This window comes from Tistrella mobilis KA081020-065, assembly GCF_000264455.2.
In the GTDB taxonomy this organism is placed as follows: Bacteria; Pseudomonadota; Alphaproteobacteria; order Tistrellales; family Tistrellaceae; genus Tistrella; species Tistrella mobilis.
Genome location: NC_017958.1, coordinates 507,699 through 563,767, shown reverse-complemented (window position 1 = coordinate 563,767; position 56,069 = coordinate 507,699). Strand labels below are relative to the sequence as shown.

Annotated in this window: 51 protein-coding genes and 2 pseudogenes (2 of these 53 cut by a window edge); 31 read left to right on the top strand and 22 right to left on the bottom strand. The window is 67.1% G+C overall.

Going from position 1 to position 56,069, the window contains the following annotated elements; genetic code table 11:
- Positions 1-122, bottom strand: the beginning of a protein-coding gene (locus TMO_RS26325) for a cupin domain-containing protein (RefSeq protein WP_014748111.1). The gene continues 562 nt to the left of window position 1, outside the view; 122 of the gene's 684 nt are visible here — the first part of the coding sequence; the start codon lies at positions 120-122; its stop codon lies off the left edge, out of view.
- A 222-nt stretch (positions 123-344) separates the two neighbouring features.
- Between TMO_RS26325 and TMO_RS26320 the strand changes: the two genes are divergently transcribed.
- The 3 genes from TMO_RS26320 (at position 345) to TMO_RS26310 (ending at position 5,849) form a co-directional block, all read left to right on the top strand.
- Positions 345-2,030: a methyl-accepting chemotaxis protein gene (locus tag TMO_RS26320; RefSeq protein WP_014748110.1), complete on the top strand. Its 1,686-nt coding sequence runs from the start codon at positions 345-347 to the stop codon at positions 2,028-2,030.
- 212 nt (positions 2,031-2,242) lie between these two features.
- A complete protein-coding gene (locus TMO_RS26315; RefSeq protein ID WP_014748109.1) occupies positions 2,243-3,928 on the top strand; it encodes a methyl-accepting chemotaxis protein in 1,686 nt (561 codons plus the stop codon).
- A gap of 244 nt (positions 3,929-4,172) precedes the next feature.
- Positions 4,173-5,849, top strand: coding sequence for a methyl-accepting chemotaxis protein (locus TMO_RS26310; RefSeq protein ID WP_014748108.1), 1,677 nt, complete (start codon positions 4,173-4,175; stop codon positions 5,847-5,849).
- Positions 5,850-5,854: 5 nt separating this feature from the next.
- Here TMO_RS26310 and TMO_RS26305 read toward each other — a convergent pair whose 3' ends face one another.
- Together TMO_RS26305 and TMO_RS26300 are read right to left on the bottom strand one after the other, a co-directional pair.
- The gene (locus tag TMO_RS26305) at positions 5,855-6,502 is read right to left on the bottom strand and encodes a hypothetical protein (RefSeq protein WP_014748107.1); all 648 of its coding nucleotides are present in this window, start codon (positions 6,500-6,502) and stop codon (positions 5,855-5,857) included.
- A 69-nt stretch (positions 6,503-6,571) separates the two neighbouring features.
- Complete coding sequence (locus TMO_RS26300) at positions 6,572-7,657, bottom strand: isocitrate/isopropylmalate family dehydrogenase (protein WP_014748106.1); 1,086 nt, start codon at positions 7,655-7,657, stop codon at positions 6,572-6,574.
- Positions 7,658-7,793: 136 nt separating this feature from the next.
- On the opposite strand from TMO_RS26300, the gene TMO_RS26295 reads away from it, so the two are divergent.
- Positions 7,794-8,675 carry a LysR substrate-binding domain-containing protein gene (locus TMO_RS26295; RefSeq protein ID WP_014748105.1) on the top strand — a complete coding sequence of 294 codons (882 nt, stop codon included), beginning with the start codon at positions 7,794-7,796 and terminating at the stop codon, positions 8,673-8,675.
- Positions 8,676-8,689: 14 nt separating this feature from the next.
- Here TMO_RS26295 and TMO_RS26290 read toward each other — a convergent pair whose 3' ends face one another.
- The 5 genes from TMO_RS26290 to TMO_RS26270 all read right to left on the bottom strand — a co-directional run bounded on the left by TMO_RS26290 (position 8,690) and on the right by TMO_RS26270 (position 13,897).
- Complete coding sequence (locus TMO_RS26290) at positions 8,690-9,889, bottom strand: M20 aminoacylase family protein (RefSeq protein WP_014748104.1); 1,200 nt, start codon at positions 9,887-9,889, stop codon at positions 8,690-8,692.
- Between the two features lie 57 nt (positions 9,890-9,946).
- On the bottom strand, positions 9,947-11,335 hold the full coding sequence (locus TMO_RS26285) for an L-serine ammonia-lyase (RefSeq protein ID WP_014748103.1): 1,389 nt from the start codon (positions 11,333-11,335) through the stop codon (positions 9,947-9,949).
- Positions 11,336-11,435: 100 nt separating this feature from the next.
- Positions 11,436-11,939, bottom strand: a complete 504-nt coding sequence (locus TMO_RS26280) for a hypothetical protein (protein WP_014748102.1) — start codon at positions 11,937-11,939, stop codon at positions 11,436-11,438.
- 5 nt (positions 11,940-11,944) lie between these two features.
- Positions 11,945-12,775 (bottom strand): DUF3100 domain-containing protein, encoded by an 831-nt coding sequence (locus tag TMO_RS26275; RefSeq protein ID WP_014748101.1) that lies wholly within the window; start codon positions 12,773-12,775, stop codon positions 11,945-11,947.
- A gap of 210 nt (positions 12,776-12,985) precedes the next feature.
- Positions 12,986-13,897, bottom strand: a complete 912-nt coding sequence (locus TMO_RS26270; protein ID WP_014748100.1) for a LysR family transcriptional regulator — start codon at positions 13,895-13,897, stop codon at positions 12,986-12,988.
- Between the two features lie 104 nt (positions 13,898-14,001).
- Here TMO_RS26270 and speB point away from each other — a divergent pair, with 104 nt between their 5' ends.
- The 6 genes from speB to TMO_RS26240 all read left to right on the top strand — a co-directional run bounded on the left by speB (position 14,002) and on the right by TMO_RS26240 (position 18,628).
- A complete protein-coding gene (gene speB, locus TMO_RS26265; protein ID WP_014748099.1) occupies positions 14,002-15,009 on the top strand; it encodes an agmatinase in 1,008 nt (335 codons plus the stop codon).
- A 40-nt stretch (positions 15,010-15,049) separates the two neighbouring features.
- Entirely contained in the window at positions 15,050-16,033 is a 984-nt protein-coding gene (locus TMO_RS26260; RefSeq protein ID WP_014748098.1) for an ABC transporter substrate-binding protein, read from the top strand.
- Between the two features lie 23 nt (positions 16,034-16,056).
- Entirely contained in the window at positions 16,057-16,851 is a 795-nt protein-coding gene (locus TMO_RS26255; protein ID WP_014748097.1) for an ABC transporter permease, read from the top strand.
- A gap of 58 nt (positions 16,852-16,909) precedes the next feature.
- Positions 16,910-17,689 carry an ABC transporter ATP-binding protein gene (locus TMO_RS26250; RefSeq protein WP_014748096.1) on the top strand — a complete coding sequence of 260 codons (780 nt, stop codon included), beginning with the start codon at positions 16,910-16,912 and terminating at the stop codon, positions 17,687-17,689.
- Between the two features lie 129 nt (positions 17,690-17,818).
- A complete protein-coding gene (locus tag TMO_RS26245) occupies positions 17,819-18,106 on the top strand; it encodes a DUF1778 domain-containing protein (RefSeq protein ID WP_228382378.1) in 288 nt (95 codons plus the stop codon).
- Between the two features lie 129 nt (positions 18,107-18,235).
- Positions 18,236-18,628 carry a GNAT family N-acetyltransferase gene (locus TMO_RS26240; protein WP_014748094.1) on the top strand — a complete coding sequence of 131 codons (393 nt, stop codon included), beginning with the start codon at positions 18,236-18,238 and terminating at the stop codon, positions 18,626-18,628.
- Between the two features lie 6 nt (positions 18,629-18,634).
- Here TMO_RS26240 and TMO_RS31435 read toward each other — a convergent pair whose 3' ends face one another.
- Complete coding sequence (locus tag TMO_RS31435; RefSeq protein ID WP_145978451.1) at positions 18,635-18,811, bottom strand: transposase; 177 nt, start codon at positions 18,809-18,811, stop codon at positions 18,635-18,637.
- A gap of 24 nt (positions 18,812-18,835) precedes the next feature.
- Positions 18,836-19,753 (bottom strand): LysR family transcriptional regulator, encoded by a 918-nt coding sequence (locus tag TMO_RS26235; RefSeq protein ID WP_228382377.1) that lies wholly within the window; start codon positions 19,751-19,753, stop codon positions 18,836-18,838.
- A 257-nt stretch (positions 19,754-20,010) separates the two neighbouring features.
- Here TMO_RS26235 and TMO_RS26230 point away from each other — a divergent pair.
- The 4 genes and pseudogenes from TMO_RS26230 to TMO_RS26215 all read left to right on the top strand — a co-directional run.
- Positions 20,011-20,895 (top strand): annotated as a pseudogene (locus TMO_RS26230) (NAD(P)-dependent oxidoreductase); the annotation flags it as partial.
- A gap of 16 nt (positions 20,896-20,911) precedes the next feature.
- Positions 20,912-22,471: an aldehyde dehydrogenase family protein gene (locus TMO_RS26225; protein ID WP_014748091.1), complete on the top strand. Its 1,560-nt coding sequence runs from the start codon at positions 20,912-20,914 to the stop codon at positions 22,469-22,471.
- Between the two features lie 213 nt (positions 22,472-22,684).
- The gene (locus tag TMO_RS26220) at positions 22,685-24,631 is read left to right on the top strand and encodes a LodA/GoxA family CTQ-dependent oxidase (protein ID WP_014748090.1); all 1,947 of its coding nucleotides are present in this window, start codon (positions 22,685-22,687) and stop codon (positions 24,629-24,631) included.
- Positions 24,603-25,796 (top strand): NAD(P)/FAD-dependent oxidoreductase, encoded by a 1,194-nt coding sequence (locus TMO_RS26215; RefSeq protein ID WP_014748089.1) that lies wholly within the window; start codon positions 24,603-24,605, stop codon positions 25,794-25,796. Before TMO_RS26220 ends, TMO_RS26215 begins: the two co-directional genes overlap by 29 nt.
- Positions 25,797-25,860: 64 nt before the next feature.
- Here the strand turns inward: TMO_RS26215 and TMO_RS31920 are convergent, their stop codons facing one another.
- Positions 25,861-26,322 carry a hypothetical protein gene (locus TMO_RS31920; RefSeq protein WP_187297895.1) on the bottom strand — a complete coding sequence of 154 codons (462 nt, stop codon included), beginning with the start codon at positions 26,320-26,322 and terminating at the stop codon, positions 25,861-25,863.
- 192 nt (positions 26,323-26,514) lie between these two features.
- On the opposite strand from TMO_RS31920, the gene TMO_RS26210 reads away from it, so the two are divergent.
- Together TMO_RS26210 and TMO_RS26205 are read left to right on the top strand one after the other, a co-directional pair.
- On the top strand, positions 26,515-26,856 hold the full coding sequence (locus tag TMO_RS26210; RefSeq protein ID WP_014748087.1) for a helix-turn-helix domain-containing protein: 342 nt from the start codon (positions 26,515-26,517) through the stop codon (positions 26,854-26,856).
- Between the two features lie 364 nt (positions 26,857-27,220).
- A complete protein-coding gene (locus TMO_RS26205; protein ID WP_051045625.1) occupies positions 27,221-27,883 on the top strand; it encodes a hypothetical protein in 663 nt (220 codons plus the stop codon).
- Between the two features lie 247 nt (positions 27,884-28,130).
- Here the strand turns inward: TMO_RS26205 and TMO_RS26200 are convergent, their stop codons facing one another.
- Positions 28,131-29,198, bottom strand: a complete 1,068-nt coding sequence (locus TMO_RS26200) for a fatty acid desaturase (RefSeq protein WP_014748085.1) — start codon at positions 29,196-29,198, stop codon at positions 28,131-28,133.
- Between the two features lie 375 nt (positions 29,199-29,573).
- Positions 29,574-31,121 carry an acyl-CoA carboxylase subunit beta gene (locus tag TMO_RS26195; RefSeq protein ID WP_041607619.1) on the bottom strand — a complete coding sequence of 516 codons (1,548 nt, stop codon included), beginning with the start codon at positions 31,119-31,121 and terminating at the stop codon, positions 29,574-29,576.
- Positions 31,122-31,323: 202 nt separating this feature from the next.
- On the opposite strand from TMO_RS26195, the gene TMO_RS26190 reads away from it, so the two are divergent.
- Complete coding sequence (locus TMO_RS26190; RefSeq protein ID WP_014748083.1) at positions 31,324-33,072, top strand: AMP-binding protein; 1,749 nt, start codon at positions 31,324-31,326, stop codon at positions 33,070-33,072.
- Positions 33,073-33,482: 410 nt separating this feature from the next.
- Positions 33,483-34,454, top strand: a complete 972-nt coding sequence (locus tag TMO_RS26185; protein ID WP_014748082.1) for a class I SAM-dependent methyltransferase — start codon at positions 33,483-33,485, stop codon at positions 34,452-34,454.
- Here the strand turns inward: TMO_RS26185 and TMO_RS26180 are convergent.
- Positions 34,451-35,134, bottom strand: coding sequence for a hypothetical protein (locus TMO_RS26180; protein ID WP_145978450.1), 684 nt, complete (start codon positions 35,132-35,134; stop codon positions 34,451-34,453). The two genes, TMO_RS26185 and TMO_RS26180, sit on opposite strands and share 4 nt — an antisense overlap.
- A 242-nt stretch (positions 35,135-35,376) precedes the next feature.
- Between TMO_RS26180 and ykgO the strand changes: the two genes are divergently transcribed.
- The 4 genes and pseudogenes from ykgO (at position 35,377) to glcF (ending at position 39,763) form a co-directional block, all read left to right on the top strand.
- Positions 35,377-35,502: a type B 50S ribosomal protein L36 gene (gene ykgO / locus TMO_RS26175; protein ID WP_014748080.1), complete on the top strand. Its 126-nt coding sequence runs from the start codon at positions 35,377-35,379 to the stop codon at positions 35,500-35,502.
- 207 nt (positions 35,503-35,709) lie between these two features.
- Complete coding sequence (locus TMO_RS26170) at positions 35,710-37,197, top strand: FAD-linked oxidase C-terminal domain-containing protein (protein ID WP_014748079.1); 1,488 nt, start codon at positions 35,710-35,712, stop codon at positions 37,195-37,197.
- 4 nt (positions 37,198-37,201) lie between these two features.
- Positions 37,202-38,434, top strand: coding sequence for a glycolate oxidase subunit GlcE (gene glcE / locus TMO_RS26165; protein WP_014748078.1), 1,233 nt, complete (start codon positions 37,202-37,204; stop codon positions 38,432-38,434).
- Positions 38,431-39,763, top strand: a pseudogene (glcF, locus tag TMO_RS26160) (glycolate oxidase subunit GlcF). The gene glcE and the pseudogene glcF overlap by 4 nt, the downstream one beginning before the upstream one ends.
- 619 nt (positions 39,764-40,382) lie before the next feature.
- On the opposite strand, the gene TMO_RS31915 reads toward glcF, so the two are convergent.
- From TMO_RS31915 to TMO_RS30945, 5 genes are all read right to left on the bottom strand, one after another.
- Positions 40,383-40,520, bottom strand: a complete 138-nt coding sequence (locus TMO_RS31915) for a hypothetical protein (RefSeq protein ID WP_187297894.1) — start codon at positions 40,518-40,520, stop codon at positions 40,383-40,385.
- A gap of 135 nt (positions 40,521-40,655) precedes the next feature.
- A complete protein-coding gene (locus TMO_RS26150) occupies positions 40,656-41,522 on the bottom strand; it encodes a sulfotransferase domain-containing protein (RefSeq protein WP_014748076.1) in 867 nt (288 codons plus the stop codon).
- Positions 41,519-42,367: an HPr kinase gene (locus tag TMO_RS26145; protein WP_014748075.1), complete on the bottom strand. Its 849-nt coding sequence runs from the start codon at positions 42,365-42,367 to the stop codon at positions 41,519-41,521. The genes TMO_RS26150 and TMO_RS26145 overlap by 4 nt, the downstream gene beginning before the upstream one ends.
- Positions 42,367-42,816: an RrF2 family transcriptional regulator gene (locus TMO_RS26140; protein WP_041607881.1), complete on the bottom strand. Its 450-nt coding sequence runs from the start codon at positions 42,814-42,816 to the stop codon at positions 42,367-42,369. Before TMO_RS26140 ends, TMO_RS26145 begins: the two co-directional genes overlap by 1 nt.
- A complete protein-coding gene (locus TMO_RS30945; RefSeq protein ID WP_014748073.1) occupies positions 42,749-44,038 on the bottom strand; it encodes an MFS transporter in 1,290 nt (429 codons plus the stop codon). Before TMO_RS30945 ends, TMO_RS26140 begins: the two co-directional genes overlap by 68 nt.
- A gap of 286 nt (positions 44,039-44,324) precedes the next feature.
- On the opposite strand from TMO_RS30945, the gene TMO_RS26130 reads away from it, so the two are divergent.
- From TMO_RS26130 to TMO_RS30935, 5 genes are all read left to right on the top strand, one after another.
- Complete coding sequence (locus TMO_RS26130) at positions 44,325-45,725, top strand: PLP-dependent aminotransferase family protein (protein WP_014748072.1); 1,401 nt, start codon at positions 44,325-44,327, stop codon at positions 45,723-45,725.
- Positions 45,726-46,014: 289 nt separating this feature from the next.
- Positions 46,015-46,485: an NUDIX hydrolase gene (locus tag TMO_RS26125; RefSeq protein ID WP_041607879.1), complete on the top strand. Its 471-nt coding sequence runs from the start codon at positions 46,015-46,017 to the stop codon at positions 46,483-46,485.
- 61 nt (positions 46,486-46,546) lie between these two features.
- Entirely contained in the window at positions 46,547-48,232 is a 1,686-nt protein-coding gene (locus tag TMO_RS26120; protein ID WP_041607614.1) for a hypothetical protein, read from the top strand.
- 2 nt (positions 48,233-48,234) lie between these two features.
- Entirely contained in the window at positions 48,235-49,263 is a 1,029-nt protein-coding gene (locus TMO_RS30940) for a PfkB family carbohydrate kinase (protein ID WP_145978448.1), read from the top strand.
- A 63-nt stretch (positions 49,264-49,326) separates the two neighbouring features.
- A complete protein-coding gene (locus tag TMO_RS30935; protein ID WP_014748067.1) occupies positions 49,327-50,919 on the top strand; it encodes a hypothetical protein in 1,593 nt (530 codons plus the stop codon).
- 87 nt (positions 50,920-51,006) lie between these two features.
- Here TMO_RS30935 and TMO_RS26115 read toward each other — a convergent pair whose 3' ends face one another.
- The 3 genes from TMO_RS26115 to TMO_RS26105 are packed head-to-tail and all read right to left on the bottom strand — an operon-like array spanning position 51,007 to position 53,281.
- Entirely contained in the window at positions 51,007-51,534 is a 528-nt protein-coding gene (locus TMO_RS26115) for an ureidoglycolate lyase (protein WP_014748066.1), read from the bottom strand.
- An 8-nt stretch (positions 51,535-51,542) separates the two neighbouring features.
- Positions 51,543-52,556, bottom strand: coding sequence for an allantoicase (gene alc / locus TMO_RS26110; RefSeq protein WP_014748065.1), 1,014 nt, complete (start codon positions 52,554-52,556; stop codon positions 51,543-51,545).
- Positions 52,557-52,597: 41 nt separating this feature from the next.
- Positions 52,598-53,281, bottom strand: a complete 684-nt coding sequence (locus TMO_RS26105; RefSeq protein ID WP_014748064.1) for a FadR/GntR family transcriptional regulator — start codon at positions 53,279-53,281, stop codon at positions 52,598-52,600.
- A gap of 278 nt (positions 53,282-53,559) precedes the next feature.
- On the opposite strand from TMO_RS26105, the gene TMO_RS26100 reads away from it, so the two are divergent.
- The 4 genes from TMO_RS26100 to TMO_RS26085 form a co-directional block, all read left to right on the top strand.
- Complete coding sequence (locus TMO_RS26100) at positions 53,560-54,378, top strand: transporter substrate-binding domain-containing protein (protein WP_416069015.1); 819 nt, start codon at positions 53,560-53,562, stop codon at positions 54,376-54,378.
- Positions 54,379-54,463: 85 nt separating this feature from the next.
- Positions 54,464-55,189, top strand: coding sequence for an amino acid ABC transporter permease (locus tag TMO_RS26095; RefSeq protein WP_014748062.1), 726 nt, complete (start codon positions 54,464-54,466; stop codon positions 55,187-55,189).
- Entirely contained in the window at positions 55,182-55,832 is a 651-nt protein-coding gene (locus tag TMO_RS26090; protein ID WP_014748061.1) for an amino acid ABC transporter permease, read from the top strand. Before TMO_RS26095 ends, TMO_RS26090 begins: the two co-directional genes overlap by 8 nt.
- Positions 55,819-56,069, top strand: the beginning of a protein-coding gene (locus TMO_RS26085) for an amino acid ABC transporter ATP-binding protein (protein ID WP_014748060.1). Its footprint extends 502 nt past the window's final position; 251 of the gene's 753 nt are visible here — the first part of the coding sequence; it begins with the start codon at positions 55,819-55,821; its stop codon lies off the right edge, out of view. Before TMO_RS26090 ends, TMO_RS26085 begins: the two co-directional genes overlap by 14 nt.

The window sequence follows — 56,069 nt, the reverse complement described above, 5'->3', positions numbered from 1 at the left end:
GCGACCTCGTTGCCGACCCTGTCGAGCATCAGGCGGTGCACGCCGGCCGCGGGCGAGGCGATCCAGTCCTGTGGGTCCGGACGGACCAGGGCAGGGGCCGCAAAGTCGGCGCGGATCAGCATCGTTCGGATTTCCTCCCAATGTCGTTGGTCCGGTAGAAACAGGTCTTGGTGAAATGGGGATGAAGACTTCATGAATCAAACGGCTGCGGCCGAATTCCGATGCGGGATTATCGATTCGTTAATCAACCTGATTGTTCCATGCGCGACGATGCGGCCACGGGGGCTCCCCCGCCATCGGCCGCCCGTATTTCATGACCTCCTCCCCAGGATAAAGCCGCTGTCATGTCCAGACTGACCCAATCGATCGGCGCCAGGCTGATCATCGCCTTCGCAACCCTGACCGCCGTGGTCATCGTGACCGGCATCGTCGGTCTTCTGCAGCTCGGCACACTCAACCAGGCATCGATGGATCTGAGCGACAACCGGGTGCCCAGCCTGCGGATCATCTCCCGCCTGTCGAACAACCTGCTGGAACACCGGCTGGCGGTGGCCGGCGCGGTGCTGGAAGGCAGCCCCGAGAACCGCAAGCCGCTGCTGGAGCGCGCCCGCAAGGCCGGCGAGGCGGTCACCGAGTCCTTCGCCGCCTATGAGAAGCTGATCTCGGACGACGAGGACCGCCGGCTGTTCGGCCGGGCGACGACCGCCTGGGGCCCGTATGAACGGTCGAGCAACCAGCTGCTGGCCCTGCTGGCGGCGAACGACCTGCTGGCGGCCCAGCAGATCTATCGCGGCGAGACCCGCGATGCCCGACTGTCCCTCGGCAATGCATTGACGGCGTTGACCGTGCACAACACCGAGGGGGCAGATGCCTCGGGCACGCGCGCCGATCAGGCCTATGACACCGCCCATACGGTGCTGATCGCCGCGATGATCATCGGTGCGCTGATCGCGGTGGCGGCAACCCTGCTGATGATCCGCAGCGTGTCGACGCCGGTGAAGCGGATGACCGCAGCCATGCGCCGGCTGGCGGACCGCGATACCGGGGTCGAGATCCCGGGAGCCGCACGTCGCGACGAAATCGGCGAGATGGCGAAGGCGGTTGAGACCTTCCGCGACGGCATGATCCGCGCCGACCGGCTGGCAGCCGAGCAGGAAGAGGCCCGCGCGGCGCAGGAAGCGCAGCGGCAGCGGCGTGAGACCCTGACCCAGGGCTTCGTCGACCAGGTGGCCGGCATCGTGACCACGCTGTCGAGCGCCACCGAACAGGTGCGCGGCAGCGCCGACGAGCTGTCGCGCACGGCCGAGGACCAGAGCGGCCGCAGCACCACCGTGGCGGCGGCGGCCGAACAGGCGACGGCCAATGTCCAGACGGTCGCGACCGCGGCCGAGGAACTGGCCGCGTCGATCCGCGAGGTGGGCGCACGCACGGCCGAGACCGCCGACGTCACCCGCCGCGCGGTGACCGAGGCGGAAGAGACCGATGCGACGGTGCAGGAACTGTCGGGCAGCGCCCAGAAGATCGGCGACGTGATCGAACTGATCCAGCAGATCGCGGCCCAGACCAATCTTCTGGCGCTGAACGCGACCATCGAGGCGGCCCGCGCCGGCGAGGCGGGCAAGGGCTTCGCGGTGGTGGCGTCGGAGGTGAAGAACCTGGCGACCCAGACCGCCCGGGCGACCGAAGAGATCCAGGTTCAGATCAACGCCATGACCGGTGCCACCGGCCGCACGGTCGAGGCGATCCGGTCGATTTCGGGGACGATCGGCAAGGTGGGTGCCCTGACCACGGCGGTGGCATCGGCCGTGGAAGAACAGGTGGCGGCAACCGCCGAGATCGCCCGCAACACCCAGCAGGCATCGTCCGGGACGTCGGAAGTGCTGCAGTCCATTACCGGCATCGCCGATGCCGCCGGCCATACCGGCCAGGCGGCGGAGGAGATGAACGCCGCATCCGGCGCGCTGGCGGAGCGCACCCGCGAGCTGAAGCGGGTGGTCGACACCTATGTGGCGGAGATCGCGCGGGTCTGACCGGCGTGGTCGTCATTCGATCAATATTATTGATGTAGATGTAGATGCTTCCATATTCTATCTGAAGTAATGAATGGCGAGATAGTGCTATGATCTTGTGGTCAGCTCTGTCTCGCCATTTATCGATTCATTAAGGTATGCGGGCGCTAAATATTCAGCGGCCCGTTTGCCGTTCCCGCGGGTCTCCCCTCTGGTTTTCGAGATCATCCGCGATGTCCATATCCTCTCTGTCGATCGGCAAGAAGCTGATCATCGCTTTTGCAACCCTGACGGCGGTCATCCTGCTGACCGGCGTGTTCGGCTTCTCGCAGCTGGCGACGCTGGAAGACGCATCCTATGAGTTGCGCGACAACCGTATCCCAAGCCTGAAGATCGTCGCCGAGGCGAGCAATGCGGTGCAGAACCACCGCATCGCCGCCAGCCGGCTGGTGGTGGATGACAATCCGGCCAAACGACCGGCCTATCTGGAGCAGATGAGCGGCTATGCAGAGGGTTTTGCCGCTGCCGGTAAAGTCTATCAGGGCCTGGTCTCGGACGAGGTGGAAGCGGCTGAGGTGAAGCTGGTGGCGGCCGCCTGGGAGGCGTATCTGAAAGCCACCGAAAAGATGGTTGCGGCCGTCCGCAGCGGCGACAGTGTCGCGGCCGACGCGCTGTATCTGGGCGAGAGCCGGGCGGCGCGCGAGGCGGTGGTGGCCGAGCTGGACAAGCTGCGCCAGATGAATGTCGAGAACTCGGTCACGGCCGGCGTCCGGTCGCGGGCCGCCTATGAAAGCGCGATCACCGTGCTGGGGGTCGCGATGGCGGTGGGGCTGGTGATCGCGATCGTGGCGACGCTGGTGATGATCCGCAACGTGTCGACGCCGGTGCGAAAGATGACCGAGGCGATGCGGCGGTTGGCCGATCGTGATACCGGCGTCGACATCCCGGGCGCCGATCGCGGTGACGAGATCGGCGCCATGGCCAAGGCGGTGGAAACCTTCCGCGACGGCATGATCCACGCCGACAGGATGGCGGCGGAGCAGGAGCGTAGCCGCGCCGAGGCAGAGACCCGGCGCCAGAAGCGCGAGACGCTGACCGAGGGCTTCGTGTCGCGGATCGCCACCATCGTGGCCACGCTGTCGGGGGCATCGGAACAGGTGCGCGGCAGTGCCGACGGTCTGGCGCGCACGGCCGATGACCAGTCGGCACGTAGCACCACGGTGGCGGCGGCGGCGGAAGAGGCGAGCGCCAATGTCCAGACCGTGGCGACGGCATCGGAAGAACTGGCGGCATCGATCCGCGAGGTGGGCGCACGCACGGTCGAGACCGCCGACGTCACCCGCGCCGCGGTGCGCCAGGCCGAGGCGACCGACGGTACGGTGCAGGAACTGGCCGCCAGCGCCCGCAAGATCGGCGACGTGATCGAACTGATCCAGCAGATCGCCGAGCAGACCAATCTTCTGGCGCTGAATGCCACGATCGAGGCGGCGCGTGCGGGTGAGGCCGGCAAGGGCTTCGCTGTGGTGGCATCGGAAGTGAAGAACCTGGCGACCCAGACCGCACGGGCGACCGAAGAGATCCAGGCACAGATCAACGCCATGACCGGCGCCACCGGCCGCACGGTGGAGGCGATCCGCGAAATTTCGAGCACCATCACCCGGGTGGGGGCGTTGACCACCGCGGTCGCCTCTGCCGTGGAACAGCAGGTGGCGGCGACCGCCGAGATCGCACGCAACACCCAGCAGGCATCGTCCGGCACGTCGGAAGTGCTGGAATCGATTGCCGGCATCGCATCGGCCGCCGGGCTGACCGGGCGGTCGGCCGAGGAAATGAGCGGGGCATCGCGCGCCCTGGCCGGCAAGACCCGCGAGTTGAAAGACGTGGTCGACCGCTATGTCGACGAGGTGGCCAAGGTCTGAGATTGCTGAATCGACGCAAGTTTGCGTCAGTCGTATCGATGAATATCTTCGATTCCGGATCCGGCGGGCCCTGCGATAAGGCCCGCCAGTTTCTTTTTGGGCCAGATCGGGCCGCCTGACAATATTTCGCCCGAAGATTTCCGCGGATTTAAATGTTGAACCACACTGTTGAATGAGTCTATTTTTAAGAGTGTCTGCCCGCGCACGTACGTCGCAGAGCTTCTCCCCAGATAAGCGAGTATTTATGAAGACATCGAAATGGACGATCGGCGCCAGGCTGATCGTCGCGTTCGTGGCGTTGACGCTTGTCATTGCCGCGACGAGTGTGTCGGGTATTGCTCAGTTGTCGGTTCTGGACCAGGCGGCGGGCGATCTGCGGGACAATCGCGTGCCGAGCCTGAAGCTGATCGCGCGGCTGCAGAATGCGGTCTCGGAACATCGCATCAATATTTCCGGGGCGATCATCGCTACCGAAGACGCGGACGTGAAGGATCGGCTTGCGGATGCGGCCAAAGCCGCCGAGCAGGTCGGCGGGCTTCTGACCGCCTACGAGCCTTTGGTTACCAACGAGGAGGAGCGCGGCCACTTCGAGGGCGTCAAGGTCGCCTGGGCGGATTATCTTGCCCGCAACGAGCCGCTGGTGGCGGATCTTCGTGCCGGTGATCAGGATGGGGCGCGGGGATTGTTCGCGGCGGCCAACCGCACGCTGCTGATCCGTGAACTCGACGATCTGATCGAGTTCAACTCGGCCGCCGCGGCTGGGTCGGGCGAACAGACCAGGCGTGCGGCCGAAAACGGCATGACCGTGCTGATCGCGGCGCTGGGGGGCGGCCTTGTGCTGGCGATCGCGGCGACCCTGCTGATGATGCGCAGCGTGTCCACGCCCATCCGGCGGATGACCGAGGCGATGAACCGGCTTGCGGCGCGTGAGACGGGCATCACCATCCCCGGTGCCGATCGTGGCGACGAGATCGGCGCCATGGCCAAATCGGTCGAGACCTTCCGTGCCGGGCTGATCGAGGCCGACCGGCTGGCGGCCGAACAGGTGCAGGCGCAGGCGACGCAGGAGGCCGAGCGTGCGCGGCGCGAGGCGCTGACCCAGGGCTTCGTGAACCGGGTGGCCGGCATCGTCTCGACGCTGTCGGGGGCGGCCGAACAGGTGCGCGGCAGCGCCGATGCCCTGTCGCGCACGGCAGAGGAGCAGAGCGGCCGCAGCACGGCGGTGGCGGCCGCGGCGGAACAAGCGACCGCCAATGTCCAGACCGTGGCGACGGCGGCGGAAGAGCTGTCGGCATCGGTGCGCGAGGTGGGGGCCCGGACGGCCGAGACCGCGGATGTGAGCCGTGCTGCGGTGGACGAGGCCGGCACCACCGACAATACGGTGCAGGACCTGGCGACGAACGCCCAGAAGATCGGCGACGTGATCGAGCTGATCCAGCAGATCGCCGCCCAGACCAATCTTCTGGCGCTGAACGCCACCATCGAGGCCGCACGTGCGGGCGAAGCCGGCAAGGGCTTCGCCGTGGTGGCGGCCGAGGTGAAGAACCTGGCCAATCAGACCGCGCGCGCAACCGAAGAGATCCAGGTTCAGATCGATGCGGCGACCAGTGCCACCGGGCGAACGGTGGATGCCATCCGGTCGATTTCCGGCACGATCGGCAAGGTGGGGGCGCTGACCACCGCTGTGGCCTCGGCTGTGGAGGAACAGGTATCGGCGACCGCGGAAATCGCCCGCAACACTCAGCAGGCATCGGCCGGCACGTCGGAAGTGCTGCGCGCGATCTCGGGCATCGCCGATGCCGCCGGCCAGACCGGCCATGCAGCGGCGGAGATGAACACCGCCGCTGGCGAGCTGGCCGGCCAGACCCGGGCGCTGAAGCAGGTGGTGGACGAGTATGTCGCGGCGATCGCTCGCGTCTGAGCCGGTCAATCCGGCGCGTTGCCCTGGTCCCAGCGCTGGAAGTTGTAGCCGTCGGTGATCAGGATATGGGCGAAGCGGCGGCAGACCAGGGTGAAATCCTGGTCCAGCGGCTTCTTATCATAGCTGTAGCCGGGCGGGGGCGGCGGCAGATCGTCGATGTCGGCGCCGGGAAAGGAGGCGACCAGGGCGTAGCGATCGCCCTGGTCGCCGACCAGTTCGGTGAGTGTGTTGCCGGCCAGCAGCGTGGTTTCGGTGTGACGCTCGATCAGCCCCGACGACCAGGCGCTGGCCGTGCCGTCGGGGTTCAAAACCGGCTGAATGAACAGGATGCGGGCGATGAGCAGAAAATCGATCGCAGCCCGCCCTGCCATCAGGGTGAAGGCCCAGGGCGTACCCGCCTGGGGCGTGCCGGGATAGGGGTAGAGCACCGCCGTCTGCGGCACGCCATTGGTGCCGGGTTCATCCTTCACCAGGGCTGCGGGCGCATCGGGATCGCCGAAGGCGACCCGATCGGGCAGCAGTGGATAGACCGCGTTCATCCAGGCATCGTAATCGCCGCCGGCATGGCTGTATATGTAGCCGCCGGGGAATTTGGGATGCTGACGGTATTCCTGGTTGTAGCCGCCTTGCGGCACCTTCATCGGATCGAGCATGGGCCTTCCCCCGTCTGGTCGATGGTGACCAGAATGGCACTGTCCCAAAATGCCATCAATGGGTGATGATCAGGCCTTCATCATAATGTTTTGGTTGTGGTGCGGGCTCGCCGCCGCCGCCGGGCGGAGCATCCGCGGGGCCTGACCCAGGCGGGTGATCACCGCATCGGCGAAGCCGCGGGTGCCCGGGCGCAGGCGGGTGGTGCCCGGATTGATCATGTCGGCAGTGTGGATGCCGTCTTCGATGGTGGCGAGCCAGGCATCGTGGACGCATTCTGCAACCCGATGCTGGCCGATATGGTGCAGCATCATCACGCCCGCGAGCAGCATGGCCGACGGGTTGGCCCGGTCGCGCCCGGCCAGCTGTGGCGCCGTGCCGTGCACGGTTGAGAACATGGCGCAATCGGTGCCGAGCGCGGCCGAGGGGGCAAGCCCCACGCCGCCGGCAAGGCGGGCGGCGAGCGTCGCCACCAGATCGCCATGGCGGCCCGGCACGACCACGACACCAAAGCCGTTCGGACGATCGACCAGCCCGGCCAGACCGGTTTCAAGGCGCCGGCGGCCGGCGGCGATGTCGGGATAATGGCCGGCGACGGCATCGAACAGCTCTGCCGTCAGCGCATCCGGATGTTCGACGAAGGCATCGAGCCGGCGAAGCCCCTGCCGGCGCGCCACCGCAAAGGCATGGTGCAGAAGCCGCTCGGCCCGCATCTGCCGGGCATCGCCCCGGGCCGCCCCGGGCAGGTCGTGAACGATGATCAGATCCATCGCCGGGTGGCGGGTGGCGATGGCCGGCGCCATGGCCCGGCAGGGGCGGGTGGTGGCGAAGAGATCGGCATCGCGGCTGAGCACCTGCACCGGGCAGGCCACCCCGGCCGGCGGCGTGGTGACCGGGGCGCGGTAGAGCACGCCGGTGCGGCGCAGGCTCTGCCGGGCGGCCGAGAGCAGCCGGGCATGATCTTCCTCCGCATCCCCGGGGCGGCCGCTCAGATCCACCGGTTCCACCGCGATGCGCGCGCCGGCCGCAAGCAGGATCCTGAGGCTCGCCTGCATCACCTCGGGGCCGATGCCGTCGCCGAAAACGATGCTGATCGGCTGGTTGGTCCAACCATGCCGGGGGCCGGGTCGGGGCCGATGGGGGGTCTGGTCAGTCATGGGCGCGCCTCCGCTCCGCTCAGGCGTCGCCGGCCCGGATGATGCCGGCTTGACCCTATGCTGCCCCGCACCATGTCTTTTGAGAAATTGATAATTCGATGCCTTTCCATTGCGATGGTAAATATTGAGGATGGCAATGGCTGCACCCGTAAACCTGGATGTCGACCTGCTGCGCACGCTGGTGACCGTGGCCGATGCGGGCGGGTTTTCCCGCGCCGCCGACCGGCTGCTGCGCAACCAGTCCACCATTTCGCTGCAGATCAAGCGGCTGGAAGAGAGGGTGGGAGCGGTGCTGCTGGAGCGCGGCCCCCGCCATGTGCGGCTGACCGGCGAAGGCCAGGTGATCGTCGACTATGCCCGCCGGATCCTGGCGCTGAACGACGAACTGATGGACCGGGTGCGCCAGCCCGAGATTGCGGGCCTGGTACGGCTGGGGGCGCCCGAGGATTTCGCGACCAGCCATCTGCCCGGGGTGCTGGCGCGCTTTGCCCAGGAACATCCGGCGGTGGGGCTGGAGGTCACCTGCGATCTGACGCTGAACCTGTTCGACCGCTTCGCGGCCGGCGATCTGGATCTGGCCCTGGTGAAGCGCGAGCCGAGCGCGCCGCTGCTCGGCACCCGGGTCTGGCGCGAGCCGCTGGTCTGGGTGGCGGCCGAACGCGGGGTGGCGATGCGCCAGGGGCCCCTGCCGCTGGCGGTGTCGCCGGCGCCCTGCGTCTATCGCAAGCGCGCGACCGATGCGCTGGATACGGCGGGCCGGCCCTGGCGGATCGCCTATACCTGCGGCGCGCTGACCGGCACCCATGCCGCGGTGCGCGCCGGGCTGGGGGTGACGGTGCTGCCCAAGGACATGGTGCCGGCGGATCTGGTGATGCTGGATGAAGAGGCCGGGCTGCCGGCCTTGGCCGATACTGAGATGGCGCTGCTGGTGGCCGCCGATATCGGCCCCCCGGCCCAGCGGCTGCGCGAATACGTGATCCGCGAGTTGGAGCGGGGCCGGGGGGAGGCGGCGGGGTAGGCCCGGACGGGTCTTCAGCCGGCGAGCACGGTGCGGACCAGCTGCACCCACCAGCTGGCGCCGATCGGGGCGGCATCGTCGTTGAAGTCGTAGGCCGGGTTGTGGAGCAGGCAGCCGCCCTCGGTCGGGCCGTTGCCGAGCCAGACATAGCAGCCGGGCTTTTCGCCCAGCATGAAGGCGAAGTCTTCCGAGGCCATTGAGGGGGTGGGGCTGTGGTCGATGGCGGCCTCGCCGACCACCCTCGCCGCGGCGGTTGCCGCGAGCGCGGTTTCGGTGGCGGTGTTGATGGTGGCGGGATAGCGGCGCTCATAGCGCAGCTCGCCCGTGCACTCGTGCGCGGCGGCCGAATGTTCCACCAGGGTGGCGAGGCGGCGTTCGATCACCGCCTGAACCTCGGGCCGGAAGCTGCGCGCGGTGCCGCGGATCACGATCGTCTCGGGGATCACGTTCCAGGTGTCGCCGCCATGGATCTGGGTGACAGAGACCACCGCGCCGTCGAGCGGGTTGATCGACCGGCCCGGAATGGTCTGCAGCTGGGTGACCAGATGGGCCGCCGCCGTCACCGCATCGCGGCCCAGATCGGGCATGGCGGCATGGCAGCCGCGGCCGCGGATGGTGATTTCGAAAATGTCGAACCCGGCCATCATCGGCCCCGGCGCCATCGCCATCCGGCCGAGCGCCAGGCCCGGCCAGTTGTGCATGCCGAAGACCATGTCGGCCGGGAAGCGGGTGAAGAGCCCGTCTTCGACCATCGCCCGGCCGCCGCCCTCGTTCTCTTCCGCGGGCTGGAAGATCAGATGGACGGTGCCGGCGAAATCGGGATCCGCCGCCAGCACTTTGGCAGCACCCAGCAGCATGGCGGTGTGGCCGTCATGACCGCAGGCATGCATGCGGCCGGGATGACGCGAGCGGTGGGCGAAGTCGTTGACCTCGGTCACGTGCAGCGCATCCATGTCGGCGCGGAGCGCAATCGCGGGGCCGGCACCCTGGCGACCATGAATGGTGCCGACCACACCGGTGCGGCCGATGCCGGTCGTAACCTCGATGCCGAACCCGGCAAGCTTGCCCGCGACGAAAGCCGCGGTCTCGTGCTCTTCGAAGGCGGTTTCGGGATGGGCGTGGAGATGGTGGCGCCAGCCGCGCATCTCGGCGGCGATGGCCGCAACGGCGGGATCGATGGCGACGTCGTTGCGGGGAGCATTGTTGTCCGGCATCTGGATCGGCGTCCTCTGGTTTTTGTGGCCCGCGTTGGGGAGGCATCCGTCCGCTGGTCAGCAGACCGGCACGTTGACGGCCAGGCCGCCCAGGCTGGTTTCCTTGTATTTGCTCTGCATGTCGTGGCCGGTCTCTTTCATGGTCCGGATCACCGTGTCGAGCGAGACCACGTGGCGGCCGTCGCCGGCGAGCGCCAGAAGGGCGGCGTTCACCGCCTTGACGGCCCCCATGGCGTTGCGTTCGATGCAGGGGATCTGGACCAGGCCGGCGACCGGATCGCAGGTCATGCCCAGATGGTGTTCCATGGCGATCTCAGCGGCGTTCTCGACCTGTGCGGGCGTGCCGCCGAGGGCGGCGGCAAGGCCGCCCGCGGCCATGGAACTGGCGACGCCGACCTCTCCCTGGCAGCCGACCTCGGCGCCGGAGATCGAGGCGTTGAGCTTGTAGAGCATGCCGATCGCCGCGGCGGTGAAGAGCAGGGTGTCGGCCGCGGCCTCGCTGCCGGTGCCGGAATGGCGGAGCAGCCAGGCCAGCACCGCCGGCACGATGCCGGCGGCACCATTGGTGGGCGCGGTGACGATGCGGCCGCCGGCGGCATTCTCTTCATTGACCGCGATCGCATAGGCCGACAGCCGCTCGAACCCGTCGAGGGCGGGGAGCGTGTTGGCGCCGGCGCGCTCGGCGAGCCTGCGGGCGAGATCGGCGGCGCGGCGGCGGGTCAGCCGGCCGGGCAGCGCACCGTCGGTGGCAAGGCCGCGGTCGACCGCCCCCAGCATCGCGGCCTTGATCGCCTCAAGCCGGCGGGTGGTCTCGGCCGGCCCCCAGAGGGCGTGCTCGTTCTGCCGGACGATGTCGGCGATGGAGAGGCCGGTCGCTTCGGTGAGCGCGATCAGATCGGCGCCGGTCGTGAAGGGATGGGGCAGGGGGCCACGGTCGCCATGGACGGGCGCATCGCCGGCCCGGGCCTCGGTCTCGGCGCCCGAGACCACGAAACCGCCGCCGATCGAATAGAAGCTTTCGGCCGCAAGCACGGCACCCGCGCCGTCGCGGGCAGTGAAGTGCAGGCCGTTGGTGTGGTGGGGCAGGGTATCGCCCATGCGCCAGACCAGATCGGTCTCGGGATCGAAGGCGATCAGCCTGCGGCCGAGTGCCGCGAGGCGCTTCGACAGGCGCACGCCTTCGACGATGCCGGTGATGGCATCGGGCTCCACACCATCGGGGGTTTCGCCGGCAAGCCCCAGGATGATCGCGGTGTCGGTGGCATGGCCGCGGCCGGTGAGGGCGAGCGAACCGTAGATCTCGACCGTGACCGCGGCCAGCGCATCGAAGCGGCCGGCGGCATCGAGCCCGGAAAGGAAGCGGCGGGCGGCGACCATCGGCCCGACGGTGTGCGAGCTGGAGGGGCCGATACCGATCTTGAACAGGTCGAAAAGGCTGAGCGACATGGGGGCGCTGGTCCATCCGGACGGCGCGGCGCCGGGGAGAGGATGCCCCAGGCACCGCGCACGGGTTTGGCGTGTCGTTCAGGTGGATATGGGAGGCCGGTCAGGTCCAGGCGAGCATCAGCTCGGCAACCAGCACCGAGCCCAGATAGGTGCCGAAGAAGACCAGCACCGCGACCAGGGCCAGCTTCCAGCCGGATTTCTTCGCGGTCAGGATCTCTTCGCGCGCGATGGCGAAGCCGGCATAGGCGAGGGTGGGGGTGGTGAGCGCCAGGAAGTCGATCGCCTTCACTTGGTCCAGAACCCAGGCGGAACCCGGGGTGAAGGGCAGGGTGACGGCCATGCCGACCAGCGAGATCCAGGCGACGCTCGGCAGGTAGAAGGGCATGATCTTGGTCAGCACCAGACCCGCCAGGCAGATCGCATAAAGCACCGCGATGCCGGTGAGGTTGTGCAGGAAGCCGACCTCGTGATTGACCGCGTTGACCACCAGGTCGATGGCGCAGACCACGATCAGGACCAGGGCATGGTCCAGAAGGTTGAGCTTGCGCTCGTCCGGCTCGGCCGGGACGTTGAGGGTGCCGTCGGTGTAGACGGTGTTCGACATGGACCTTACTCCCCGGCAGCGGCGCGGGCCGCGGTTTCGTGCCGGCCGCGGGTCGCGTTGTAGAGCTTTTCGACCAGCGGCAGGGCGATGAACAGGCCGGCATAAAGGCCGGTCGCATAGGTGAGCAGGTTGGAGGCGCCGGCCAAGGCCAGCAGCTCGTCCTTCATCTCGGGCAGCGCGGTTGCAAGCGCGCCCGAGCAGGCGGCCATCATCGAGCCCGAACCGACGCCGCAGGCCATGGCGAGCGAGCGCGGATCAAAAATGTCGGCGGTGGCGAAGATCGAGGCCAGCACCGCGAAGACGAAGGTGCCGAACAGCGTGCCGATGACGTAGACGCCCATCACGCCGGTGCCTTCGGGGGATTTCAGCGTGTAGCGGTCGGCGATGATCGCGATGTTGGGTTCGCGCGCGATCGAGAAGGTGGCGCCGATCGCCTCGCGGCCGAGGCCCAGCACCCAGACCGCGATCGGGAAGGCGATCAGCACGGTGCCGAGATTGCCCAGTTCCTGCAGCAGCAGGGCAGGGCCCGCCGCGATGATCTTGTCGATCGCCGGGCCGATGGTGGTGCCGAACTTGGCGATGAACGGCATGATCGCGATCACGATCAGCGGCGAGGCGGCCTTGACCTCGCGCGAGCGGATCAGCTTGCCCGCCGGCTTCACGATGTTCGGGTTCATGAGCGCCGCCATGACGAAGGCGTAGAGCAGCGGCAGCAGCAGGATCGCGCCGATCCCGATCGGGATGCGCTGGATGCCGATCAGCTCGGCGATGATCGCCAGCACGAGCACGGCAAGATGCAGCCGCCAGAGCTGCATCGTTTCTTTGATGACGGACATGAAGCGTCCCCCCGATTGGCTGGAGGTGAGACGTGAACCTTCCCAAGGTCGACACGTTATTTGACGGAGGGGCGCCACTCCCCGGACGCAGACCCCCGTTCATCCCGCCAGAATCAAAACTGTGGCCGGTGGCGGCAAGCGCTTTAAAGAGACGCTGCCGTTGCCGGGACGGCAACAGGGAACCTCCTGCCGGGACGGCAACAGCGCATGTCACCCGCGATGGGCCTCGATCAGGTGCTGGCGGAAGACCCGGGCGATTTCGGAGAGCGCCGGCACCGGGAAATGGGCGGCGCAGAGTGCCACGCCGAAACTGACCAGATCGGGGCGCAGCGCCCGCATGCGGCCGGTGTCCACCCATTGCGCGGCATAATGGCGGGGCAGGAAGCTGACGAACCGGCCACTCAACACCAGATGCGCCAGACCTTCCATGGAATAGGCGGTGGCGGCCGGCGGGTCGGCGAAGAGCGTGCCATAGCCGGTGGCGATGGCGTAGCCGCGCCGGGCATGAGCCTGGGCGCCCAGCCGGTCGAGGGTGAGCTGCTTCGCCTCTGCCCCGAAAAGCGGATGGCGGGCGCCGCAATAGAGGTTCTGTTCCTCGTGGAAAAGCTGCTGAAGTTGCACCGCAGCATTCATCGGCTGGTTCGGCACGATGGCGATTTCCATCTGCCGGTTGAGCAGCGCGCTTTCGATCTGGTTGGGCGACACCACGGTCAGGGTGACATGGACGTCGGGCACCGCCTGGTTGAAGGCGGCGATGGCGGCATCGAGCGCGCAGCGCGGGTTTTCGACCACCGCATCGACCGTGCCGATGCGGAGTTCGCCCACCAGCCGGCCGCGCATCACCCCCACCTCGCTGCGGAAATTGTCGAGGGCTGCAAAGCATTTGATCGTTTCGGCATAGACCTTCTGGCCGTGGTCGGTGAGCGCGAAACCCGACCGGCCGCGCCGGCAGAGGGTGAGACCGAGCCGGGTTTCCAATGCCGCCATCTGGGCGCTGATCGTGGAGCGGGAGATGCCGAGTTCGGCCTGCGCCGGCGTGAAGCCGCCATTTTCGACCACAGACCGGAAGATGCGCAGCTGGCGCAGATCGACATCGCTGAGCGGCGGAACGTGCAGGGACATGATGCGTCGCAAAATCCGGACGTGAAGTTTTGTACTTCGATCTTATTGGACGTGTCTCCCCATGACAACCTGACCGGAGCAGCCCCTCTCCGGAGCCCCGTTCCATGCCCGATACCAGTCCCGCCGCGCCCCCCGCGCCTGCCCCCGCCTTCCGGCCCGTCTCCGCCTTCGACGTGCCGCGCTATGCCGGCCCCGCCAGCTTCATGCGCCTGCCGCTGGTCGATATCGACGCGGCCGCGGCGGCGGCGGTGGAGATCGGCATTCTGGGCGTGCCTTGGGACGGCGGCACCACCAACCGGCCGGGCGCCCGCCACGGCCCCCGTCAGCTGCGCGACCTGTCGTGCATGCTGCGCCCCCTGCATCCGGCGACAGGCGACGACCCCTATGCCCGGGCGGCGGTGGCCGATCTGGGCGATGTGCCGGTCAACCCGGCCGATCTGATGGACACGCTGCAGCGGATCACCGGCTTCTATGAGCGGGTGAAGCGGCGCGGCATCCTGCCGCTGTCGGCCGGCGGCGACCATCTGATGTCCTATCCGATCCTGAAGGCGCTGGCCGCCGACGGCCCGGTGGGGCTGATCCATTTCGACGCCCATACCGACCTGTTCCACGACTATTTCGGCGGCTTCCGCTACACCCACGGCACGCCCTTCCGCCGGGCCATCGAAGAGGGGCTGGTCGACCCGAAACGGGTGGTGCAGATCGGCATCCGCGGCACGATGTACGACGGATCCGACGTTGCCTGGGGGCTGGCGCAGGGGGTGCGGATCATCCGCATCGAGGAGTGCGAGGCCCGCGGCATGGACGATGTGATGGCCGAAGCCCGGGCGATCGCCGGCACGGCCCCCACTTACCTGACCTTCGACATCGACTGCCTGGACCCCGCCTTCGCGCCCGGCACCGGCACGCCCGAAATCGGCGGCCTGACCACGCGAGAGGCGCAGCGCATGCTGCGCGCGCTCGCCGGGCTCAATCTGATCGGCGCGGATCTGGTGGAGGTCTCGCCGCCCTTCGACCCGGCCGGCGGCACCGCCTGGGTCGGCGCCTCGCTGATGTTCGAACTGCTCTGTCTGCTTGCCGTGTCGCCCGCGCTCCGCGGCCGCGCCGGCTGATCGTCTGCGCCCCTCATCACCCTGATCCGGAGGATCGCCCATGCCCATGCGGATCCGTTCCCGCCTCGGCGCCGCCGCTCTTGGCCTCGCGCTCGTCTTCGGTGCCGGCGCACCGGCCGGCGCGGCTGAAAAGCTCAAACTCGCGCTGTCCACCTGGGTCGGTTACGGCCCGCTGTTCATCGCCCGCGACCAGGGCTTCTTCGCGAAGGAAGGGCTGGAGGTCGATCTGGTGATGATGGAGGACGTGAAGACCCGCATGCCGGCGCTGGCCGCCGGCCGGGTCGATGCCGCGGTCACCACCATCGACACGGTGCTGGGCTTTTCGACGACCGAACGGCCGCTGACCTATCTGTTCGCGATCGACGACAGCCGCGGCGGCGACGGCATCGTCGCCCGGCGCGAGATCACCTCGGTCGCCGGGCTGAAGGGGCGCACGGTCGCCTATACCGAAGGCTCGGTGTCGCAGTTCTTCCTGAGCGTGCTGCTGAAGGATGCCGGGCTGACGCTGGCCGATATCGACAGCCGCAACATGACCGCCGGCGATGCCGGGGCGGCCTTCGTGGCCGGGCGGGTGGATGCGGCGGTGACCTGGGAACCGTGGCTGAGCCGCGGCAAGGCGACACCCCATGGCGCGGTGCTGGCGGACAGCGCCAGCCGGCCGGGGCTGATCACCGATGTGATGGTCACCACGGTGCCGACGCTGGAGGCGCGCCGGCCGGCGCTGCAGGCGCTCTATCGGGCCTGGACTGCCGCGGTCGACTGGCAGAAGACCCACGAGGCCGAGGCCGACCGGATCATGGCCAAAGGTGTGGGCGGCTGGCTGGAAGACCCCGCGGTCTTTGCCGAAACCCGCGCCGGCATCGCCTTCTACGATGCCGACATGAACCGCCGCTTCATGGACCCGGCCAATCCGGACGGCATTCTTGCCACCATCACCATGGCGAAGAGCCTGGGCGAGGCGGCGGGGCTGTTCAGGGCGGCGGCCGAACCGGCCCGGATGATCGCGACCGGCGTGGTTGACTGAGCGTGAGCGAAGGGCCGGTACCCATGTGGACCAGAACGCTGTTTTCGCCCAAGATTTCGCTGCCGCGCAGCACCTCTCTGGGCCTCGGCACCGCATCGGTGCTGGCCATCGCCGGGCTCTGGTGCGGGCTCACCTATGGCGGGTTGACCCCGCCCGACTTTCTGGCCACCCCCGGCCAGGTGCTGGGGGCGGGGCTGGAGCGGATCCTGAACCTGTCGCTGTTCGGCCATATCGCCGCCAGCCTGCAGGTGATTCTGGCGGGCTTCCTTCTGGCCTCGGTGCTGGCGGTGCCGATCGGCATTCTGATGGGCAGTTTCCCGGCGGTGCAGGCGCTGGTAGAGCCGGTGACCGGCTTCATGCGCTACATCCCGATCTCGGCCCTGATCCCGCTGCTGATTCTGTGGATCGGCATCGGGGTGGAGCAGAAGATCATGGTGATCTTCCTCGGCACCTTCTTTCAGCAGCTGATCCTGATCTCGGACGTCTCGGCGCGGGTGAGCCGGGATCTGGTCGACTGCGCCTATACGCTGGGCGCCAGCCGCGGCCAGGTGGTGCGCCAGGTGCTGGTGCCCGCCTGCCTGCCCGGGGTGATGGACAATCTGCGCGTCACCATGGGCTGGGCCTGGACCTATCTGGTGGTGGCCGAGCTGGTCGCGGCCGATAGCGGGCTCGGCTACATGATCCTGAACGCCATGCGCGGCCTGTTCACCGATGTGATCCTGCTGGGCGTGCTGACCATCGGGCTGTTGGGGCTGATCACCGACGCCCTGTTCAAATGGCTGCGCCGGCGCCTGCTGCCCTGGGCCGCCGGCCTCTGACCCGGCCCCCTTCCGCCGACCTGGCCCTTCCTGCGCTTCCGATCGGGTGGTGACCCCTATGAGCCTGCTTGACATCGCGGATGTGTCCGTCCGCTTCCAGACCCGCGGCAAGCCCCCGGTGGTGGCGCTGGACGATGTGTCGCTGACCGTGCGCCCGGATACCTTCTCGGTGATCGTCGGCCCCTCGGGCTGCGGCAAATCCACCCTGCTGAGATTGGTGGCCGGGCTGGAACGCCCGGATGACGGCCGGATCACCCTGGACGGACGCCCGATCGACGGCCCCTCGCGGGAGCGGGGGATGGTGTTCCAGAGCTATACCCTGTTCCCCTGGCTGACGGTGCGCGAGAACGTGATGTTCGGGCCGAAGCTGGACGGCATGTCCCGCGCGGCCCGCGCCGCCATCGCCGACGAGCTGATCGAAGCGGTGCACCTGACCGGCTTCGGCGACGCCTATCCGACGGAACTGTCGGGCGGCATGCGCCAGCGCGTGGCGCTTGCCCGGGCGCTGGCCAACGACCCGCGCATCCTGCTGATGGACGAACCCTTCGGCGCGCTGGACAGCCAGACCCGCCAGGTGATGCAGGAACTGCTGCTGGAGATCTGGCAGCAGCGCCGCAAGACCGTGCTGTTCATCACCCACGACATCGACGAAGCGATCCTGCTGGGCGACGAGGTCCATGTGATGAGCGCGCGCCCCGGGCGCATCCGGTCGTCCATGGTGATCGACCTGCCCCGCCCGCGCGGCATCGACGCCCTGACCACGGGGGACTTCATGGGCTGGAAGAAGCGGATCCTGGGGCTGATGCATGCCGAGGCGGTGCGGGTGGCGGGGGGGTGAGGGTTGGGGGGCAGACCGTTTCGACAGTGAGCCGGCGCGGACGACGAGCTATAGCCGGCTGCTCCGAACATATCCTTTGAAATATGCTCCATTCGTGAGCACGGTATAGGGAGCGTTCGGATAAGGAGAATGGCCATGCTCCGCGCGGCGGACACCGGGGATGACCGGCTGCAGCTGCGCCTCGACGCGGAGTCGAAGAGCCTGCTCCAGCGCGCGGCCAGCTACCGGCACAAGACAGTCAGCCAGTTCGTCCTCGCGACGGCGCTGGAGGAAGCCCGGAAAGTCATCCGAGAGAACGAGATCGTCACCCTGTCCGGCCCGGATTGGACGGTGTTCTACGACGCGCTGACCAACCCGCCGGCGCCTGATGCGGCCTTGCGCGAGGCCTTCGCCAGGTACAAGAAGGCGACCGGATGAGGCACGCCCATGCGCCATGGCAGATTGCGCCGCGCGATAGCAGGGGCCACGATCGGTCGGCCTTCTCGTGTGGTGCTCCTGAACGCGACCGTTACATTCGCGAACATGCTTCGCAGGACGTGAAGCGGGATGTCGCCCGCGTCTTTGTTTGTGGCCATGCCTGCCGGGACGCTGACGGTCTGCGGCTACTACAGCCCGAGCGCCACCAGCTTTCGACGGGATAACCTCCCGGCCGGCCAGGCGAAGCGCCTGCCAGGTTACCCCGTACCGGCTGCCCTGCTCGGCCGACTGGCCGTCGATGACGGCATGAGGGGCAAGGGTCTCGGAGCCTTCCTGCTCATGGATGCCCTGAACCGTATCCTGCTCGCGACGCAGACCCTTGCAGTCCACGCGGTGGTCGTCGATGCGAAAGACGACGCTGCCGCCGCGTTCTATCGTAAGTATGGGTTCATCTCGTTCATGGGCGAGAGCCGGCGGCTGTTCCTGCCGATGGCGACGATACGGAGGTTGATTGAAGCATAAGAGGCTTCAGGAGCCCATCAAGTGCCGCCACACCTCGGCGTCATAGCCCTTGTCCGCAATGAGGTAGCGGGTTTTCGGCATCCCGGGCAGCAGCAGATCCGCTCCGGCCATGTCGGACACGTGTCCAGGTGTGAGCACGAGCGTATGAGGCCATCCAGGAGTATCCGTCGGGAGATTTAGCAGGGGATCTGCGGCAGGCCCCTGGCATCACCCCGCTTCCGCCCCGAAGGCTTCCATGTGGCGGGCCATCAGGTCGGCGACGGCGCGGACGGCGCCGGTGCGGGGGCGGCCGGAGCGGACGACGATGCGCGAGGGGACGTGGGCGAGGGGGGCGTCGGCGAGCGGGATGGCGTGGACCTCGCCGCGGCGGAGCTGGCGGGAGACGGCGAAGGCCGGCAGATAGGTGATGCCGGCGCCGCCGAGCACGAAATGCATGGCGACGTTGATCGAGTCGGTGACGAGTTTGGGCCGGATGCGCAGGCCCGAGGCCGCCTCTGCGCCTGCGATCAGCTTGCGGACGCCGAAGGTTTCGGCGAGCAGTGCCGCCGGCTGATCGAGGGTTTCGGCCAGCTGGCAGCTGTCGCGGCCGGCAAGCGGGTGGCCGGGCGGGACCAGCACGCAGAGCGGCTTGTCGGCCTCGGCCAGCACGTCGAGTTCGGGCAGGCGCGGCGGGTTGAAGACCAGGCCGATATCATAGGCGTCCTTCAGGATGCCCTGCATCATCCGGTCGGTGCCGCCGACATCGATCGAGAGCTGCACCTCGGGATAGGTGCGGGCCAGCGCCGAGACCGCGTGGTGCATGAGGTCGACCACGAAGCCCTCGCCGGTGATGACATGCACCCGGCCGGCGATGCCGCCCTTGGCGGCGGCGAGTTCGGCCGCGAAACCGTCGTCGAGTTCCAGCCGGCGGCGGGCATGGCCGGCGACCAGGCGGCCGGCTTCGGTGAAGCGGATGCCCTGTTTGGTGCGCTCCATCAGCAGCACGCCCAGATCGGCTTCGAGCCCCGCCACCTGACGGCTGATCGCCGAGGGCGCGATGTGCAGACCGTCGGCGGCCGCCCGGATCGAGCCCGCTTCGAACACCGCCAGGAAATAGCGCAGCGGCTTGTCGTCGATCCGCAGCATGATCCCCGTTCTCCTGATCCTGTCGCGACCGGCATGCATGGTTGCCGGCCGGGTGACGAAACCCGTCGCCATCCGTTGCCATAACGGCAACGCGCCGTTCCGGCAATAGCGCTTGAGCGGGGGCGGGCGCGCGCTCATTTTCGGGGGGCGGACAGCCGGAAAACATCCCCCGCCCGGATGTCCGCGCAAGATCATGAGGCCGGCCGGCCAAGTCATGGCCGGCCCGGCCATCGGTTCTTCTCCCCCGCCATCGAGATTTCAGGAGTGACGACATGACCGACCGACGGGTCGCCGTCATCGGCCTCGGCAATATGGGCGCCGCCATGGCGGCCACGCTGGCCAGGGCCGGCTTCGCGGTCACCGGCTATGATCCGGCGCCGGATGCCGGAGACCGCGCCCGCGCGGCCGGCATCGCGCTGGCGGCGAGCCCGGCCGCGGCCTTTGCCGCCGCAGACATCGCCGTGCTGTCGCTGCCGATGGCGGCGCATGTGGAGGCGGTGCTGGCGGGGGAGGGCGGCCTGCTGGCGGCCGCTGATCTGACCGGCCGGCTGGTGATCGACACCACGACGTCCGAGCCCGCCGTGACCCGGCGGCTGGCGGCGGCACTGGCGGCGGCCGGCCATGCCCTGGTCGACGCCCCGGTCTCGGGCGGACCGGCGGGGGCGGCGGCCGGCACGCTGACCATGATGGTCGGCGGTGCGGCGGCCGATATCGACCGCGCCCGGCCGGTGCTGGAAGCGCTGTCGGCGAAGATCTCGCTCTGTGGCGCGGTGGGGGCCGGCCATGTGGTCAAGCTGGTCAACAACCTGCTCTGCGCCGCGCACCTGCTGACCGTGTCGGAAGCGGTGCGGATGGGCGTCGCCGCCGGTGTCGATGCCGAAACCCTGGTCGGTGCGCTGAATGCCGGATCGGGCCGGGCCGGCGTGTCGGAGGTGAACTTCCCGCGCTGGATCCTGTCGGGCAGCTTCGACAGCGGCTTCACCATGGGGCTGATGCGCAAGGATGTGCGCCTGGCCGAAGCGCTGGCGGCGGAGACCGGCCAGGCCATGCCGCTTCTGGAAGTGGCCGGCCGCCTCTGGCGCGAGAGTGCCGCCGACCTGGCCGATGGCGAGGATTTCAACCGCATCGCCGCACTCGACTGACCCGGGAGCCCGAGAGATGACCGAGATGACTGCCCATCGCCCGGCCGACAGCACGGCCGAAATCCGCGCCATCTTTGCCCGGCTGACCGGTTCCGACCGGATCGGCAGCTTCGTCGACGGCCGGGTGGTCGATGGCGAAGGCGAGGCGCTGCCCCTGATCGACCCCGCAACCGGCCGCCTTGTGCTGAGCCTGGCCGATGGCGGTGCGGCACTGGTGGACGAGGCGGCGGCCGCAGCCACGGCCGGTCAGGCCGCCTGGGCCGGCCTGACCCATGCCGCGCGCGGCCGGGTGCTCTGGGCGGCGGCCCAGGCGGTGCGGGCGCGGATCGAGGATTTCGCCCGGCTGGAAAGCCTGACTGCCGGCAAGCCGCTGCGCGACACCCGTGCCGAGGCGACCAAGGTCGCCGAGATGTTCGAATATTATGCCGGCTGGGCCGACAAGCTGCATGGCGCGGTCATCCCCGTGCCGACCAGCCATCTGAACTATACCCGCTACGAGCCCTATGGCGTGGTGGTGCAGATCACGCCCTGGAATGCGCCGATCTTCACCGCCGGCTGGCAGCTGGCCCCGGCGCTGGCGACGGGCAATGCCGTGCTGCTGAAGCCGTCGGAGCTGACGCCGCTGACCTCGGTGGCGCTGGGGGCGGTGATCACCGAAGCCGGCGTGCCGGCGGGGGCCGTGAACGTGCTGATCGGCGCCGGCCACACCGTCGGGGCAGCGGCGATCGCGCACCCGGCCTGTGCGAAGGTGGTGTTCGTGGGCTCGCCCGCAACCGGTGCCCGCATCGCGGCGCAGGCGGCGGCGCGGGTGGTGCCCTGCGTTCTGGAACTGGGCGGGAAGTCAGCCAATATCGTCTTCGCCGATGCCGATCTGGACCGGGCGGTTCTGGGCGCCCAGGCGGCGATCTTCTCGGGCGCCGGCCAGTCCTGCGTGGCGGGCTCGCGCCTGCTGGTCGACCGGCGGGTGCATGACCGGGTGGTGGCGCGGCTGGCCGAGGCGGCCGGCAGGATCCCGATCGGCGATCCGCTGGACCCGGCAACCCAGATCGGCCCGATCGTGAGTGGTGCCCAGCATGCCCGGATCGGTGAACTGGTCGCCCGCGGCCTGGCCGAAGGGGCGCAGGCCGCGGCCGGCGCCGGGCGGCCGGCGGGGCTTGCCGGTGGCGGGCTGGAAGACGGTTTCTTCTATGCCCCGACCGTGCTGGCCGGCGTCGCCAACAGCATGGAGGTGGCGCGCGAAGAGATCTTCGGGCCGGTGGTCTCGGTGATCCCCTTCGACGACGAGGCCGAGGCGGTGGCGATCGCCAATGACAGCCGTTTCGGCCTGGCCGGCGCGGTCTGGACGCAGGATGTCGGCCGGGCGCACCGGGTGGCGGCGGCGGTGAAGGCCGGCACCTTCTGGATCAACGGCTACAAGACCATCGGCGTGATGTCGCCCTTCGGCGGCTTCGGCGAGAGCGGCTATGGCCGCTCCAGCGGCTATGAAGGCCTGCTGGAATATGTGCGGGTGAAGAGCGTCTGGGTCGAGACCGCCGCCAGCGCCGTGCCCGCTTTCGGCTATGCCCCCCCCGTGTAAGGTCCGGCCTTCTCCTCCCTGGACATACAGTCATAGCCGACTCGACCGCCGCAGCCTGCCCCGGCTGCGGCGGTTTTCGTTTCGTCCGCAAGCTGCATGGCTGTGACTTCGTGCGCGCTTCACGAAAGTATCCGATGCATTCCGGGAGGGCCGCTGGCATCATGTGCCGAAGAAGTCTCGCGAGCGGGACCGGCGGAGAGGGAGGCAGAGGATATGGCGGAAATCGGTGGGGGCGCGGTCCCCGGTGAAATCGTGCGCGCGGCGATCCACCCGGCGATCGGGGTGGCGCGAATCGGCGATGCCGCCACGGCGTATTACATCGGCCCTGAAGTGACCACACCGCAGCCTGAAGAGCCCGGTTTTTATCGCGACGAGGCCGGCGCGCTGAAGCGGCAGGCGGCGCGGTTCCGCATTTATGGCCTCGACGCCGAGGGCCGGGTGGTGCGCGAGCTGACCGCGGCGGATGCCGACATCACCTGGACGGTGCATCCGGTGAACCGCAAGGCGGCCTGGTACCAGTTCCAGGCGGCGCTGGACATCCCCGAGGCGGCGACCATGGCGGTGCCGCGCCGCAACCCCGACGTGCCCTTTGCCCAGCGCGGCATCCTGGTGATCGATCCCGGCCCGCGCAGCATTTCCGGCGCGGATGTGTCGGGCGGCGCCGACCATGCCTTCGACACCGGCAAATTCAAGGACACGGTGGTGCCGCTGGGCGAGATCCGGACCGACGATGCCGGGCGGCTGCTGTTCCTGGGCGGGCGCGGGGCCTCGGCCTCGCCCTCGGGGGCGCCGGTCTACCGGCCCGAGGATCCGAACAGCTTCAACAATGCCGACGACTGGTACGACGACACCTCCGACGGGCCGGTGACGGCGGCGGTGGTGCTGGATGGCCGGCCGCTGCCGGTGGAACCGGCCTGGGTGGTGGTGGCGCCGCCGAATTATGCGCCGGACGTGATTTCCTGGCGCACGCTCCACGACCTGTTGACCGACACCTATATCGAAAGCGGCCGGCTGCCGATGCCGGATATCGCCTCCTTCGCCCGCGACATCCAGCCGGTGCTGGAACGGCTGACCGGCCTGCAATGGGTGAACAAGGGCTTTGCCGGGCTGTTCGGCGCCGGCGGGCCGATGGATTTCACCGATCCCGCCCTGATCGACAGGCTGGCGACCCCGCCCGCGGGCGGCGACGACCCGTGGATGGAGCTGCGGCGGAACATCTACAACGCCTTCCGCGCGCCCCACACCATCGCCTGCGAGCCCAGCGTCTGGCCCTGGCTCTATGGCGACGCCTACGGCTCGTTCCAGTCCGATGATCCGAACAACTATCTGCCGATGTCGGTCACCCGGGCGGCGCTGATGGAAATGTGGGTCGAGGGGCGGTTCACCGACGACCGGCCCTCGGGTCCGCCCCCGCAGGTCATCGATCAGGTGCCGCTGGAAGACCAGCCGGCGATGCTCGACAAGGCGGCCCTGCATTTCTGCATCGCCGATGCCTTCCATCCGGGCTGCGAGGTCACCTGGCCGATGCGCCATGGCAGCATGTATCAGGCGCCCTATCGCCTGCGCCATCGCCCGGCCGGCCAGCCCGAGCAGGATTACGGCAAGGAACTGACCCAGGCGGTGGCGCTCAGCCCCGGCGGGCCGGTCTATGCCCAGGCGCCGGGGGATGTGACGCGCTGGATGGCGCTGCCCTGGCAGGGCGACACGGCCTTCTGCCGGTCGGGCTATGATGCCGCCTACGACCCGTATCTGCCGTCCTTCTGGCCGGCGCGGGTGCCGAACCAGGTGCTGACGGCGGAAGACTATCAGACCGTGATGAACGAAGACCTGCCGCATGGCCAGCGGGTGGCGGCCTTCCAGCGCCGGGCCAGCTGGATGCGCGGTTTCACCGGCAGCGTTGCCGATGTGATGGACCAGATGATCGCCCGCTTCGGCGCCCAGGGCATTGTCGAGGCGCGCCCGGGCGTGCAGGATGATCCCGATCTGCCACCGGTGATCTTCGTGGAAAGCCGCGGGGCCGCGCTGATGAAGGCCGCTTTTGCCGCTGCCGCCCCGGCGATGGGGCCCGACAGCGACGCCCGCCGTGCCGGCTGGGAAAGCGAGGCCCAGATGGAGGAGTTCCGGTCGATCCGTGTCCGCCACACCGACAGACGCCGCTGACGGCCATCCCGCACGGCCGGCCGCACCCGCCGGCCGCGTGGTCGATGTGCTGATCGCGGGCGGCGGCCCGGCGGGCGCGGTGGCGGCCCATGCGCTGGCCATGGCCGGGCGCCGGGCGATGATCGCCGATCCGGGCCGCCCGCATGCCGATGCGCATGATACGAAGATCGGCGAGGCCCTGCCCGGGGCGGCGGCCGGCTTCTTTCGCGCCGCCGGCCTGCCGCCGCCCGATCCGGAACGGCACACCCACGTCCGTGGCAGCTGGTCGGCCTGGGCCACGGCGGAGCTGGAGGCGACCGATTTCCTGCGCAGCCCCGACGGCCCCGGCTGGCGGCTGGACCGGCCGGCCTTCGACGCGGCGCTGCGCCAGGCGGCGATCGATGCCGGCGCCGGCCGACGCCGGGCGCGGGTGGTGGCGGTCCGGCGGGAGAGCGGGGATGCGGCGCCGGATACGGCCCCCCTCTGGCGGGTCGATTTCTCCGATCGCGGGCCGCCGGTGCGGGCGCGCTGGCTGATCGACGCCACCGGACGGCGGGCGGCGCTGGCCCGCCAACTGGGCGCCGGCCGGCTGCGCGACGACCGGCTGATCGCGATCTTCGCGCGGCTCTCCGTCACCGAGGGGCCGATGGCCGATCCGGGCTTCGACCGCACGGTGATCGAGGCGGTGCCTGAAGGCTGGTGGTATGCGGCACGGCTGCCGTCGGGCGCGGTGATGGCGGCGCTGCACACCAGCCCGGCCACGGCGGCGCGCATTCTGGCCGACCGGCCGCGCTGGCATGCGGCCCGACTGGCCGCCCCCCATCTGGCCCGCCTGACCGGCCATGCCGATGCCGGTGCGGCTCTCGATCAGGTGGCGGCCTGCGATGCCGGCGGCACGGCGCTGGACCGGCTGGCGGGTCCCGGCTGGATCGCAGCCGGCGATGCCGCCCAGGCCTATGATCCGCTCTCGGCCCAGGGCCTGCTCTCGGCCCTGCATGCCGGGCGCCAGGCGGCGCGCGCGGTGGATGCGGCGCTGGGCGGCGACAGCAGCGCCATTCCTCAGGTGGTGACGGCGCAGGCGCGCCTGCGCGCCGTGTATCGCGGCCGCCTTGCCGCCTATTACGCCCAGGCGGCGGGGCGGTTTCCGGGGGCGGAATTCTGGGCGGGACGGGCGGGCCAGGGCTGACCCCGGCCACGCTCCCTCCCTCAATCGGATACAGGCGGGGCGGCGCGAACCGGCAGGCAGGCCGTCACCACATCGGTGACCACGCTCGCGGTGCCGGTGACGTCGAAACGCTGCACGGGCAGCCGGGCGCCATGCATCTCGAACCGCGTCTCGCCGGCCAGCCGCTCTCGCCTTCGGGGCGCAGCATGTCGGGCGTGGGGCCGGCCCAACAGATGCCGTTCTGGGCGGGCCCATCCCCCACCCGCCACACCACCTCCAGCGCCGCCACCCCCGGCGGCACCCGCCCACCGGCGCGGGCGGCGCCGGCCAGTGCCACCCAATACAGCACCGGCCCGCCGCCGGCGCGGCAGCTGGCGACCAGCACACTCTCCCGCCCCTCGGCCGCCAGATACCAGACCGGCCGCGCCGCACCCCCCGCACCACCGCCCGGCGGCGCCGGGTCGAAAGGGACAAGTTCAGTCGGCAGACGCTGCCAGGCGGCATGGGCGGGGGGTGGGAGGGTGAGGGCGATCCCCGCCGCCGCCATGGCTACCAACCACCTGCCCGATCTGCGTTCGCCCTGCGGATTTCCTGTCGCCATGCCCCCAGCCCCATCCCCAGTTGATCCGTTCGGCCACCACACGCCGGACGCCACCCATATCCTAAAATTACATAGGGTAAAATACCCCGTGAATTACGCAGATGGTCAGCCGATGGCTTTGTCCGCAGGATCGGGCCCATGGACATCGGCATTCACATCGGCACACGCATCAGAGCGTTCCGCGAAGCCCGCGGTCTGACGCAGGCGCAGCTTGCCCAATTGATGCGCAAGAACGTCGAAACCATCTCAAATTTCGAACGCGGCCGGGTGATCACCAGCATCCGCACGCTCGACCAGCTCGCCCGCATCCTGAACGTGCGGATCGCCGACTTCTTCCTCGACACCCTGCCCGCCCCCGGCGAACTGCAGACGCTGTCCGACAGCGCCCTGAAGGTTCTCAACGGGGTGAAGCTGTTGCCGGAAGAAGATGTGGAACTGCTGGCGGGGATTGTGGGGGTGATGGAGCGGCGGCGGCGCTGAAAAGCGTGTTCGAAGACCGGTACCGCCGTGCTGAATTCCGAAAGAGTGCTGGATAGACGACTGAGACAGGTGTCAGATTTTATGCGATAAATCTATCCATGGTTATATTGCGCGCACCATCATGACCGCAACCATGGGGCCGGATGTTCCGAAAACGCAGATACCCGCCTTTCCTTCAGGCAGGAATCACAAAACCCGCCATGTAAGGCGGGTTTTGGATCGTAAGCCATTGACGATGAGGGGGGGCTTTCGCCCGCATTCTCAAAGCCGATGTCCTAAAATTTAGGACATTAGATACCAAAAGTCAATGGACCGGTGGTCAGGCTACGCTCCTCCGGACTGCAAGAACAAGAAGGGGCCTGCCATGGTCTTCACGCCTGCCGAACTGCATGACTTGCCGGGTGTCATATCAGCGCCGCGCTTTGCAACCTATCTGCAGGCCACTGGAAACGATCGGGCACGGGCGCTCGCGCTCTATGAATGGAATCTGGACCTGTCAGCCGCATTCATCGTGCCACTCCAGATTTGTGAGGTCGCCGTGCGTAACGGCGTGGCCGAAGCCATCGAGAAGGTCCACGGTGCCACATGGCCCTGGTCGAACGGCTTCTTACGGAGCCTGCCGCGTCCCAAACGGGCATCTGACTATAATCCGGAATCGGACCTTCGGGCCGTGGCTGCGCGGCAACCGACGGTCGGCAAAGTGGTGGCTGAACTGAAGTTTGCGTTCTGGGAGAAGATTTTCACGGCCGGGCAGGATAGCCGCATCTGGAAAGCACACTTTACGACATCCTTTCCTGGCGCGCCTCCTGCTCTCGGCGTGGCCGGTGCTCGCGCGAAAGCATATGACGATTTGCGGGCGATCCGCGCCCTTCGCAACCGAATCGCGCACCATGAACCGATTTTCACCAGGGATACCGTGGCGGATTATGAGATGGTGCGTGAGCTGATCGCCTGGCGGAGCCCGGTAGCTGCCCGCTGGGTGAACCGCAAGCAGGGGGTTCTTGCCCTGATATCGAACAGACCCTGACATTCTGCGATCACATCGCCCCCACCGACCCGGAACCTTCAGATTCACACCGAACAATGGCAGCAAAGCGGGGACGATGGTCCGGATATTCCGATGCGGCAGCTGAAGACGGTGGGCAGGCTTACGCCGGATGGGGGGCTGCGGTGGAGGTTCCGGGGCGTCGCGAGGGTGTCCGCGCAGTGCATGACCGGATCCGTACCTTCCGTCGCAAGATGCCGCGTCTGACTGTGGAGGAGATCCCGGCTGATCAGTCCCCGCTCTGCGCGATCCGGGCTGTTGCGGGGGCGGGGCCGGCCGCCGGCATTGGCGTGGCGGGGATGTGATCGGCCTCCCGGAACATCACCATCCGGCCGTGGTCCTCGTCCCACAGCGCATAGCGCAGGGCGCTGAGGCCGTCTCTGAGGGAGAGGGTCGGCACGTCGCGCAGCCGGGGGATCGACTCATGGCATTCCTGAAGCCGGTAGTTCGGAATGCGCGGGTTCAGGTGGTGGATGTGGTGGTAGCCGATATTCCCGGTGAACCACTGAAGAACAGCCGGCAGACGCAGATAGGTCGATCCCTGGAGCGATGCCGAGACGGCATCCCAGTCATCCTGGCGTGCCCACCGCGTCGTTGCGGCCCGATGCTGGACGGAGAACAACCATACGCCGATGATGGATGCGAATATCATGATCGGAAGCTGCACGCTCGCGACCTCGCCGAAGCCGAGCAGCAGGCCGAGCCCGCCGAACAGGGCGACCAGGACGATGTCGGTGACATAGACGGCCCTGCGCTCGCGCCGCCAGGCCCGCGGGGTGTCGAAGGGCACCCTGTAGAGCCCCAGGAAGACCAGCGGCGGCAGAAGAATGTTCGCCACGATCGGGTGGCGGGTCGTGCGGTGCCACCAGCGCCGCCGCGGGCTCAATTCGTGATATTCGGCGACGGTGAGACAGGATGAATAGATGTCGGCACCGCTTTCCCGGCGATCGAGATTGTTCCACACCCCGTGATGGCCGGCATGCTGATGGCGCCACGAGGCGTAGGGGGCCAGGGTGAGCAGGCTGCAGGCAAAGCCCAGAAGATCATTGGCACGGCGATGGTGAAAGAACGCCCGATGGCCGCAATCATGCTGAATGATGAAGATGCGCACCAGAAAACCCGCGGCAAGCGGTGCCAGTGCCAGGGAAAGCCAGTAGGACACGCCGGCTGACAGATACATCGCGGCCGCGGTCACCCCGAAGCCGCCGAACGAGGTGATGGCCTGGAAGAGGCTTTTGCGCAAAATGGGCGCCTGGAAGCGTCTTACGTCCAGTCTCAGCTCTGCACCGTCGCCCATGCGTCTCTCCCGTGATCGGATTCAGGGATCGGCAAAGGCTCTGCGTCGCAAGGGCCGCCCTGGGGATGTGAAGGCCGTGTCCGCCGGCATCGCCGGCCGCCGGCGTCATCGCTTTCCACCGGGGGTGGCGGCTTCACGCGTCACTGAAATCACCCGGACTGCCGGCAAGTCATCTGTCCCGTCTTTCGGGGGCCGGTCTTAAATATATGGGGCTCTGGATGGTGGCGGACAATGACCTCATTCTTCTTCGCGATACCAAAAGACATCCACCGGACAACAGCATCCCGGCGCGAATTGCGCAAATATTCCGGAACACTCCGATGGACGGAAGCCCCACCGCCCGGCGGGGCTTCCGTGGCGGATCGGCCCGTGGGCTCAGGGCCGGAAGCCGGCCGCCCTGAAGCCCGGCCTGCGCAGCGGCGCCGCGAGGTTTGCGAATTCGCAGAGCAGCGGGCGGGTGTCGCGGGGGTCGATGATCTCCTCGATCGAAAAAGCCTCGGCGCTGCGGAAGGGGGAGCGGACCTTTTCCAGGCGTTCGGTGATTTCGGCCATGGCCGCCTCGCGGTCAGGCGCCTTGTCCAGTTCGGCGCGATAGGCCACCTCGATGCCGCCTTCCATGGGCAGAGAGCCCCAGTCGCCCGAGGGCCAGGCAAAGCGATAGCGCGCGCGAGTATGGTTCATCATCGCCGCGCCGGCCACGCCGAAGGCGCGGCGGATGACCACCGTGCACCAGGGCACCCGCGCCTGATACACCGCCGACAGCGCCCGGGCGCCGTGGCGGATGGTGGCGGTCTTCTCGGCATCCAGCCCGATCAGGAAGCCCGGGATGTCGACCAGATGCACCACCGGCAGATGGAAGGTGTCGGCAAGGTCCACGAAGCGCACCACCTTCTGCGCCGTGTCGGCCGTCCAGCCGCCGCCGTAGAAATGCGGGTCGCTGGCCAGCACCGCCACCGGCCAGCCGTCGATCCGGGCGAGGCCGGTGATGGCCGAGCGGCCGAACCACTTGCCCATCTCGAAGAAACTGCCCTGGTCGACCACCGATTTCACGACCCGGCGCATGTCGTAGACCCGGCGGCGCTCCTTCGGTACCGCCTTGATCAGCCAGTCGTCGCGGCGCTCGGGATCATCGGTCGGCGCGATCCGGGGCGGCAGTTCGTCCACCGAGGACGGCAGGTAAGAGAGGAAGCGGCGGGCGCGCTCGAACGCCTCGGCCTCGCTGTCGACCACATCGTCGACCGCGCCGGCTTTGGCGTGGATCATCGCCCCGCCCAGCTCTTCCTTGGTCAGGCTTTCGCCGGCGCGCGCCACCACCGCGGGGCCGGCGATGAACATCTGCGAGATATCCTTCACCATCAGCGAATAATGGCTCGCCACCGTCTTGGCGGCGCCCAGCCCCGCCACCGAGCCCAGCGCCAGCGCCACGACCGGGATGGTCTCAAGGTTCTGCACCACCACCTCCCAGCCGGGATTGGCGGGCACATAGGTATGGCCGATGGTCTCGTAGGATTTCACCGACCCGCCGCCGCCGGTGCCGTCGACCAGGCGGATCAGCGGCTGGCGGTATTCCCCGGCGAGCTTTTCGCACTGCACCTGCTTTTCGTGGATCGAGGCGTCGGCGGCGCCGCCGCGGACGGTGAAATCGTCGCCGCCCACCACCACCGGCCGGCCGTCGATCCGGCCGCGGCCGAAGACGAAATTGGCCGGCGACAGATCGACCAGCTGGCCCTCGGCATCATAGCTGCCGCGGCCGGCGACCGAGCCGATCTCGCGGAAACTGCCCTGGTCCAGCAGGGCGTCGATGCGCTCCCGCACCGTCAGCTTGCCATTGGCATGCTGGCGCGCGACCTTCTCTTCACCACCCATCCGCGCGGTCATCGCCTGACGACGGCGCAGTTCCTCGATATCGGCTTCCCAGCTCATATGGAACGTTTCCTCGTTCTTGTTGTCCGCAAAGTATGAGCGATGCATCGGAGGCGATCAAATAAACGTTTGAATTAGCCCGGGGCCGGTGCTTCACTTGGGATCATGCGCGGGGCAGGGATCCGCTGCCGAAGACCGGGGCATGCAGGCCCCAGCGGGAGACGGCGGGCGGCCCGCGCGCGAGAGAGGAGACGCCCGGACCATGACCACCGCCGCCGCTGCGCCCGCCACATCGTCGGGCTTCGCTGACGAAGCCGCCTATCTCGCCCATGTGGCGAAGCTCCGCGAGGATCGCTGGCCGGCGGAGCTGCCGCGCCAGGCGCATTACCCGCTGGGCGAGATCGCGATCACCGACTATCTGAGCCGCCGCGCGGCCGCCAACCCCGACAAGACCGCGATCATCTTCTATGGCCGCGAGATCAGCTTCAGCGATCTGGACCGGCTGTCGGACCGCTTCGCCGCCCATCTGGCCGCGCTCGGCCTGGTGCCGGGCGACCGGGTCGCCGTGTTCCTGCCCAACTGCCCGCAATTCCTGATCGCCTTTTACGGCATCCTCAAGGCCGGCTGCATCCATGTGCCGGTCAACCCGATGTTCAAGGAACTGGAACTCGCCTACGAGCTGAACGACACCGAAGCCAAGGTGATCGTGGTGCTGGACCAGCTTTATCCGCTGGTCGAGGCGGTGCGGGCCAAAACAGCGCTGAAGACGGTCTACACCACCGCCTTCGCCGACATGGCGCCCGAGGGCGAGCCGACCCTGCCGGTGCCGGCCGGGCTGTTCGCGGCTCCGCGCGACTGCGCCGGCGCCGATGGCCGCTTCATGGAGGTGCTGGCGGCGGAGACCGGTCCGCGCCCCGACCACAAAGCCGATCTGGATGCCTGGGCCGCGATCAACTACACCGGCGGCACCACCGGCATGCCCAAGGGCTGCATCCACACCCAGCGCGACATGGTCTATACCTCGGCCGCCTCGGCGAGCTTCGTGTCGCCGGGCGACGAGACCGACGTGCTGCTGAACTTCCTGCCGGTGTTCTGGATCGCGGGCGAGAATCTGGGCGTGCTGCTGCCGGTGTTCAGCGGCTCGACCATGGTGCTGCTGGCGCGCTGGGACGGCGATGCGGTGCTGGCCGCGATCGAGCGCTACAGGGTCAGCCGCGGTTCGATGATCATGGACAACATCGTCGAACTGATGGACCGGCCCGACATCACCGCCCGCGATCTCTCGTCGCTGCGGTCCATGACCACGATCTCGTTCGTGAAGAAGCTGAACCCCGAATTCCGCCGCCGCTGGCACGAATTGACCGGCCTCACGCTCCGCGAAACCTCGTACGGCATGACCGAGACCCACACCTCGGACACCTTCACCACCGGCATGCAGACGGATGATTACGACCTGAAATCCGCCCCGGTCTTCGTGGGCTTCCCGGTCCCCGGCACCGAGGTCAAGATCTGCGATTTCGCGACCGGAGAGCTGAAGCCGCTCGGCGCCGAGGGCGAGGTGCTGATCCGCACGCCGTCTCTGCTCAAGGGCTATCTCAACAAGCCCGAGGCCACCGAACAGGCGCTGGTCGACGGCTGGCTGCGCACCGGCGATATCGGCGTGATCGAAGAGGACGGATCGTTCCGCTATCTGGGCCGGCGCAAGGAGATGCTGAAGGTCAAGGGCATGAGCGTCTTCCCGTCGGAAATCGAGACGCTGCTGGGCCAGCACCCGGCCATCGCCGGCAGCGCCGTGATCGGCCGCCCCGATGCCGACAAGGGCGAGGTGCCGGTCGCCTTCATCCGGCTCGATCCCGACCGCGCAGAGGGCATCACCGCTGATGTGCTCGACGCCTGGTGCCGCAAGGCCATGGCGGTCTACAAGGTGCCCGAGATCCGCATCGTCGACGCCCTGCCGATGACGGCGACCGGCAAGGTGAAGAAGGAAGAGCTGGCGAAGAGCCTGGGGTGAGGGTTTGTTAGCCCCTCGCCGGGTGGGTGCCGCCGTGCCCTTGGAGTCCTTTAGTCCCTCGCCGGGCGGGCACTCCGTGGCCTTGGCCGCCGCCTCAATGGCGGGAGTCTATTTGGCCCTCGCCGGGCGGGCACTCCGTGGCCTTGGCCGCCGCTTCAATGGCGGGAGTCTATTTGGCCCTCGCCGGGCGGGCATTCCATGCCCTTGGCCGCCGCCTCAATGGCGGCTTGCGCCCGCACGAAGGGGGCGGGCGCGGGGTGTTGTGACGGGGGGATGGTCCGTTACCTTGCATCTGATGCATTCCGGGGCGGTCCGCGATTGAGCGGACCGCCCTTCGCCGTCTATGCTGTCGGGGCCGCGCGGGTGCGGCCGGGACGGGGCGAACGACAGGCACGGAGATCACGCGACGCATGGCGCGACAATCAGCGCGGCGGAAGCCCACGCGGCCGGGATTGCGGCAGCGGTTCCTGGCGTGGTGGCGCGGGCGCAATCAGCCGGTGCTCGCCCTGCCGGCACCGACGCCGGCCTTGCCGATCCTGGATCTGATCAACCGGGTGGACCCCGATCCGCCGTCGGACGATCAGGTGATCGGCAAGAAGGGCAAGGGGCCGCTGTGGACGGTGGACCGGATCACGGTCGCCGAACATCTGTGGGGGGAAGGCTTCATCCAGCCCGGCGGCCCGGAGCTGGTCGACGAGCTGATCCGGCCGCTGAGCCTGGACAATTCCATGCAGGTGCTGGATATCGGCGCGGGGCTGGGCGGGGTGGCGCGTGCGATCACCAGGCAAACCGATGCCTGGGTGACCGCCTTCGAGCCCGACCCGCTGCTGGCCGAACGCGGCAACGAGTATTCGACCAAGGCCGGACTTGGCCGCAAGGCGCCGGTGCAGCGCTTCGATGCCGGGGAAAGCAAGCTTAAGCAGAACATCTATGACGCGGTGATCAGCCGGGAAGCGCTGTTCACCATGCCCGACAAGCCACAGCTGATCCGCAACCTGGCCGGTGCGCTGAAGCCGCAGACCGGGCAGATGCTGTTCACCGATTACATGCTGCCGAGCAGCGGCTATGTGATCCCGGATCTCCGGACCTGGGCGGCGGTGGAGCCGGTGATGCCGGATCCCTGGAGCCTGGACGATGCGCTGGCGACCATGGAGGCGCTGCGCCTGGATGTGCGCATCCGCGACGACATCAGCGAACTGGTTCACCGGATGATCCGCCGCGGCTGGGCGGACTTCGCCAAACGGCTGGAGGGCGGCAACATGACCCGCGGCTTCCGCCGGGCGCTGCTGAAAGAGATCGAGATGTGGGCGGCGCGCGCGACGCTGATCGAACGCGGCCATCTGAAGGTGTATCGCGTTTACGCCCGGCGGGTCGGCCGCTAGAGCCATGTCCGGTCGACAGGACCTGCGGAGATGCGCTGAGCGTCCGGTCTGGTACGTATCTCTTCCTGTTCGGATGGGCGGATCTGATCGGGAACGGCCTCGGATGCAGGTGCTGCAAGCGGGCACCGGGCCCACCATCCGGCCTCGCTCCGCGTGTCCTTCACCGGCGCCATCGTGTCATAGCCGATCGCGATCTTGCCCGGATGATCGAGCGGGCTGCAGATCACATAGCGCCAGCCCGAATAGATCCAGCCGTTGAACAGGAAGTAGCGGTGAAGCATGACCAGCTCTGCCGGGTGTCTGTACCAGTCCATGGGCGACAGGCGTGAGAGTGGCACGACCTCGTCCGGATGGTCGGGATGACAGAGCAGATTTTCCGGCGGATACCAGGGCGGCCAATCCTCTCTGGCCTCCCCGCGGCCGGCCGCGATGTCCTCGGAAGCTCTTTCGCGGGCGCCCGCCCGGTACTTTGCCGCGCGATACTTTCCCGCCCCGGAGGCGCGCGAGCCCTTCGACCGGCATTCGTCGTCCAGAAGAATGCCAACGGTGCGCCCGACGACGATCAGTCGCCGCGCCTTGCGGAGCACACGGTGGCGATGGGCAACCGTTCGCAGCTGCGGCCATCTGTTTTCACTGGCAAGCCGGGCGGCCCGCAAACAGAGGCTGACGCTGCGTTCCACCTCGGACCCGGTCAATCGGCAGGGCTCCCACGCTTTGGATGAACATGGCCTCGATCCTGGCCGAAACGGCCCGCCAGGGGCAGGGGCGACGATGCGGCCGCATGCGGCCGCGGGACATGATCAAAACCCCGCGCTTCCGCGTTGACAGCCGCAGGGGGCATCGATATCCTCCGCGCACTTTTCGCCTGAGGAGGAGCCCGGGGCAGTGCCCGAGGGCGCGTGAACCCGCGAGGACCAGACCGATGAAGGTGATCAACTCCCTGAAGAGCGCCAAGAAGCGCGACAAGAACTGCCGCGTCGTGCGCCGCAAGGGCCGCGTTTACATCATCAACAAGTCCAACCCGCGCATGAAGTGCCGCCAGGGCTGATCCATCGGATCGGCCGGCAGCCTTCGGCGCCGGACTTGCGATGATCCCGGGAGATCGTGCCCGGGGGACGCTTTCGAAACGGCCGCCGTCCTTCGGGACGGCGGCCGTTTTGCGTCTGAAGCGTTTCGCGTTTCCGGATCGGTCGGGCGGTATATGATGTCTGCTCTGCGTTCAACCTCGCGCCGCGCGACCCGAGGAGACGACCCGATGCGCATGCCCGCCCCCGAAGCCGCAGCCCTTGCCCAGAGAGACGAGCTGATCGCCGAATTCCGCGCCCTGCTGGGACGCGATGCCGTGATCGCCGACCAGACCGGGCTGGAGGTCTACGAGAATGACGGGCTGACCGCCTATGCCCAGAAGCCGATGGTCGCGGTGCTGCCGGCCACGACCGACGAGGTGGCAGGGGTGCTGAAGATCTGCGCCCGGCGCGGCATAAGGGTGGTGCCGCGCGGGGCCGGGACCTCTTTGTCGGGCGGTGCGCTGCCGCTGGCCGACGGGGTGCTGCTCGGCCTGGGGCGGTTCAACCGTATTCTGGATGTGGACGTCGCCAATCGCTGTGCGGTTGTGCAGCCGGGAGTGCCGAACCTGGCGATCACCACCGCGGTCGCGGCACATGGGCTGTATTACGCGCCCGATCCGTCGAGCCAGATCGCCTGTTCGATCGGCGGCAATGTCGCCGAGAATGCCGGCGGGGTGCATTGCCTGAAATATGGCGTCACCACCAACAACATCCTGGGGCTGGAGATCGTGCTGATCGACGGCACGGTGGTCCGGCTGGGCGGCCGGCATATGGATGCCGGCGGCTATGATCTGATGGGCGTGCTGACCGGATCGGAAGGCCTGCTGGGGGTGGTGACCGAGGTGACGGTGCGGCTGCTGCCGCGGCCCGAAACCGTGCGCGCCCTGCTGATGGGCTTTCCGCAGGTGGCCGATGCCGGCGCCTGCGTCGCCGAAATCATCGGGGCCGGGATCGTGCCCGCGGGCCTCGAGATGATGGACCGCGACGCGATCCATGCGGCGGAGGCCTTTTGCGATGCCGGCTATCCGCTGGATGTGGAGGCGCTGCTGATCGCCGAACTGGACGGGCCGGGGCCCGAGGTGGAGGCGCTGATCGCCCGCGTCGCCGCCATTGCGCGCGCGGCCGGCGCCACCAGTCTGCGCGAAAGCCGCGACGAGGCCGAACGCCAGCGCTTCTGGGCCGGACGCAAGGCGGCCTTCCCTGCCGTGGGGCGGATCTCGCCCGACTATTACTGCATGGACGGCACCATCCCGCGCGGCCGGCTGCCCGAGATGCTGGGGATCATTTCCGGGCTGACGCGCGAATACGGGCTGCGCTGCGCCAATGTCTTCCATGCCGGCGACGGCAATCTGCATCCGCTGATCCTGTACGATGCCAATGCGCCCGGCGAGCTGGAGCGGGCCGAGGCCTTCGGCGCCGAAATCCTGAAGGCCTGCGTGCGGCTGGGCGGCGTGCTGACCGGCGAACACGGCGTCGGTATCGAAAAGCGCGATCTGATGAGCGAGATGTTCACCGAAACCGACCTGGCCCATCAGCAGCGGCTGAAATGCGCCTTCGACCCCGACGGGCTGCTGAACCCGGGCAAGGTGTTCCCGACCCTGCATCGGTGCGCGGAGCTGGGCCGGATGCATGTCCATCACGGGCAGCTGCCCCACGCCCATCTGCCGAGGTTCTGAGCCGATGACCACAGAGAGCTTCAGGCCCGCCGATGCGGCTGAGCTGGTGGAGATCGTGGCCGCATCGGCCGCGGCCGGAGGCAGTCTGGCCGTGGTGGCCGGCGGCAGCAAGGCCGGGCTGGGCCGGCCGGTCGAGGCGGCGGCGCGGCTGGATCTGGGGGCGCTGACCGGCATCGTGGACTATCAGCCGGAAGAGCTGATGCTGACCGCGCGGCCGGCAACGCCGCTGGCCGAGGTGGCGGCCCTGCTGGCCGGGCGCGGCCAGATGCTGGCCTTCGAGCCGCCGGGCCTTGCCGCGCTTTGCGGCACATCCGGTGCCGTGCCGACGCTGGGCGGCACGGTTGCGGCGGGGCTGGCCGGCCCGCGGCGGATCCGCGCCGGCAGCGCCCGCGACCATCTTCTGGGGCTGGAAGCGGTGAGCGGTCGCGGCGAACGCTTCAAGGCCGGGGCGAAGGTCGTCAAGAACGTCACCGGCTATGACCTGCCCAAGCTGATCGCCGGCAGCTTCGGCACGCTGGCAATCATGACCGAGATGACATTGAAGGTGCTGCCCGCGCCCGAAGATGCCGTCACCCTGGTGCTGCCGATGGCGGCGGCCCCGGCGGTGGCCGCCATGGCCCGGCTGCAGGCCGGGCCGCTGGAGCCGACGGCGCTGGCCTGGCTGCCGTCGACGCTGGCGCGGGCCGCCGATCTGCCGGATGCGCGGGACGGTGCGCTGCTGGTGCGCTTCGAAGGTCCCGACGGCGCGCTGGCCGACCGGGTCGGCCGGGCGGAAGAGAGCGGGCTTGGCGGCTGCGCGGCGGTGCTGGATCTGGCCCACAGCCAAAAGTTGTGGAATTGGATTGCCGAGGTTGTGCCGATCCTGGCGCCGGAGTCCCGGGAGGTGGTCTGGCGGCTGTCGGTGCCGCCGGCCGCAGGCGCGGCGCTGCTCTATGATGCGGTGGCGGGTGTCGGCGCGCGCGGCTTCATCGACTGGGGCGGCGGGCTGGTCTGGCTGGCGGTGCCGGCAGAGGCCGGTGACGACGGGGGAGCGACCGCGCTGCGGGCCCTGGTCGCCCGCAATGGCGGCGGCCATGCCACGCTGATGCGCGGCCCCGAGCCCCTGCGCCGGCGGGTGCCGGTGTTCGAGCCCGAAGCGCCCGGGCTCGCGGCCCTGTCGGAACGGGTGCGCCAGGGTTTCGATCCGCTTCGTCTGCTGAATCCCGGCCGCATGCGCGGCGAGGAGACCCGCCCATGAAGACCAGTTTCGCCCCCGACCGCCTGGCCGACCCCGCGATCGCCGAGGCCGAGCAGATCCTGCGGCGCTGCGTGCATTGCGGCTTCTGCACCGCCACCTGCCCGACCTTTCTGGAACTGGGCGACGAGCGCGACAGCCCGCGCGGCCGGATCTACATGATGAAGGGTATGCTGGAGCGCGACGAGCCGGCGACGGCGGATGTCGTGCGCCATATCGACCGCTGCCTGGGCTGCTTCGCCTGCATGACCACCTGCCCGTCGGGCGTGGATTACATGCACCTGTCCGACATGGCGCGGGCGCGGGTGGCGGAGACCTATACCCGGCCACTGCCCGAACGGCTGCTGCGCGGCCTGCTGGCCCGGCTGCTGCCCTATCCGGGCCGGTTCCGGGCGGCGCTGATCGGCGGGCGGATCGCGAAACGGCTGGGTCTCGACCGCTGGCTGGGCGGCCTCAGGCCCGAACTCAAGGCCATGATGGCGCTGATGCCCGACGAGGTGCCGGCACCGGCTGCCACCGACCGGCCGCAGCTCTGGCCGGCCGAAGGTACCCGCCGGGGGCGGGTGGCGCTGCTGGCCGGCTGCGCCCAGCAGGTGCTGGCGCCGGGGATCAATGCCGCGACCATCCGGGTGCTGACCCGCCATGGCTTCGATGTGGTGGTGGCGCGCGAGGCCGGGTGCTGCGGTGCGCTGGTGCAGCATATGGGGCTGATGGAGCAGGCGCGGGACCAGGCCCGGCGCAATGTCGCCGCCTGGGCGGCGCTGGCGGACCAGCCGGGCGGGCTGGACGCCATCGTGGTCACGACATCCGGCTGCGGCACGCCGATCAAGGATTACGGCCATCTTCTGGCGGGCGACGCCTATTATGCCGATCGGGCCCGGCTGGTGGCGGGGCTGGCCCGCGACGTGACCGAGGTGCTGGCGGGGCTGGATCTGACGCCGGTGCGCAGCCTGCCGGCCGGGCTGCCGGTCGCCTATCACGCTGCCTGTTCATTGCAGCACGGCCAGAAGATCCGCGACCTGCCGAAAGAGGTGCTGAAACGGCTGGGCGTCACGCCGCTGGAGCCGGCCGAACCCCATATCTGCTGCGGCTCTGCCGGCACCTATAACATGCTCCAGCCGGAACTGGCCGGGCGGCTGGGGGGCCCGCAAGGCACAGAACCTGCGCCGCACCGGGGCGGCGGTGGTGGCGGCGGGCAATCTGGGCTGCCTGACCCAGATCGCCGCGCATATGCCCGAAGCCCGCTTCATTCATACCGTCGAACTGGCCGACTGGCTGACTGGCGGGCCGGTGCCCGAGGCGCTGGCCGGGGCGGTCGACGGGGTGGTGTGAGCGTGGTCAGGAGACGTTGTCGTCGCTGTCGAGCTTGGTCATGCCACCGATAGCGGTTTCCGACATCAGCAATTCGGCGAGCCGGGCTGTTTGACCCGGATCACCACGCCGGTATCCGGGGCGCCGGCGGCTATGACGCTGGACGGTTGATGGGGGGAAACTGAAAGGGATCAGGATGTGCCGGAGACGTTGTCATAATATGGTCCGGTGGCCAACGCCGTTTCTGATGCGGGGCTCAGGCTCAGCTTGGGCTTACGCCAGGCTTGGCGTGAGGGGAGGGCCTTCCGGTTGTCGACCTTTTTAGCCATGTGGTGGCAGCTTTCATTGCTGGATAGAGGGATCACACTTTCGGCTTAAAGCCAGCAATATGATTACAGTATTCGCACGCGAGATGTCTATCTGCCAAGTCGACGGTCGATCGTCATTTCTGAATGGGGTGCGGATCGGTCGATAGCCGCCGGACAGGGCGATTGTCGCGCCATGGGCGGCCGCGAGTCGGGCGAAGCGGGCCGGGGGCAGCGCGGCGCCCCGGGCTGTGTGGCCCGGATCACCCCGCCGGTGCCCAAGGCGCCGGCGGGGTGATCCGGCGGGTGCGGTTGCCGGCGCGGCGAGAGCCGGATCAGGAGACGGCGGTTTTGCCGTCGGCGCTGGAGCGGAGAGCAAACGCCGTCGTTGACGTCCGGATCTGGCTCAGCTGGGGCTTGTGCCAGGCTTTAGGCGAGGTGGAGATCTTCTGGTTGCAGATCTTCTTCATCATGTTACTTCAGCTTTCATTTTGAGCAGAGAACATATTCTCTCAGCTTGGAGCTTCAAAATGATTGTATTCAAGCCGGGAGGTCTCCGCGATGCCTGATCGACAGCCGGTCTTCATCGTAAAAGGAGTGTGGATCAGTCAGCGATAGCCGAACCGGGCCATCACCGTGCCATGGGCGGCTTCGATCCGGGCCGCCTGGGCGGGGGTGAGCGCGCTCGGCCAGCCGGCGGCGCGGCCCTGGCGGAAGAAGCGTCGGCCGGGGGCGGCGGCGTTGGTGAAGCCGGTTTCGGCTTCGCGGTGTTGCAGGCGGCTGAATGTGGTGCCGGCGACCGCACCGGCGACGGTTGCCGGATCATCGGGCCAGCCGAGGAAACCGGCGATGCGCGCGAAGGCCTGGTGCGGATCGGCGACCATGTCCTCGTAGCGGATGATCAGCCGTGGAAACCCCAAAGCGGCGGCGGTCCAGCTGTCGACATGGGCCGACCAGCTGCCGAGCGGCTGGCGGAGCTGGCCGTAAAGACCGTCGCCGCCGGTGTCGAGGGCGGCGTCGGGCTGCGTCAGGAGATCGATCGCGGCATCGATCGACAGGCCCCAGTGATGGGCATTGGAAACGGCAAGATCGCGCGGATCGCGGATCAGATAAACGGCACCGCGGGTCAGTGCGGCGGGGAAGACCGGTCGACCCTCGGGTGTGGCGGTGAACGCCTCATGCGTGCGATGGAGATGCAGGCCGGGTTCCGCCGTCAGCCGCCGTGCGAAGGCGGCCGGGCGGAGGCTGGAGGCCTCGTCATCGGTGAACCAGGCACTGTCGAGGCCGAGGCTGCGATCGAAAAGCGCCCGGTTGCTGGCCATGGTGAGCCAGCCCTGATCGAGCACGTCGAAATCCGGCGCCGCGCCGCCATGCTTCAGGCTCCACAGCGACAGCCGGAGCCAGGTGCTGCCGGATTTGGGATAGGCCGTCACCCAGACGAAGCCGTCGCCCGGCGTGATGTGGTGCGCGGTCATGGCATGGCCTCGATATGATCGGCGAGCCGGGCCGGGGCCTGCCAGTCGCGGCGATGACGCAGAAGAGTGAGCGGCGCACGGCCGAGCAGGGCCGCGACCTCGGCGAAGATCGGACGAGCCCCGCGCAGGATACGGCCTTCGTGAAGCTGGCGGACGTTGCCCTCCATGGTCTGGAAGCCTTTGAGGCCACGGGCCGGCAACACCTCCAGATCGCGGCCGCCGATGGTCTGCCAGAGGTGGAAGATCGCCAGAACCGGCAGGGAGGTCGTGTGCTGCGCCGTCGGCAGATGACGCAATCGCGGCACGCCCGCCCGCCGGATCCGCGGCGGTGGGGCATTGATGCGGCCGGCATAGCGGGCGCCGGCATCGGCATGCAGGGTGAGCCCGGCCGGGCCCGGCAGGATGAGGGCCGGCCCTGGCAGGCCCGAGAGCACGACGATGCCGTCGGCCAGCAGATGATGACCACGGGCGAGGAGTTCGGCCGCAAGCAGGGATTTGCCGCTGCCGGAAGCACCGGCGAGCAGCACGGCCCGCCCGCCGATCACCACCGCCGTGCCCGAAACCGGCAGCAGGCCGTGGATATGGCAGGCAAGGCCGGGGAGCATGTCTTCCGCAAGCAGCAGCCGGGCGGCCGCGGGATCGGCGGCACCGGTGGTGTCGAGCACCGCGCGGGTGGCGGCGGCATCCAGATGGCAGGCACCGCCGATGGGACCGGTGAGGCGGATGCTGCGGTCGGCCTCGATCCGGATCAGCGGGCCGGCATCCAGCGGCGGCGCGTCAGGCAAAGGCGGCAGCGGCCCTTCGGTGACGGTGATCTCGGGGACGGCGGCGGCTGCGCTTGCCATCAGATGTGGTACATCAGGGTCTGGCGGTCGGCATCCGACAGATTGCGCATTTCGGCGAGCGTGCGGTTGTCGAGGATGCCGGCGATGGCATTGCGGACATCCATCATCATCAGCCGTACGGCGCACTGTTCCTCGTTGGTGCAGTCCTCGCAGCGGCGATAGGAACGGCGGCTGGCGCAGGCGATCGGGGCGAGCGGGCCGTCGAGCACCCGGATCACATGACCGATCCGGATGTCGGATGCCGGGCGGGCGAGGGTATAGCCGCCGCCCTTGCCCTTCTTGCTGTGCACGAAGCCGGCATTGCGCAGCTCGCCCAGGATCGCGTCGAGGAATTTCTTGGGGATCTCGTTCTCGGCGGCGATGTCGGAGACCAGGGACAATTCACCCGGCTCTTTGCCTGCCAGGTGTACCAGGGCCTTGAGCCCGTATTTGCCCTTGTTGGTCAGCATTTTGGTCGGGGGTCTCCGCAGGCCGCGTCGGAAAGTCTTTGTGGCCGGTAGAGATAGTGGAATGACGCCACAGGATCAACGCTGCAAGGCAGAGCACGGCACCGAAACCCGTCAGGGCCGTCGTCTGTCCCCATTGGTCGGCGGCGGCACCGGTCAGGATCACCGGCAGACTGAAGCCTGTATAGGCGAGCAGGAAGAAGCCGGCGGTCGCCCGGGTGGCGGCCTCGCCGGCCCGCATCAGCACGCCGGCGAGGCCGCCCGCATGGATCAGCCCGTAGCAGGCGGTGGCCGCCAGCGCCGTGCCGACGAAGACCGCCGCGATGCTGCCCGACAGGGCGCCCCAGGCGATGAGCGGATAGCTGGCCACCAGCGCCAGCAGGCCACGGCGGATTGCCCGTTCCGGGGCCATGCGCCGGGCCACCGGCACCGTCAGGATGCCGGGCACGATCACCAGGAAGGTGGCGAAACCGGCATGGGCGCCGAGCCCGGCCCGGGCGAGGCTGGCGGGCAGCACCGCGATCACCAGCCCGACCACGGCCCAGGCGATGCAGATCGCGCCGCCGAAGACCAGGGTGCCGGGCGGGAAAGCGGGCCAGCGCAGGCCGGTGCCCCCGGAGGTGAGGCGCAGTGCATCGGGCAGGCCGTGCAGGCCGGTGAGGGCCAGAAGTGCCATGCCGATCCAGATCGGGCCGCTGACGGGTTGCATCCAGGACTGCGGATCGAGCAGCAGGCAGAGCGCGGTGAGCGCCGCACCGAAACCGAAGCCGAAGGTGGTCGCGACCGAAACCCGCGCCGCGATCCGCCGCGGATCGGTGCCGGGCGGGCATTGCGCGGCCATCAGAGCGGGCGCGAGGGTCGAGGTGCCGGCGACGGCGATGCCGAGCAGGGCGCGCGACAGGCCGAGCATGAGAATGCCCGGCCAGAGGATCATGACCAGACTGGCGGTGAGCGCAAGGCCGAGGGCGAGCCTCGCGGTGTTGAGCGCTCCCAGACGATCGGGCAGGCCGCTGCCGGCCAGCAGCACCGGCAGCGCGCCGCCGACATAGGCCGCGAAGGCGAGCCCGGCCATGGCAGTCCCCTGGCCATCGGCTTCCGCCAGCCGGGCGCTGAGCGGGGTGAACAGATTGCCGGCAGTGGTGACGGTGAGCAGGGCGAAGGCCAGTCGCCCCGGTCGGCCGGTGCGGGCGTGGTGTGGTGCGGCGGTGTCGAGATCTGTGGTCATCCGGCAGCTTCCCAGGCGCGGCGGACATGCCGCGCCGGTCAGGCTGCCGCGGGATCCCGCCCCTCGCCAGGGACAGGGCGTCCCGGAGACGACCAGACTGTACCTGGAAGCGACAGGTACGGTTCAGCGGATGCCTGTGGACGAGGCCGCCCCAGACCTCGTCGAACCGGTCGTTGCACAGATTTCCGGCCCCGGCTTCCGGTAACGGCGATCATCATGACCGCTCGACCGTACCCCTTGACTGGCGGTACGGTTGGCGCGCCCTGTTCAATCGGAGGCCCGCAGTTTGATTGCCCCCCTCGACCGCAGCCGCCCCGAACCGCTGGCCGATCAGCTGGTCGCCGCCGTGATCGCCTGGATCGAGGCGCGCGGGGCGGAGACGGCTGCGGGTGCGGCCCTGCCGTCGATCCGCCGGCTGGCGGCAGAGACGGGGGTGAGCCGCAACACGGTGGTCGAGGCCTATGACCGGCTGGTGGCCGAGGGGCGCATCCTGTCGCGGCCGGGGGTGGGGTTCCGGGTGGCGTCGCCTGCAGCACCGCTGCCGCCGGCCGCCCCCGATCCGGGCGGGGTGGCGGCGGTGGCGGACCGGGTGTGGCGGCTTTATGACGACCGGCCGGCGCTGCTCAGGCTGGGCGGCGGCCGACTGCCCGACGACTGGCACGACACCACCGATCTGGCGCGCGCCATCCGCCGGGTCACGCGCGAGGGCGGGCGGGCGCTGATCGATTATGGCACGCCTTTGGGCGAGCCGCGGCTGCGCCGGCTGGTGGCGCAGCGCCTGGCCCGGCTGTCGGTGCCGGTGGCGGAAGACCGGGTGATGCTGACCACCGGCGCCAGCCAGGCGCTGGATGTGGTGATCCGTGCCTTGACCAGGCCGGGCGATGCGGTGCTGGTGGAAGATCCGGGCTATCACAATCTGTTCGGCTTGCTGCGCCTGCAGGGCGTGCGGATGGTGGCGGTGCCGCGCCGGGCGGACGGGCCGGATCTTCAGGCGCTGGACGCGGCGGCGGCCGCAAGCGGTGCCCGGCTGTTCGTGACCAACGGCGTGCTCCACAACCCGACCGGATCGACCACCACGCCCCAGATCGCCCATGGCCTGCTGACGGTTGCGGCGCGCCACGACCTGACCATCGTCGAAGACGACATCTATGCCGACTTCGAAGAGGGCGTGCCGGCCATAAGGCTGGCGGCGCTGGACGGGCTCGACCGGGTGGTGATGGTGGGCAGTTTCTCGAAACCGCTCTCATCCGCACTCAGGGTCGGCTATGTGGCGGCGGCGCCATCGCGGATGCGCGGGCTGGTCGATGTGAAGATGCTGTCCTCGGTCGCCTCGTCGCGCTTCGCCGAACAGGTGATGGCGGTGCTGATCGAGACCGGCGGCCTGCGGCGCACGGCAGAAGCGCTGACCCGGCGCCTGACCCGCCAGCGCGCCGCCCTGCTGCCGGCGCTGCGCCGGGCCGGCTGGCGGCTGTTCACCGAACCCCGCGGTGGCATGTTCGTCTGGGCGGCGCATGAAGACGCAGCCGATGCCCGCCTGCTGGTCGACGCGGCGGCCGCCCGCGGCATCGGCCTGGTCTCCGGCGCGGTGTTCCGGCCAGGGCTGGAGGAGGGGCCGTGGCTTCGGATCAACATCGCCGCCGCGGCAGATCCGCGGGCGCGGGCGTTTCTGAAGGATCCGTCCGGCTGAGCGATCAGAGATCCTGCGGCAGCAGCAGCGGGCCGGTGCCGGGGGCGAAGACGTGTTCGTTGAGGTTGCAGCCGGGGCCCTTGCGGTCGACGACCAGAAGATGGGCCATGTCCAGCACCGTCGGCGGCATAAAATCGGTGCAATTTGGAAGAAACATGGCTTTGAGCAAGCTGTAAGCGGCTTTAATCTGAGTTCGAAATCCGGCCGGTATCATTCCCGTCGCCATTGGGCGCTAGCCCAAGTATCATGAAATACGATGACTCTCACACATTGGCAGGTCTACCTCCCCATGACCTTTCGGCATCAGATCATTCCGGCGGTTTATCTCGTGTTGATGGAAGGAAAGCGCCTGCTGATGCTCCGTCGAGCAGGTACCGGTTATATGGACGGCTATTATAGCTTAGTTGCCGGTCACCTCGACGGTGGTGAACCGCTGAGCCGTGCGATTGCGCGCGAGGCGGAAGAGGAGATAGGTATTTTTATCGCTCAAGAGGCACTACAGTTGATTCACGTTGTACATACACCGCCTGAGCCGGGAGATGCTCCAGGGCAAGAGCGGATTGATTTTTACTTTAAAGCGTCGATTTTTTCCGGCGAAATATCGAACTGTGAACTGCATAAATGTGACGATATTAGATGGTTTGACATAGACCAGTTGCCCAAGAACATGGTGCCGCGCGTCGCCGTGGCGCTCGACGGAATTTTCGCTGGAACCATTCTGTCGGAACCACACTGGGTCGAACTGGCGCGGTCGACGTAAGGGGCGTATTCTTTTTGCTTCAACTGAGGGGCCGTAGGGCATCGTTGGCGGGGGCGCGAAGATGGTTGATCTCGATAGTGCTTTCGGCAGCCGAACTCGCCTCATCATGGAAAACCGCGGCCTACTGATCCCGGGGCAAAGCGTCGCTGGCGCGTTTCGCCGTCTCATAGACAAACTATGCCAAATCGATGCTGAGCTGGGCGGCGCGGACACAGCCGACTTCGGCGCACGGCTTGAAACGTTGATTCACGAGGGCATAGTGGTGTTGGGGACGCCGCTTCTACAGAATGTCGCACAAGAGATATCTTCCGCGGCGGCTTGTACTGTATTGCGCCCGCGTTGTGACAGCCAACTTGAGCCGGACTCGGAATTGCTGCGCACGTCGGCAGCGTTGCTGGCCGAGGCAACCGGCGTTGGCTTCGACTTGTCGGAGCTTGCTTGGCCCGACTTATGCTTGCCGCAGCTCAATGCCCACCTTGTCGCAGTGGACCACGAATTGCGGGCTGCAAATAAGCGCCCCGCGGCGGGCATGGCGACCTTGCGTGACGATCATCCACGTATCAGGGCGTTCCTGCGGGCCAAGCGCAACGTCGATTTTGCTGAATGGCGGCTCAACATCTCAATGTTGGCTTCAGATGCATTTTTTCAGGCGGTCGAGGTCGATAAGGCTTGGGAGTTGCGTGACTGCTCCGGAAATGTGGTCGAGATATTATCGGCGCGCGATTTGCTCCGTGAGATCGCAGTCTCGGCGCATTATTGCGGGGATCCGGGTGTGTTGTTCCGTGATCGCCTCGAACGTGACAATCCGACTCCGCAATGGCCCTATGTCAGTACTGCTCCTTGTGCGGAGCTGGCAATGGCGCAGGGCGATGCATGTCATTTCAGCTACATTAACGTTAGTAATCTCGTACGGGGCGATGCGCTGGATATGGCATTGCTGGGAGAAGTTGCCGCTCTTCTTGTGCGCATGCTTGATGCGGTGACCGAAGTGACCGTGCGTGGCCGCAGCGATGCGCTTCCCCTGGTCGCACAGAAACGGCGCATCGGTATTGGCATCACGGGATTCGCCGATCTTCTGCTGCACCTACATTTACCTTATGACAGCCACGCGACCGCGATTTTGGCCGCCGAGATCGCCGAAGTGCTCGACTTTCATACGAAGCGCGCTTCAGTGGCACTGGCGGCAGAACGCGGTGCTTTTCCAGCCATTGCGGAAAGCCGGTTTCGGGATCGCTCCTGGGTGGCCCGCAAGCTTGAGGGCAAATTACTCCGGATCGACCGCGATCAGTGGAATGCGCTGATTGACGATATCATGCGCTACGGTGTGCGCAACGCGTCGACGACCTCAATGCCTCCCAGCGGTACGAGCAGTGAGATCGCTGGTATTTCGAAGAGTTTGGAGCCGTATATTTCATTGCGTGATCGAGACGGCATGCTGTTTAAGGTATTTCGAGATCTGAAATTGGTGCAAGATAAAGACGATGATGAAAATAGGTATGATGATCGACTGCGGAAATTGCCGTTTGTCTCGCTGGCACAGGACATCAAGCCTCTATTTCATTTGATGGTTCAAGCTAGATTTCAATCTTTTCTCGACGACGGCATTTCGAAAACCATCAACCTCGATCAGAACTGTACCGTGGATGCCGTGTTTGAGCTTTTTCGTGATGCCTATCGCTGTGGTGTGAAGGGCCTAACGGTCTTTCGTGACAACTGCTTGGTCGATCGCGACGATGCGAGGTTATAATAATGCGTAAAGTTGTGGCAGTCGGTCCGAGTCTTGTAGATATCAGCATGACCTTAGCCGATGCTCGGTTTACACGGTTTTGCCAGACTGCGGGCGTAGTTGCAGGTGAGTGGCGCGAGATTGTCTCTGAGGACAATTTTGAGAGATTGCTCGCTGAGCTTGATGTCCTTAATTTTGAAGAGCTGCTCACGGTACCACAGACACATTTCACGGCGGTTGCGGGTGGAAGCACTCTATCGATGCTTGCTGCGCTTGAACCTGCCATCCGCTGTGTCGCGACCTATGTGTCCGTCCTGGCGTTACGAGGCGGTGTGCTGACTCCCGTTGCTAGCTTTTTCGCTCGCGAAATCTGCGCCATGGGAATAATGCATTCCAGCCCTCTGCTCGAAGGTGTTAATCCCACTGGGCTAGTCGTCGCTGGGACGAGGAACCCCGAAAAAATTCTATTATTTTATCCGGGAGTATCGAGATCGAGCGCGGGAATGGATCTTGACGCACTGGCACCTGATTTACTGATTGTTGATGCGTATGAGCTTCAGCAGGGTGATCTCGCCGAGATGCTCCACCGGTGCATCGAAGCGCGTCGCTTCCGGATAGCATTGTCGCTGGGCAATCATGTGATCTTGGTGGGAAGAACCTTGCGCCGGCTTCTCGACCATATCCGCATGGGCCGTATCTTCGCGATTGCGGGTAACTTGGCTGAATATCGTACATTGATGCCTGATGTGTCTGAATCTTATCTTACGCATTTCGGTTTTTCCAGTCACCCGATACGGCATTTTGTTCCCTTTTCATTGCTGACAATGGGTGAGGGGGGGATGGTTGCAAACTGGAGGAATGTAAGCGCTGCGGCGGACGCTGTGCCCGTCCGATCGGAGGACATTGTGAACACATCTGGGGCGGGGGATGCTGCTGCCGGTGTTTTTTTTGTTGGTGCGATCAACAACAAGCCTCTCGGCGAGACGTTGTCGCGTGCGGCGCAGATGGCCAGCCGGGTGCTTAAGGTCCCTGGTAGCTTAGTACTGGGGTGATCAAAATGACCGCAAGGGCTTCTATCTCTATAGAATTTTGCGGAGGTTGGGGGGGGAGCAAAGTTGATTGATGAAAATCCTATTTTTTTCAAGAGTAGGTTTGCCCCGGAATATTTCGAGCATATGACTGAAAGGTTACGGCTAGCCTCTGACGAGGTGGTGGCAGTACAGGGCCGCGACGATTGCAAGGGCCAGATCCGGATCGCCTCCATGGGGGTTTCCTGCTCCACCTTCTTCAAGCCCGTCATAGGTTATGGAGACAAGGCCCACAGAGCCTCTCAGGCCTTTCTCGACGAATTTGACAAGCTCATGAATGCGATTGTTGAATTGAACCGTAGGAAAATCTCATTATCCCTCCGGTTTATACTAGCTTACCCCTTTTCAGATTATGCGATGCGGTTGATGATGCGAGAGAAAGAGCAGCAGAAGCCGGTCTGGGACATCTTCGATCGAGACGATGTCGAATTTGGCGAGCTCGATTTTGGGACCACAAACGGCGAGCATCAGGAAATGTTCGTGCAGTTCCAGAGTAAAACGTTGCAGCAATTTGATTATCTGCGTGAGCGTATTCGTCGGAGTCAAGTAAGCCTCACTTACAATCAGATTGAACTGCGTTTCACGCCTGTCCCGCTCAACTATCGAGGCGTGTTTCTAAATCGGTGTATATATTATGATATATATACATATTCTAAGTTGGAGAACATGTGGCCGGCAGTTGCTAGCCAATTACCTGTGATTTGCGTGCAGAATCTCGAGCAGGAAGCAAAGAGGGAAGGGTATTTCAAAACATTGAGTCAGGATTTTGAGTATATTTGGTATCATGCTGCAACTTTATTGTATGGTGATGCAGTAGATAAGGGAAAAATCCGCCCACCGGAGAATGTCGATCATCGAGACAAGTTCCGCCTGATTGATTCTCGTACGAGTTCTCCCGGATTGCGGGCGTCTGTTAAGCATCTTTCGAAGCATTTCTTCAGAAATTCAGTCCGCATTCATGATGGTCTCAGTCAAGATGCGCAGGTATTTATCGCCTGTAGTTGGGAGGTTAGCTCAATTGGCTGGAAGAAGCCCAATCAGGTGGCACAAGACATCCACGATTTCATTAGCCGTGTATTCTCAAAATCAGCTTCAACTGATGAAGGCTTGAGTGAGGTCTCCTTTACCGTGCAGCCGAAGTATGTCATGGCGGAGGTCGGTGAGAGGATCCCGGATGCAATTTATCAGGCCCTCAATGAAGCTACCTACGCAATCGTTCTATTAACCAAGGATATCGTCACTCGTCGATTTATCGAAAATAAACGAAAAACTATATACTACACAAGATCGAGTGTTGTACATGAGCTTGGCTATTTGAATCATAGAATAAGACGAATTTCCAAAGGTGATCTTCTTACTCTCGTCGAAGAGGGGGTCGAGCCACCCTCCAACGAGTCTGCCTTTGTAATGTACCCGTTTGTGCGAGAAACTGTGGACGGCCGCCTCAGCTTACTTGATACCGTGATGGCTTGGATGGCGCGCAGCCTCTGTGCATTCGACCAGATGGCCTATGTGCGTGCGTGTCAGATACTTTATGAAAAGCAACTTATATCCAGCTGGCCGAACGAACGATTTCCTCTTGAATTGGAAATTTACCTCAAATTGCGAGGATTTATTTAAGAATATTAGATCATATTCTTCAAGTTAATTACAATGAAGGGCCTTTGACTATTGTGGTGCCCCCTGGCGCCGAGCCCGCGGGAGGCGTCAAACCTCCTGCGGCAGCAGCAGCGGGCCGGTGCCGGGGGCGAAGACGTGTTCGTTGAGGTTGCAGCCGGGGCCCTTGCGGTCGACGACCAGAAGATGGGCCATGTCCAGCACCGTGAGCGGCAGGTGCCAGGTGCCGCGGCGATAGCTGACGCCCTGGCGGCCGTCGGTGACGAAGGCCTGCATGTTTGCCGGATCGGGCTGGCGGCTGGCGGCCGGCGCCACCACGATTACGAAGCGGCAGCGGGTGAGCGGCATGAAGGCCTGGCTGCCGAGGGGGTGACGTTCCATCACCTCGATCACCAGCGGCAGCGAGACCGCTTCATGGGCCTGAAACAGGCTGATCGCACCATAGCCCTCGTCATCCGTCTCCACCCGCGCGAGCTGATCATAGCGCAGCGTCGTGCCGCCATTGATCGCGATCGGCGCGCGGCCGGGATCGGCGGCGTCGAGAACCTCGCCGAAGGGGGCGAAGGCCGCGCGGGTCAGGTGCCGCGGCCTTAAGATGGTGCGGGGATAAGCCTGCATCTGGACGCTCACTCCATGGCGCCGGGCACACCGAAGATGCGCAGCCGGTTGACGCCGCCGTCGGGGAAGATGTTGAAGCGGATGTGGGACACCACGCGATCCGCATCGGGCGTAAAGCCGTGCGGCGCATCTGGTCCGAGCTTGCGGGAGGTCAGGATCTCTGCCCAGAACAGGCTTTGCGGCACGGTGGCCGCATCCGCGGCATCGGGCGCCATCACGCCCTGAACCGAGCAGGTGTCGGGATAATTACCCTTGAACTCACGCGTGTCGATTTCGATAAATGCAACCCTGCCCGGCGTCGCCAGACGAATGATGCACCAGTCGTGGCCGGGTTCGCGCCGCCGCCGGGTTTCCCAGCCATCCTCCATGCGTGGCGCAAGGCCGGGCAGCAGCAGGTTGCGCGGGTCGCCGTAATGAGCATCGTTCCAGGCGATCACCCGGGCGCCGCCCAGGGCCGAGGACAGCTCCACCAGCCCGTCGGCGCGCGGCGCCGGCAGGCCGGCCGGGCGGCCCAGAATGCGCAGCCGCGCAACCCCGCCATCAGGGAAGATGTCGAGCTTCAGATGTGTCCAGGGCTGCCCCTCCGCCGTGCGCACCGCCGGATCGGGCAGGAAGGCGTTGGGGGCATCGCCCTGAAGCGGCACGGGGGCCAGGATCGGCTGCCAGCGCGGATCATCGGCAGCGGGGGTCTCGGCCAGGTCGGCTGCGGCCAGCGCCCACAGACCGGCGGCGGCGGGATAGTTGCCGGTGAAATGGCGGGTGTCGATCTCGATCGCGTCGATCCAGCCGGGGGCGGCCAGCGCCAGCACGCACCAGTCATGGCCGTCATCGCGCCGGCGGCGGGTTTCCCAGCCATCCATCCACTTGCCGGCCTCGTCGTATCTGCCGGGGATGAAGACCGGGGCGGCATCGTCGATCAGCCGCTCCAGCGCCCCGAAGAACTGGTCGGAACAGCTGAGCGTGCGCGCACCCAGCGCGCGGGAGGCGAGGTTGACGGCGGCGGTGGGGGCAAAGCTCGGCATGGATCTGATGTCCGTTTCGTTCATGGGGGCTGAAAGCACGATCAGGGCCGCAGCACGCCGACACCGGCGCGGCTGGCGGCGGACAGGATGTGGCGGTGCATGGCATCGCGCGCGCCCTGCGGGCTGCGGGCACGGATCTGCGCCAGGATGCGTTCATGTTCGTCCAGCGGCGCGCGCACGCTTTCGCGGTTGGCGAAGGGAATGCGCCGGGTTTCGGCCAGCATCGGCCCGGCCGGGCGCATCGCCGCCGGGAAGAGCGGGTTGCCGGCCGCGACCAGTAACCGCTGGTGGAAGTCCCCGTCCGCCTGGGCGGCGCGTACCAGATCGCCCTCGGCAAGCGCCGCGCGCATCTCGGCCACCGTCTCGGCCAGCCGGTCGATTTCGGCATCGGCGGCGGTGATCGCGACCAGCCCCGAGACGAAGGGCTCGATCGCCAGCCGCAGCTGATAGACCCGGGCGGCATGGGTGTAGCGGTCGCCACGCGGCCCCGGGGCGGTGTCGTCGGCGGACGGGTCTGAGACGAAGACGCCCTTGCCGGCCCGCACCCGCACCAGGCCCAGGGTTTCGAGCACGGTCAGCGCTTCCCTGAGCGATGTACGGCTGACACCCAGACGTTCGGCAAGCGTGCGCTGGGCCGGCAGCGCCTCGCCGGGGGCAAGCTCACCCGCCAGGATCATGCGCTGCAGGCGCTCGGCAACGTATTCGGGGACGCTGTCTCCGGCCAAATCCGGCTCCTTCGGCTAGACCGGTCAGACCAGTTGGACCGGCTGGATTTCCGGAAGCATGGCCGGATTTCTATGGGTTTGCAAGCGGATGCCAGGGGTGGCATGCTGGGGTAAGGCAAAAAACGGCGTTGACTCATGCTTAAACAATGGGCACGCTTAAAACATGAGCAGCGGCAACAGGGGGCCGCGGGATGTGCCGGATCCGGCCGTCCCGACCGGGGGTCGGGGCCGGGCGATCAGGGCGAGGCGTCAACAAGCGGGGAGTGCGGGGAATGGCGATGATCAGGCGGATCGGAACCGGGTTGCGGCGGCGCAGCGTGCTGGGGGCGATGGCGGCTGCCGTGCTGGTGGCGGCCGCCGGCGGCTTCGGCATCACGGCCGAGGCGGCGGGGCTGGATGCCATTCAGAAGGCGGGGGTGCTGCGCGTGGCGGTCCCGCAGGATTTCCCGCCCTTCGGCTCCGTCGGCCCCGACATGGCGCCGCGCGGCTATGATGTCGACATGGCCCGGCTGATCGGCGATGCGCTGGGGGTGAAGACCGAGCTGGTGCCGGTGACCAGCGCCAACCGCATCCCGTACCTGACCACCGACAAGGTCGATCTGGTGATCTCCAGCCTGGGCAAGAACCCGGAGCGCGAGGCGGTGATCGACTTCACCAATGCCTATGCGCCGTTCTACAACGGCGTTTTCGGCCCGGCCGATCTGAAGATCGCGGGCGCCGCCGATCTGGCCGGCCATACGGTGGGTGTCACCCGCGGTGCGATCGAGGATCTGGAACTCACCAAGATCGCCCCCGCCGAGGCTACCATCCGCCGTTACGAGGACAATAACGGTACCATCCAGGCCTTCCTGTCGGGGCAGGTGGAGCTGGTGGCGACCGGCAATGTGGTTGCGGCCGCCATTCTGGAGCGCAACCCGCGCACCCGGCCGGAGCCCAAGTTCCTGATCAAGAACTCGCCCTGCTATATCGGCGTCGCGAAGGGAGAGGCGGCACTGGTTGCAAAGGTGAACGAGATCATCGCCGCCGCCAAGGCCGACGGCCGGCTGTCGAAGATTTCGGAAACCTGGCTGGGCGCACCGCTGCCGGCGGATCTCTGAGGCGGCCGGCGGGGCAAGGGGCCGCCCCCTTGCCCCGCGCCATGCGGTCTCCCCATCGGCCCACCGTTCCCGGAAGGGGTCGTCCATGGCCTATCAGTTTGATTTTACGCCGATCCTGACCTATTCCGACGTGCTGCTCCGCGGGGTGGTGCTGACGGTGGAGCTGATCCTGGTCGGCGGCATTTTCGGCGTGTTTCTGGGCATTCTGTGTGCCTGGGCGCGATCGGAGCGGATACCGGTGGCGGCGGGGATCGTGGCCGCCTATGTCGAGCTGATCCGCAACACGCCGTTCATCGTGCAGCTGTTCTTCATCTTCTTCGGCCTGCCCGCGGCGGGTGTGCGGCTGGGCGAGGTGGAGGCGGCGATGATCGCCATGGTGGTCAATCTCGGCGCCTATTCGGCCGAGATCATCCGCGCCGGCATTCAGGCCGTACCCAGGGGGCAGTGGGAGGCGGCGGCGAGCCTGGGCATGACCCGGGCGGAATGCTTCCGCCATGTCGTGCTGGTGCCGGCGCTGCGCAAGATCTGGCCGGCGCTGTCCAGCCAGATCGTCATCGTGATGCTGGGCTCGTCGGTCTGCTCGCAGATCGCGGCCGAAGAGTTGAGCTTCGCCGCCAATTTCATCCAGTCGCGCAGCTTCCGCGCTTTCGAGGCCTATCTGGCGGCGACCGCGATCTATCTGGCCCTCGCCATCCTGACCCGGATGATCCTGCGCCGGCTGGGCGACCGGCTGCTCTACAGGGCATCACGCCGTGCGGCCCTGAGCGCCGGCCGGGCTGCGCCCGCCACCGGAGGTGCGGTCCATGGTTGAGTTCGGTACGCTCGACATCCTGCGCAACCTGATCGATGCCGCGCTCTGGACCGTGGTGCTGTCGGTGATCGCCTTTGCCGGCGGTGCCGTGGTCGGGCTGGTGGCGCTGTTCGCCCTGGTCTCGGGCCGGCGCCTGCCGGTGATGCTGGCGCGCGGTTATGTCGAAGCCTTCCAGGGCACGCCGCTGCTGATGCAGCTGTTCCTGATCTTCTTCGGCCTGCCGCTGGCGGGGATCGAGGTCTCGGCCTGGACGGCGGCGATCGTGTCGCTGGTGCTGTTCACCGGCGCCTTCCTGGCCGAGATCTGGCGCGGCTGCGTGGAGGCGGTGCCCAAGGGCCAGTCCGAGGCCGCCCAGGCCCTGGCCATGTCTTATGTGGAGCGCATGCGCTGGGTGATCCTGCCCCAGGCGATGCGGATCGCGGTGCCGCCGACGGTCGGCTTCTCGGTTCAGGTGGTCAAGGGGACGGCGCTGACCTCGATCATCGGTTTCGTGGAACTGGCCAAGGCCGGGACGATGATCGCCAATGCCACCTTCGAACCCTTCACCGTTTATGGTTTCGTGGCGCTGATCTATTTCGCGCTCTGCTACCCGCTGTCATTCGCCGCCCGCCGGCTGGAAAGGAGGCTCCATGTCGCCCGCTGATCAGATGCGGCCGCTGGTCGAACTGGCCGGTATCCGCAAGAGTTTCGGCCTGGTCGAGGTGCTGAAGGGGGTCGATCTCTCGGTCGAAGAGGGCCGGGTGGTGGCGCTGATCGGCCGCAGCGGATCGGGCAAGAGCACCTTGCTGCGGATCATCAACGGCCTGGAACGGCCGACCGACGGCGTGGTGACGGTGGACGGCGAACGCGCCGACGGCCGTGAAAGCGAGCGGGAGCTGAA

What these genes read in the sequence shown, in the direction of transcription:
- TMO_RS26320 (WP_014748110.1), top strand. Translation starts at nt 345, where the DNA reads ATGTCCAGACTGACCCAATCGATCGGCGCCAGGCTGATCATCGCCTTC.
- TMO_RS26315 (WP_014748109.1), top strand. Translation starts at nt 2,243, where the DNA reads ATGTCCATATCCTCTCTGTCGATCGGCAAGAAGCTGATCATCGCTTTT.
- TMO_RS26310 (WP_014748108.1), top strand. Translation starts at nt 4,173, where the DNA reads ATGAAGACATCGAAATGGACGATCGGCGCCAGGCTGATCGTCGCGTTC.
- TMO_RS26305 (WP_014748107.1), bottom strand. Translation starts at nt 6,502, where the DNA reads ATGCTCGATCCGATGAAGGTGCCGCAAGGCGGCTACAACCAGGAATAC.
- TMO_RS26300 (WP_014748106.1), bottom strand. Translation starts at nt 7,657, where the DNA reads ATGACTGACCAGACCCCCCATCGGCCCCGACCCGGCCCCCGGCATGGT.
- TMO_RS26295 (WP_014748105.1), top strand. Translation starts at nt 7,794, where the DNA reads ATGGCTGCACCCGTAAACCTGGATGTCGACCTGCTGCGCACGCTGGTG.
- TMO_RS26290 (WP_014748104.1), bottom strand. Translation starts at nt 9,889, where the DNA reads ATGCCGGACAACAATGCTCCCCGCAACGACGTCGCCATCGATCCCGCC.
- TMO_RS26285 (WP_014748103.1), bottom strand. Translation starts at nt 11,335, where the DNA reads ATGTCGCTCAGCCTTTTCGACCTGTTCAAGATCGGTATCGGCCCCTCC.
- TMO_RS26280 (WP_014748102.1), bottom strand. Translation starts at nt 11,939, where the DNA reads ATGTCGAACACCGTCTACACCGACGGCACCCTCAACGTCCCGGCCGAG.
- TMO_RS26275 (WP_014748101.1), bottom strand. Translation starts at nt 12,775, where the DNA reads ATGTCCGTCATCAAAGAAACGATGCAGCTCTGGCGGCTGCATCTTGCC.
- TMO_RS26270 (WP_014748100.1), bottom strand. Translation starts at nt 13,897, where the DNA reads ATGTCCCTGCACGTTCCGCCGCTCAGCGATGTCGATCTGCGCCAGCTG.
- speB (WP_014748099.1), top strand. Translation starts at nt 14,002, where the DNA reads ATGCCCGATACCAGTCCCGCCGCGCCCCCCGCGCCTGCCCCCGCCTTC.
- TMO_RS26260 (WP_014748098.1), top strand. Translation starts at nt 15,050, where the DNA reads ATGCCCATGCGGATCCGTTCCCGCCTCGGCGCCGCCGCTCTTGGCCTC.
- TMO_RS26255 (WP_014748097.1), top strand. Translation starts at nt 16,057, where the DNA reads ATGTGGACCAGAACGCTGTTTTCGCCCAAGATTTCGCTGCCGCGCAGC.
- TMO_RS26250 (WP_014748096.1), top strand. Translation starts at nt 16,910, where the DNA reads ATGAGCCTGCTTGACATCGCGGATGTGTCCGTCCGCTTCCAGACCCGC.
- TMO_RS26245 (WP_228382378.1), top strand. Translation starts at nt 17,819, where the DNA reads ATGGCCATGCTCCGCGCGGCGGACACCGGGGATGACCGGCTGCAGCTG.
- TMO_RS26240 (WP_014748094.1), top strand. Translation starts at nt 18,236, where the DNA reads ATGTCGCCCGCGTCTTTGTTTGTGGCCATGCCTGCCGGGACGCTGACG.
- TMO_RS26235 (WP_228382377.1), bottom strand. Translation starts at nt 19,753, where the DNA reads ATGCTGCGGATCGACGACAAGCCGCTGCGCTATTTCCTGGCGGTGTTC.
- TMO_RS26225 (WP_014748091.1), top strand. Translation starts at nt 20,912, where the DNA reads ATGACCGAGATGACTGCCCATCGCCCGGCCGACAGCACGGCCGAAATC.
- TMO_RS26220 (WP_014748090.1), top strand. Translation starts at nt 22,685, where the DNA reads ATGGCGGAAATCGGTGGGGGCGCGGTCCCCGGTGAAATCGTGCGCGCG.
- TMO_RS31920 (WP_187297895.1), bottom strand. Translation starts at nt 26,322, where the DNA reads ATGGCGGCGGCGGGGATCGCCCTCACCCTCCCACCCCCCGCCCATGCC.
- TMO_RS26210 (WP_014748087.1), top strand. Translation starts at nt 26,515, where the DNA reads ATGGACATCGGCATTCACATCGGCACACGCATCAGAGCGTTCCGCGAA.
- TMO_RS26205 (WP_051045625.1), top strand. Translation starts at nt 27,221, where the DNA reads ATGGTCTTCACGCCTGCCGAACTGCATGACTTGCCGGGTGTCATATCA.
- TMO_RS26200 (WP_014748085.1), bottom strand. Translation starts at nt 29,198, where the DNA reads ATGGGCGACGGTGCAGAGCTGAGACTGGACGTAAGACGCTTCCAGGCG.
- TMO_RS26195 (WP_041607619.1), bottom strand. Translation starts at nt 31,121, where the DNA reads ATGAGCTGGGAAGCCGATATCGAGGAACTGCGCCGTCGTCAGGCGATG.
- TMO_RS26190 (WP_014748083.1), top strand. Translation starts at nt 31,324, where the DNA reads ATGACCACCGCCGCCGCTGCGCCCGCCACATCGTCGGGCTTCGCTGAC.
- TMO_RS26185 (WP_014748082.1), top strand. Translation starts at nt 33,483, where the DNA reads ATGGCGCGACAATCAGCGCGGCGGAAGCCCACGCGGCCGGGATTGCGG.
- ykgO (WP_014748080.1), top strand. Translation starts at nt 35,377, where the DNA reads ATGAAGGTGATCAACTCCCTGAAGAGCGCCAAGAAGCGCGACAAGAAC.
- TMO_RS26170 (WP_014748079.1), top strand. Translation starts at nt 35,710, where the DNA reads ATGCGCATGCCCGCCCCCGAAGCCGCAGCCCTTGCCCAGAGAGACGAG.
- glcE (WP_014748078.1), top strand. Translation starts at nt 37,202, where the DNA reads ATGACCACAGAGAGCTTCAGGCCCGCCGATGCGGCTGAGCTGGTGGAG.
- TMO_RS31915 (WP_187297894.1), bottom strand. Translation starts at nt 40,520, where the DNA reads ATGATGAAGAAGATCTGCAACCAGAAGATCTCCACCTCGCCTAAAGCC.
- TMO_RS26150 (WP_014748076.1), bottom strand. Translation starts at nt 41,522, where the DNA reads ATGACCGCGCACCACATCACGCCGGGCGACGGCTTCGTCTGGGTGACG.
- TMO_RS26145 (WP_014748075.1), bottom strand. Translation starts at nt 42,367, where the DNA reads ATGGCAAGCGCAGCCGCCGCCGTCCCCGAGATCACCGTCACCGAAGGG.
- TMO_RS26140 (WP_041607881.1), bottom strand. Translation starts at nt 42,816, where the DNA reads ATGCTGACCAACAAGGGCAAATACGGGCTCAAGGCCCTGGTACACCTG.
- TMO_RS30945 (WP_014748073.1), bottom strand. Translation starts at nt 44,038, where the DNA reads ATGACCACAGATCTCGACACCGCCGCACCACACCACGCCCGCACCGGC.
- TMO_RS26125 (WP_041607879.1), top strand. Translation starts at nt 46,015, where the DNA reads ATGACCTTTCGGCATCAGATCATTCCGGCGGTTTATCTCGTGTTGATG.
- TMO_RS26120 (WP_041607614.1), top strand. Translation starts at nt 46,547, where the DNA reads ATGGTTGATCTCGATAGTGCTTTCGGCAGCCGAACTCGCCTCATCATG.
- TMO_RS30940 (WP_145978448.1), top strand. Translation starts at nt 48,235, where the DNA reads ATGCGTAAAGTTGTGGCAGTCGGTCCGAGTCTTGTAGATATCAGCATG.
- TMO_RS26115 (WP_014748066.1), bottom strand. Translation starts at nt 51,534, where the DNA reads ATGCAGGCTTATCCCCGCACCATCTTAAGGCCGCGGCACCTGACCCGC.
- alc (WP_014748065.1), bottom strand. Translation starts at nt 52,556, where the DNA reads ATGCCGAGCTTTGCCCCCACCGCCGCCGTCAACCTCGCCTCCCGCGCG.
- TMO_RS26100 (WP_416069015.1), top strand. Translation starts at nt 53,560, where the DNA reads ATGATCAGGCGGATCGGAACCGGGTTGCGGCGGCGCAGCGTGCTGGGG.
- TMO_RS26095 (WP_014748062.1), top strand. Translation starts at nt 54,464, where the DNA reads ATGGCCTATCAGTTTGATTTTACGCCGATCCTGACCTATTCCGACGTG.
- TMO_RS26090 (WP_014748061.1), top strand. Translation starts at nt 55,182, where the DNA reads ATGGTTGAGTTCGGTACGCTCGACATCCTGCGCAACCTGATCGATGCC.